This window comes from Bacteroides sp. MSSM.1001136sp1_RTP21357st2_D2_RTP21359_211015, from assembly GCF_040913205.1.
GTDB lineage: Bacteria > Bacteroidota > Bacteroidia > Bacteroidales > Bacteroidaceae > Bacteroides > Bacteroides ovatus.
On record NZ_JBDFVF010000005.1, the window covers coordinates 1 to 57,671 of the forward strand.

A 57,671-nucleotide genomic window follows, 5' to 3' on the forward strand; every position below is an offset into this window, starting at 1 on the left:
AAGCAGCATAGCCAAAAGAAAATATAGCAGAACTGTAAAATATAAAAGAGGTTGTGCCAACGTTTTGACACAACCTCGTTTCACACACAGTAAATCATAGTTAGGTTATCGGATCGAAGAAGTGGAGTGTACATCCTTCGCAGCTTCCGGCACACCTACCGGATGTTCCAGATCAAGAACGATCACTCTTCCTTCTCCATGTTCTCTTGAATTTATAGTCACTTTAAAACCTTTCATTGTTGATTCGGCATCTTTTTCCGTTGGGAAGAACTTTTCCAGATTATAAGAAACTCGTCCCCATCCCCAATAGTCAGTCACATCCTCATACGTATTATAACGCAGTTCCAAATGTACGTAACCATCTTCAGCTACATTCAATGTTCCCGGTTCTGATGGTTCTCCCGTTTCTATCTTATTTTGCACAAGGCTGATACGATGTTTCTCCGAGCGAGGCAGCTCCTGACGGAAAATAACATTCAGGAATTTTCCTCCCAACCACATGTCACCCTGATAAATCAGGATAGGATCATTGCCGAATTCCACCGCTTCTTCCTCTGTGGTCATATCTTCCACTTCCTTTGTCAACAATTCCTGTACACCTTCCATCTTTACCTGAACTCCTTTTCCTCCTTCCATGTCATACAAAGGATTGAAAAAGGCCACCACACGTTCACCGTCCACCGGTTTAAACCAAGGTATGGAAGTAGCAACCGGATCAATCAATCCCCAACGATCACCTTCCAAATAGTAACCTCCTCCACCGGTTGCCCGAACGGTCGCCCAGTCCCAGCTGAAATCTCCGATAGAATAACCATCATCATCACATGATTGCAACATTGGCACTAATGCCAATAACAACATTCCTAAAAGCCACTTAATTTTTTTCATATCTTTTTCCTTTCTTTTTTTAGTCTTCTGCTTAATAAATAAAAAAGCCGTGCAATTACTGCATCGGCTTTACGTTTATTCAGAAAAAGAAAGTTATTTTTTCAACAAGCGCAGCATTTCACGAGCTGCATGACGGGGAGCACCGGCAGGTCCCAACCGTTCCGCCACATATTCATATCCCAAAAGCATTTCATTTCTATATGCTTCATTTTCAATGATATTTTTCAATTCATTTTGCATATTCTTCACGGTCATCGTATCCGCCACCAACTCTTTTACCACTTCACGGTCGGCAATCAGATTAACTAACGAAATAAATTTCACGGTCAAGATATGACGCCGCAAGAAGGAAACCACTTTCCCTATCGGAGTGTAATAACAAACGACTTGGGGAACACGGAACAATGCCGTTTCAAGAGTAGCCGTGCCTGAAGTGACCAAAGCCACATCTGCGTGTTGCAACAAACGATAGGTTTGATCGAAAATGATTTTCACTTTCGCTTCTCCTACATATTTTTTATAATAGTCGGGAGCAATGGCAGGAGCACCCGCCAGAACAAGCTGATAATCGGAAAAAGCAGAAGCAGCCTTCAACATATCCGGCAAATTATCTTTGATTTCCTGTTTCCGGCTACCTGCAAGAAGAGCTATTACCGGTTTATCTTCCAGTTGATTCTCCGCAATAAACTGATCCTTATTTTTCGGATGAGCTTTCTGATAAGCCACCACCTCATCCACGGTAGGATTACCAACATAGTGGATGGGGTATTGATGCTTTCCTTCGAAGAACTCTACTTCAAAAGGAAGAATGGAGAAAAGTTCGTCTACATCTCGTTTTATATTCTTGATACGATACTCCTTCCACGCCCATATCTTCGGAGAAATATAATAATAAACCGGAATCTGTGTCTTTGCATGAACAAACTTGGCTATATCCAGATTGAATCCCGGATAGTCCACCAGAATAACAACATCCGGTTGCCAGGAAACAATATCTCCTTTACAACGCTTCATATTTGCAAAGATAGTGCGCAGATGGAGCAACACGGGAATAAAACCCATGTATGCCAGTTCTTTATAATGCTTCACCATCGTTCCTCCGACGGCAGCCATCAAATCACCTCCGAAAAACCGGAAATCAGCCTGCGGATCTTCTGCCTTTAAGGCAGCCATCAGATGAGAAGCGTGCAAGTCGCCGGAAGCTTCGCCGACAATCAGATAATACTTCATGATAGTTGATAGTTAACTAAACCATTTGTTAAGTTCATCCATAAAGTGATAAGCTGTCACATCAACCGTGGTCGGAGTGATAGCAACATAGCCATTTGCCAAAGCCCAATGATCGTTCCTCTCATTTTCAAGTTCGTGATCGGTAAATTCACCGGTCAACCAGAAATAATTCGGATCGTTCAGACGGGGACAGGCAGCCCATTCGTTCGTCCAACGACCTTTTGCCTGTTCACAGATTTTGATTCCTTTGATATCGGTCGTATCCGGGAAGTTTACGTTCAGACAGGTTAAAGGAGGAAGTCCTTTTTCCAGTACCATGGCGGCAATACTGCGAATATAAGGTCCGGTAGCTTCAAAATCGGCATCGGGTGCATGATTGCACAAAGAGAAGCCTATAGAAGGGATTCCATTCAAACAGCCTTCGAATACCACTCCCATTGTGCCGGAATAATGCACGTTAGTGGCAGAGTTGTCTCCATGATTGATACCGCCGACTACCAAGTCCGGTGTCCGGTCGAGCACTGTGTTCCGTGCCAATTTGATACAATCGGTCGGTGTTCCCGAACATTTATAAACAGTTAAACCTACTTCTTTCTTTACTAACTGGTAATGAACAGGCTGCGTCACCGTCAGCGCACAACCACTGCCCGAGCGCGGAGCATCAGGTGCCATTACCACAATATCTCCCAAAGGGCGAAGAAACTTCACCAGTTCATTAATCCCTTTAGCCATCACGCCATCGTCATTTGAAACAAGTATCAACGGCTTTTCATTTTCCATATCTTCAATCCTTTCCTTTTTTATATTCGCACAAAAGTAACAAAAAGAAGCCGTACCGCCAAACACCTCCCTACATCAGATCGAAAAGTCTCTTTCCGCCCCACTCCTACCCGTTTACAAATCTTAATCTTCTGCAAGCGAGCAAAAAAAGAAATAGATATCCAATATAAATATGTATATTTGCAAGCTCGTTAAAGAGAAAAGAAGATGATGAACCTGTTGAAGTTTTGTAACCGTTTCGTCCGACAGTTATTAACAAAACAGGCGACTTATCAACAGAAATTGCAAAGTTTCTCTTTTTTCGTAGGCGCTCTAAGGATTTATCACTTATTTCGCTGCCAATAAATTTAGAGAATATGGGAAAAATTATTGCTTTGGCCAATCAAAAAGGCGGTGTAGGAAAGACAACGACTACGATTAATCTCGCAGCTTCACTTGCTACACTGGAAAAAAAGGTACTCGTAGTAGATGCCGACCCGCAAGCTAATGCCTCTTCCGGCTTGGGAGTAGACATCAAGCAGTCGGAATGCACTATCTATGAATGTATTATTGACAGAGCCAACGTACAGGACGCTATCCTTGATACGGAGATTGATTCTTTGAAAGTAATCTCTTCGCACATCAATCTCGTAGGAGCAGAGATTGAAATGCTGAACCTCCCAAACCGAGAAAAGATACTAAAAGAAGTACTCACGCCTTTGAAGAAAGAATATGACTATATTCTGATAGACTGTTCTCCTTCATTAGGACTAATCACGATCAACGCCCTAACGGCAGCCGACTCCGTGATTATCCCCGTTCAAGCTGAATATTTTGCTCTTGAAGGTATTAGCAAATTGTTGAATACCATCAAAATCATCAAGTCGAAACTGAATCCGGCTTTAGAAATCGAAGGTTTCTTACTGACAATGTATGACTCTCGTCTGCGTCAGGCTAATCAGATTTACGATGAAGTGAAACGTCATTTCCAGGAACTGGTATTCAACACCGTTATTCAACGAAATGTGAAATTGAGCGAGGCTCCCAGCTACGGTGTCCCGACCATCCTTTACGATGCGGAATCTACCGGCGCCAAAAATCACCTGGCCCTTGCTAAAGAGATTATCAACCGAAATAAATAAAAGAAAGAAGAAGATATGGCAACACAAAAAAGAAATGCATTAGGACGTGGTCTCGACGCCTTGCTCTCAATGGATGATGTGAAAACCGAAGGGTCTTCTTCCATTAATGAAATAGAGCTGGCAAAGATTACTGTCAATCCCAACCAGCCCCGCCGTGAGTTTGACGAAACAGCATTGCAGGAACTGGCTGATTCCATTGCGGAAATCGGTATCATCCAACCTATCACTTTACGCAAACTCTCGGACGATGAGTATCAGATCATCGCGGGAGAGCGTCGTTATCGTGCATCACAAAGAGCAGGACTGAAAACAATCCCTGCTTATATACGCACTGCCGACGACGAAAACATGATGGAAATGGCGCTGATTGAAAATATCCAGCGTGAAGACCTGAATGCCGTAGAAATCGCACTTGCCTACCAGCATCTGCTCGATCAGTACGAACTGACACAGGAACGTCTTAGCGAACGTATCGGAAAGAAACGAACGACGATCGCCAACTACCTGCGCTTACTGAAATTGCCGGCTCCAATACAGATGGCCCTGCAAAACAAGCAGCTGGACATGGGACATGCCCGTGCGCTGATTTCATTAGGCGACCCTAAACTACAAGTTAAAATATTCGAAGAAATACAAGAACACGGATATTCAGTCCGCAAAGTAGAAGAAATTGTTAAATCATTAAGCGAAGGAGAAGCTGTGAAAAGCGGCACACGGAAAATAACACCCAAACGTGGCAAACTTCCTGAAGAATTCAACTTATTGAAGCAACAACTCTCCGGCTTTTTCAACACCAAGGTACAACTCACCTGCTCTGAAAAGGGAAAAGGCAAGATCAGTATTCCTTTCGGGAACGAGGAGGAACTGGAACGTATCATGGAAATCTTCGATACGCTAAAGAAGTAAATGACAAGAAAAAGTAAGAAATATCAGTTACTAGTCAGCGCCCTGCTTCTCTGTTTTTTACAGGTGGCAGGGATTGATGTGTATGCACAATCCACTGTTACTCCGGCACGGAAAGATACAACAATCATACAGCGCGAAGCGCCGAAAGCCCGTGCACGAAGGCATCGTGATCCGATTATACAGGACTCGGTGAAGAAGGATTCTATCCAAATCATACCATCCAAAGAACTTCCGGCCATCGACAGTTTGTCAGCTGCTAAAATACAGATAGCGGATAGCTTGGATGCAGCCAACAAGAAAGAGCTGAAAAAGATAGAGCAACCTGCCTCCATTGTTGTAAAGACCGACACTGTGCCGCCACCTGCTCAAGATATTAACAAGAAAATATTTATCCCGAATCCGACCAAAGCAACGTGGCTGGCAGTCGTATTCCCCGGTGGAGGACAGATTTACAACCGTAAATACTGGAAATTACCTATTATATATGGAGGATTTGCGGGTTGTGCTTACGCCTTAAGTTGGAACGGTAAGATGTACAAAGACTATTCGCAAGCCTATCTGGACATTATGGACAGCAATCCGAATACGAAAAGTTACGAAGATTTGTTGCCCCCGAACTCCACTTATAATGAGGAGCAGCTAAAAAACACACTAAAAAGAAGAAAAGATATGTTCCGTCGTTATCGGGACCTTAGTATATTTGCTTTTATCGGAGTTTATCTGATCTCTATCATCGACGCTTATGTAGATGCAGAGTTGTCTAACTTCGATATAACCCCCGACTTGAGTATGAAAGTTGAACCGGCTGTTATCGACAATAACAACCAGTTCCGCTCCAGCAGTTTAAAAAGCAAGTCGGTTGGTCTGCAATGCGTATTACGATTTTAAAAACACAATTTAGATTGATCTTATTATTGAAGCATGAAGAAATTAGTTAACTATTGTTCGATTATTTTTCTTTTACTAGTGGCCACGTCGCAGGTAAAAGCGCAAAGTGTAGATGTAGTGATTCGTGAAAATGGAACTGAACGCAAAGAAAGCATCGACCTGCCTAAAAGTATGACTTATCCACTTGACAGTCTATTGAATGACTGGAAAGCTAAAAATTATATTGATTTAGGCAAGGATTGCAGTACGGCTGAAATCAATCCTTTATTCAGTGACTCTGTCTATATCGACCGCTTGTCACGCATCCCGGCCATCATGGAAATGCCTTATAATGATATTATCCGCAAATTCATCGATATGTATGCAGGACGCTTGCGCAATCAGGTTTCTTTCATGCTAAGTGCCTGCAACTTCTATATGCCGATCTTTGAAGAAGCACTGGATGCATACGGACTTCCACTGGAACTAAGATATCTGCCGATTATCGAATCTGCGTTGAACCCATCAGCCGTATCACGTGCAGGTGCTTCCGGTCTGTGGCAATTTATGATCGGTACAGGTAAGATCTATGGTTTGGAATCAAACAGCCTGGTAGATGAACGCCGTGACCCGATTAAAGCGACTTGGGCTGCCGCACGTTACCTCAAAGAAATGTATGATATCTATGGAGACTGGAACCTGGTAATTGCTGCTTATAACTGTGGCCCCGGTACAATCAATAAGGCAATCCGCCGTGCCAATGGCGAAACTGATTATTGGAAAATCTACAATTATCTGCCTAAAGAAACACGTGGCTATGTGCCTGCCTTTATCGCTGCCAACTATGTGATGACTTACTACTGCGATCACAATATCTGCCCGATGGAAACTAATATTCCGGCAAGTACCGACACAGTGCAAGTAAACAAAAATCTGCACTTCGAACAAATCGCTGACCTTTGTAATGTACCTCTGGATCAGATCAAGAGTCTGAATCCGCAATATAAGAAGCAAATGATTCCGGGTGACAGCAAACCTTATACGTTAAGACTGCCTATTGACGCGATCAGTACTTTTATCGATAAGCAAGATACGATTTATACGCATCGTGCCGATGAGTTGTTCCGCAACCGGAAAACCGTTGCTGTAAAGGATATTACACCTGCAACCCGCAAAACGACATCAGCAGTTGCCGGTAAGGGAAATCTGACCTATTATACAATAAAAAGTGGAGACACTTTATCCACTATTGCCAGAAAGTATGGTGTCACAATTAAGGATATACAAAGGTGGAATGGAATGTCTAGCACTAAAATTGCAGCAGGAAAACGATTGAAAATATACAAATAAATAACTTCCTGCTTGCATCGTTCGGAAATTTGCTTATTTTTGCAGAACTAAGCAAGTGAAAGGATAACAATTATGGATAATCTGGCCCCCAAAGAAATAGCTGACGAAGAGATGATTAATCAGGCGTTCCACGAACTACTGAATGATTATCTCAATACTAAGCATCGCAAAAAAGTTGAAATCATTACGAAGGCTTTCAACTTTGCCAATCAGGCGCATAAAGGTATCAAACGCCGTTCGGGCGAACCTTATATTATGCACCCGATTGCCGTTGCCAGCATTGTATGCAATGAAATAGGTCTCGGTTCCACTTCTATATGTGCAGCCTTGCTGCATGATGTGGTAGAGGACACTGATTACACAGTGGAAGACATCGAGAATATCTTTGGTCCGAAGATCGCCCAGATTGTGGACGGACTGACTAAAATATCCGGTGGAATCTTCGGTGACCGCGCTTCGGCACAGGCAGAGAACTTCAAGAAGTTGCTGCTCACCATGTCGAACGACATCCGGGTCATTCTTATCAAGATAGCAGACCGCTTGCACAACATGCGTACCCTTGGTTCCATGTTACCCAACAAGCAATATAAGATTGCAGGCGAAACGCTTTACATCTATGCTCCACTTGCCAACCGCTTGGGGCTTTATAAGATAAAAACGGAGCTTGAGAATCTAAGCTTCAAATATGAACATCCAGAAGAATATGCGGAAATAGAAGAGAAGTTGAATGCTACTGCCGCTGAACGTGACAAGGTTTTCAACGACTTCACGGCCCCGATTCGTACCCAACTGGATAAGATGGGATTGAAATACCGGATACTTGCCCGTGTAAAATCAATCTATTCCATCTGGAACAAGATGCAGACCAAACATGTTCCTTTCGAAGAAATATACGATTTACTGGCTGTTCGAATCATCTTCGAACCACGTAATGAAGAAGAAGAGCTCAATGACTGTTTCGATATCTACGTTTCTATCTCCAAGATATACAAACCCCACCCGGACCGTTTGCGCGATTGGGTCAGCCATCCTAAAGCTAATGGTTATCAGGCATTGCACGTCACTCTGATGGGTAACAACGGACAATGGATTGAAGTCCAGATTCGTAGTGAACGGATGAATGACGTTGCCGAACAAGGTTTCGCAGCCCACTGGAAATACAAAGAAGGAGGAGGCAGCGAGGATGAAGGTGAATTGGAAAAATGGTTAAGAACGATTAAGGAGATATTAGATGATCCGCAACCGGATGCCATTGACTTTCTGGATACCATTAAGCTAAATTTATTTGCTTCTGAAATATTCGTGTTCACTCCTAAAGGCGAACTGAAGACTATGCCGCAGAACTCTACGGCTCTCGACTTTGCATTTTCCCTGCACACGGATATTGGTAGCCATTGTATTGGCGCCAAAGTCAATCATAAATTAGTGCCGTTGAGCCACAAATTGCAAAGTGGTGACCAAGTTGAAATCCTTACTTCAAAATCGCAACGCGTACAACCGCAATGGGAAGTTTTTGCAACCACTGCCCGTGCCCGCGCCAAGATAGCAGCCATTCTCCGCAAAGAGCGTAAAGCAAACCAGAAGATAGGAGAAGAAATCCTTAGTGAGTTTCTGAAAAAGGAGGAAGTCCGTCCGGAAGAAGCTGTTATCGAAAAGCTACGCAAACTGCATAATGCCAAGAATGAGGAAGAACTGCTGGCTGCCATTGGCAGTAAAGCAATCGTTTTGGGAGAAGCGGACAAGAATGAACTGAAAGAAAAGCAAACCAGTAACTGGAAGAAATATCTGACTTTCTCTTTCGGCAATAGCAAAGAGAAGCAGGAAGAGAAAGAACCGCAGGAAAAAGAAAAAATCAACCCGAAAGAGGTGCTCAAACTGACGGAAGAAAGTTTGCAGAAGAAATATATCATGGCCGAATGTTGCCATCCTATTCCCGGTGACGATGTATTGGGATATGTGGATGAAAACGACCGGATCATTATTCACAAGCGCCAATGCCCTGTTGCTGCCAAATTGAAGAGTAGCTATGGCAACCGCATATTAGCGACCGAATGGGATACACACAAAGAATTATCTTTCCTGGTATATATATATATAAAAGGTATAGACAATATGGGACTTTTGAATGAAGTCACCCAGGTTATCTCCAGGCAGCTCAATGTAAATATCCGTAAGCTAACCATCGAAACCGAAGATGGTATCTTTGAAGGAAAAATTCAGTTATGGGTACATGATGTGGATGATGTAAAAACCATCTGCAACAATCTGAAGAAAATACAGAATATCAAACAGGTGAGCCGTGTAGAAGAATAGCTTTCAAACGGTAAATAAGAAAACGATGAACGGTGAATAAGTTGCAGTATCATGCAAATTGTTCACCGTTCATTTTGTTATGAGGTTTCTTGCCTATCGAATCCATGATCGATTAGCATTTATTTATTCCCGTCCATCCAATTCGCGTTTAATAGCCAAAAGCTCTTCTTTTATCGCTTTCAGCTTATTTACAATCTCATAATTACGAACCGTAGCTTCTTTATTATCCTTCAAACGTTGCCGGGCACCGGGAAGTGTCATGCCCTTTTCTTTTACCAAATGATAGATAAGACCGATCGTTTCTACGTCTTCTTTGCGGTACTGACGTATTCCTCTTCCCGCTGTCTTAGGAGAGATTTGCGGAAATTCCTTTTCCCAAAAACGGAGCAATGACGGATTGACTCCGAACATGTCGGCAACCTCCCCTATTGAATAATATAGCTTCAATTCTTTGTCTGTATTAAGCATAACACTCCTGTTTTAAGATTTTAATCGAATACTTTACCATGATTGGCTGCCAACTGAATCATCTTTTCATAATCTTCGGCACTCAAATCCATGAAATAATAATTGACCGGATTCACTACCTGCCCTTTCACGTGCACTTCATAATGCAGATGCGGACCGGTACTTTTTCCTGTACTACCCACTTTTCCGATAATCTCACCACGCACCACTTTCTTTCCGACTTTCGTATTAAATCCCTGCAAGTGAGCATACCGAGTAAGATACCCGAAACCATGATCTATCTCAATAGTATTACCGTATCCGGTTTCCCATCCCACTTTCACCACTGTTCCGTTTCCGGTAGCATAAACATCCGTTCCCGGATGAGCAGAGAAGTCCATGCCTGCATGGAACTTTGTCGTACCATAAATAGGATCGATACGTGTACCATAACCGGATGCTGTCTGACGAAGATCTTTATTCGAAATAGGCTGTATGGCCGGAATACATTTCAGCATCTCATCATGGTTCTTACACATATCAATCACATCATCGAAAGATTTCGACTGGATATAAAGCCTTTTGGAAAGCACATCCAACTTTTGAGTCGTGTTCACCACCAACTTGGCATTCGCCAAATCCATCAGTTCTTCGTAACGGTTCGTCCCACCATAACCTGCCTGGCGAATAGCCGGAGAAACAGGATCTGCCTGTAAAATCACCCGATACAGATTATCGTCACGTTGCTGAATATCCTGAAGCACCCCCATAGCGTCGTCCAAACGCCGGGAAAGCACATTGTACTGCGCCAAAAGACGGCTGTTTTCAATTCTTAATTCCTTCTCCGACGGAGAACCAAAAATCAAAAGCAATACAATAAAGCAACCTGCTCCCAACCCCATTCCATAGAAAAGCCGACGCAGAATACTAAGCGCACGCTGCCGTACGGTAGGGTAAATTCGATCATAAGTCTGGGTCTGTGGATTATAGATGTAGTATACTTTGCGCATCTTTTTGGAAATATTTCGCTTGTTAATACGGCAAAAGTAATAAAAACAAGCTATCTTTGCACAGTTTTTACGAATTTATGAGTTGTGATTTATGATTTATTGGGGATTCTTCCCCTCTCTCATATCCCACAGCCCATAATTCATAATTCATAAATCATAATTCTTCATTATATGTTGACTGCAAAAGAGATCAGAGATTCATTCAAGAATTTCTTTGAGTCGAAAGGACACCACATCGTTCCCTCGGCTCCGATGGTGATTAAAGATGACCCTACCCTGATGTTTACGAACGCGGGTATGAACCAGTTTAAAGATATTATTTTGGGTAACCATCCGGCGAAATACCAAAGAGTCGCGGACTCGCAAAAATGTTTGCGTGTAAGCGGAAAGCATAATGATCTGGAAGAAGTAGGACACGATACGTACCACCACACCATGTTTGAAATGCTTGGTAACTGGTCGTTCGGCGATTACTTCAAGAAAGAAGCGATCAGCTGGGCGTGGGAATATCTGGTAGAAGTCTTGAAACTGAATCCGGAACATCTCTATGCAACCGTATTTGAAGGAAGTCCCGAAGAAGGATTGAGCCGTGACGACGAAGCGGCTTCTTATTGGGAACAGTTCTTGCCAAAGGATCACATCATCAACGGTAACAAACACGACAACTTCTGGGAAATGGGTGATACAGGACCTTGCGGACCTTGTTCCGAAATCCATATCGACCTCCGTCCTGCTGAAGAACGCGCCAAGATCTCCGGTCGCGACCTCGTGAACCACGATCATCCGCAGGTAATTGAAATCTGGAATCTCGTATTCATGCAATACAACCGCAAAGCAGATGGCAGCCTTGAGCCGCTTCCTGCAAAGGTTATTGACACCGGTATGGGATTCGAACGCCTTTGTATGGCTTTACAAGGAAAAACATCCAACTACGATACAGACGTATTCCAGCCAATGCTGAAAGCTATTGCAGCTATGTCGGGTACAGAATACGGAAAAGATAAGCAGCAGGATATCGCCATGCGTGTAATTGCCGACCATATCCGTACTATTGCATTCTCTATCACAGACGGTCAGTTGCCTTCTAACGCGAAAGCTGGTTATGTGATCCGCCGTATCCTTCGCCGTGCTGTTCGTTACGGATATACTTTCCTCGGACAGAAACAGGCATTTATGTATAAGTTGCTTCCTGTATTGATTGATAACATGGGAGAAGCTTATCCTGAGCTGGTTGCACAAAAGACACTGATTGAAAAAGTAATCAAGGAAGAAGAAGAATCATTCCTCCGCACTTTGGAAACTGGTATCCGTCTATTGGATAAGACAATGGAAGATACCAAAGCCAATGGAAAAACTGAAATCAGCGGTAAAGATGCCTTTACTTTATATGATACATTCGGTTTCCCGCTCGACTTGACAGAGCTGATTCTCCGTGAAAACGGAATGACTGTCAACATTGAAGAGTTCAATGAAGAAATGCAGCAACAGAAACAGCGTGCACGTAATGCCGCCGCCATCGAAACAGGTGACTGGATTGTACTGAAAGAAGGGACTACTGAATTCGTTGGTTACGATTACACTGAATACGAGGCTTCTATCCTTCGTTACCGTCAGATCAAACAAAAGAACCAGACATTGTATCAGATTGTACTCGACTATACTCCATTCTATGCAGAAAGTGGTGGTCAGGTCGGTGATACCGGTGTATTGGTAAGCGAGTTCGAAACGATTGAAGTGGTCGATACAAAGAAAGAGAATAATCTTCCGATACATATTACCAAAAAGTTACCCGATCATCCGGAAGCTCCGATGATGGCTTGTGTAGATACCGACAAACGTGCTGCCTGCGCAGCTAATCACTCGGCGACCCACTTGCTGGATGCTGCTTTACGTGAAGTATTGGGTGAACACATCGAACAGAAAGGTTCATTGGTTACACCGGATTCATTACGTTTCGACTTCTCTCACTTCCAGAAAGTGACCGATGAAGAAATCCGTAAAGTTGAACATATCGTCAATGCAAGAATCCGCGCTAATATCCCATTGAAAGAATATCGCAATATTCCTATCGAGGAAGCTAAGGAGTTGGGGGCTATCGCTCTTTTTGGTGAAAAGTATGGCGACAGAGTTCGTGTGATCCAGTTCGGCACTTCTATCGAGTTCTGCGGTGGTACACACGTAGCTGCAACCGGAAATATCGGTATGGTAAAAATCATCTCCGAAAGTTCTGTTGCTGCCGGCGTTCGCCGTATTGAAGCTTATACCGGAGCACGCGTGGAAGAAATGCTGGATACAATACAAGATACACTTAGCGACTTGAAGGCTCTCTTCAACAATGCTCCTGACTTGGGTATTGCAATCCGCAAATATCTGGATGAAAATGCAGGATTGAAGAAGCAGGTGGAAGACTTCATGAAAGAAAAAGAAGCAGCGCTGAAGGAAAGACTGTTGAAGAATATACAAGAAATTCACGGCATCAAAGTGGTTAAGTTCTGTGCTCCGCTACCGGCAGAAGTAGTGAAGAATATCGCTTTCCAACTTCGTGGTGAGATTACAGAAAACTTGTTCTTCGTTGCCGGAAATATAGATAACGGAAAACCGATGCTGACAGTCATGCTTAGCGACAATCTGGTTGCGAGTGGTCTGAAAGCTGGCAATTTAGTGAAAGAAGCTGCCAAACTAATTCAAGGCGGTGGCGGTGGTCAGCCTCACTTTGCAACCGCAGGAGGTAAAAACACTGACGGACTACCAGCAGCTGTTGAAAAAGTACTGGAGCTAGCAGGAATCTAAAAGTAAATGAAAAGGAGTCTAATAAAAAGATAATAGGCTCGTTTTACATAAAGATTTAAAATTAGGCGCAGATTACACGAATTACACGGATTTTTTATTCTTAAAACCGTGTAATCTACGAAATCCGCGCCTAAATATTACACTAATCGAGGCACCGATAAGCACTGTCCGGCACCGAGGAATATCGACCGGATGTAGAAGTCTATTTGTCTCTCTTAAAAAATATTAAGCCTATAAATTAGGCTTGTCACAGTTTTTTTCTACCTTTGTGACCAGATTAATTATTTTTCTTATCCTTCAAATAAATAAAATAAGTAATCACTAATACCTAAAGAATGATGAGAACACCTGCTTATCTATGCCTGCTGTTAACCTGCATGCTCATTTCTTGTACCCCTACGCAAGAAAAACACGAAATAGATTACACATCTTATGTAAATCCATTTATCGGAACAGACTTCACTGGAAACACTTATCCTGGTGCCCAAGCTCCTTTCGGCATGGTGCAACTTAGCCCGGACAACGGACTCCCCGGATGGGACCGTATCTCCGGTTATTTCTATCCGGACAGTACGATTGCCGGTTTCAGCCACACACATCTTTCCGGCACTGGAGCGGGAGATTTGTATGACATCTCTTTCATGCCTGTCACTCTTCCCTACAAAGAAGCGGAAGCACCACTTGGCATCCATTCTAAATTCTCCCACAAGGATGAAAGTGCTCATGCCGGTTATTATCAAGTACGCCTGACTGATTATAACATCAACGTCGAACTGACTGCCACCGAGCGTTGTGGTATCCAACGTTATACATTTCCGGAAGCCCAATCTGCTATCTTCTTAAATCTGAAGAAAGCCATGAACTGGGATTTTACCAACGATTCTCATATCGAAGTCGTAGACTCCGTCACCATTCAAGGTTACCGTTTCTCCGACGGCTGGGCACGCGATCAACACATCTATTTCCGCACCCGATTCTCCAAGCCTTTTGAGAAAATGGAACTGGACACAACTGCCATCATCAAAGATAACAAACGTATCGGCACCGCTGTTATCGCCCGCTTCGATTTCAATACCCAAAAGGATGAACAGATATTAGTAAACACTGCCATTTCCGGTGTCAGTATGGAAGGAGCAGCCAAAAACCTGCAAGCTGAAGTCCCCGAAAATAACTTCGACAAATACTTGGCGGAAACAAAAGCAAACTGGAATCGCCAGCTCGGAAAGATTGAAATAAAAGGTGATAATGAGAACGATAAAGTAAACTTCTATACCGCTCTCTATCACTCAATGATTGCTCCAACTATTTACAGTGATGTAGACGGAGCTTACTACGGCCCCGATAAGAAAATACACCAAGCCGACGGCTGGGTTAATTATAGCACCTTCTCCCTATGGGATACATACCGTGCTGCCCACCCGCTCTTTACTTATACCGAACCCGAACGTGTAAACGACATGGTGAAATCCTTCATCGCCTTCTACGAACAGAATGGCCGCCTACCGGTGTGGAACTTCTACGGAAGTGAAACAGACATGATGATCGGTTATCATGCTGTTCCTGTTATTGTAGACGCCTATCTGAAAGGAATCGGCGACTTCGACGCAAAGAAAGCCTTGGATGCTTGCATAGCAACGGCTAATCTGGATAATTACCGCGGCATCGGACTCTACAAAGAATTAGGATACATACCTTACAACGTAACAGACCACTACAACGCAGAAAACTGGTCGTTATCCAAAACACTGGAATACGCTTTCGATGACTATTGCATTGCCGAAATGGCGAAGAAGATGGGCAAACAAGACATTGCGGACGAATTTTACAAACGTTCTCAAAACTACAAGAATGTTTATAACCCCGCTACTTCTTTCATGCAGCCACGTGACGACAAAGGCATCTTTATCAAGGACTTCAAGGCCGATGACTATACACCACACATTTGCGAAAGCAACGGATGGCAATACTTTTGGTCTGTTCAGCATGACATTAACGGACTGATCGACCTTGTAGGAGGTAAAAACCGATTTGCCGAAAAACTGGACAGTATGTTCACCTATCATCCGGCAGCAGATGACGAACTTCCGATCTTCAGCACAGGCATGATAGGACAATATGCGCATGGCAATGAGCCAAGCCATCACGTTATTTATCTGTTCAATGCTATAGGACACGAAAATCGCACACAAGAATATGTGGCCAAAGTGATGAACGAGCTCTACAAGAACGACCCAGCCGGTCTTTGTGGCAACGAAGATTGCGGTCAGATGTCAGCATGGTATGTATTCAGTGCGATGGGATTCTACCCCGTCAATCCCGTCAGTGGAAAATATGAGATAGGTACTCCCCTATTCCCGGAAATGCAATTACATCTGGCAAATGGAAAGACTTTCACCGTATTGGCCCCCAAAGTAAACAAAGAAAATATCTATATCCAATCCATCAAAATAGATGGAAAACCGTATGACAAAACATATCTTACTCACGAGCAAATCATGAGTGGAGCGACTGTCGAATTCGAAATGAGTAACACCCCTAAAGCAATTGGAGTCATATTCGAAGATAAAAACCCATAAACGAAACATGAACTTAGTCCATCGAGAGAATGAATGAAAACTTTGATGTAACCTATAAAGCACTATTTCGCCGGTACTATCCCAGCCTGATTTTCTATGCAACCCGTTTGGTGGGAGAAGAAGAAGCAGAGGATGTAGTGCAGGACGTATTTGTAGAATTATGGAAGCGGAAAGACCACATAGAGATAGGCGACCAAATCCAGGCCTTTCTCTATCGTGCCGTTTACACCCGTGCCCTTAATGTCTTGAAACACCGCAGTGTGGAAGACGGTTATTGTGTTGCCATGGAAGAAATCAACCAAAGACGCGCAGAATTCTATCAACCGGACAACAACGAAGTGATTCGGAGGATCGAAGACAAGGAACTCCGCAAGGAAATTCATGATGCAATTAATGAGCTCCCTGACAAATGCAAAGAGGTTTTCAAACTTAGCTATCTGCATGATATGAAAAACAAGGAAATAGCCGATATTCTCGGAGTTTCACTCCGCACGGTGGAAGCCCATATGTATAAGGCTTTAAAATACTTGCGTGGCCGACTCGATCCTCTTTGGGCGATTCTTTTCTTATTTTTATGGCGATTATAATAAGTGTTTTTGCGTTTTGAATTGTATTACTAATATGAAGGAAAAGAAAATGAGTAATCTGAGTGAAGAAATAATAAACAGATATCTGACAGGACAGTGTTCTGAAGAAGAGCTTATCGAGGTCAATGCCTGGATGAAGGAATCGGAAGAAAACGCCCGCCAGCTCTTTCGTATGGAAGAAATTTATCATTTGGGTAAATTCGACCAGTACACTGATGAACAACGGATACTTCGTGCGGAAAAACAACTCTATAAAAAGCTGGACGAAGAGAAAGGTAAACAGAGCAAAATACTAAGCATGCATCGCTGGATGAAATATGCCGCAGTGATTGCTGCAATGTTGGTCATGGGTGGTGGAGTCGGATATTGGTTCTATCAAAGCGGAAACAATCAACAAATGATGGTTGCAGTAGCCAGCGAAGGCATTGTTAAGGAGGTAGTCTTGCCGGATGGTAGCAAGGTTTGGCTGAACAATGCAGCAACCTTGAAATATCCACGTGAGTTCTCCGAAAAGGAACGCAATGTCTACCTGGAAGGAGAAGCTTATTTTGAGGTCACCAAAAACCGCCATAAGCCATTCACCGTTCAAAGTGATGCAATACGCGTACGCGTATTGGGAACTACGTTCAATTTAAAATCCGATAAGCGTTGCCGGATAGCGGAGGCGACACTTATTGAAGGTGAGATTGAAGTAAAAGGCAATAAGGAAGAGGGGCAGATTATCCTCACTCCGGGACAACGTGCGGAACTGAACAAAAATAATGGACGATTGACCGTGAAACAAGTGGATGCCAAATTGGATGCTGTTTGGCACGATAATCTGATTCCATTCCAAAAAGCAGATATCTTCACCATCACCAAAGCGCTGGAGCGTTTCTATGATGTGAAAATCATTCTATCTCCTGACATTCAGACGGGTAAAACTTACTCCGGTGTACTGAAAAGGAAATCGAATATCGAGTCAGTGTTAAAATCATTGCAAAACTCTATACCTATTGATTATAAAATTGTCGGAAACAATATCTTCATTTCTCCCAAATAAGAAGTAAAAGATGAACCGGCTAAAACTTAAAAGCTATTAATACCATGAAATTAAAAACATTCCTAATAGTAGGATGTTTAGGAGGTTTATTCACACTTAGCTCCTGTACAGCCCCCACTAATGTAAAAGACTATAGTGCTTACGTCAACCCTTTCATCGGTACCGGTGGACATGGTCATACCTTCCCCGGAGCGGTAGTTCCCCACGGGATGATTCAGCCCAGCCCGGACACCCGGATCGATGGTTGGGATGCTTGTTCCGGTTATTATTATGCCGACTCTACCATCAATGGTTTCTCTCACACACACGTCAGTGGTACAGGTTGTTGCGACTATGGAGATGTCTTGCTCATGCCAACCGTAGGTAAACAACAATATCGAACAACCGATCCCCAAAGCCAGCGACTGGCATACGCTTCCTCTTTCTCGCACAAGAATGAGATTGCAGAACCAGGATATTATTCTGTCTTTCTCGATACTTATCAGGTGAAAGCTGAATTTTCATCCACCAAACGAGGAGCAATCCATCGCTATACTTTTCCCGAAAACACCGAATCCGGATTTATCATCGACCTGGATTACAGCCTGCAACGACAGACTAACTCCGAGATGGAAATAGAAGTAATAAGCGATACGGAAATCTGTGGACATAAGAAAACAACTTATTGGGCTTTCGACCAATATATCAACTTCTACGCTAAATTTTCCAAACCATTCTCTTATACGCTCGTTACGGACTCTATCACCATGGATAATGGTAAACGACTTCCTGTCTGCAAAGCATTATTGCATTTCAACACCAATAAAGACGAGCAGGTTCTTGTTAAAGTAGGTGTGTCCGCTGTCGATATTGCCGGTGCACGGAAGAACGTTGAATCAGAAATTCCCGGATGGGATTTCGAAAAAGTACGTAAAGACGCACGTACGGCATGGAATGAATATCTTTCCAAAATTGATATTACAACTTCCGATAAAGAAGATAAAGCCATCTTCTACACGGCCCTCTATCACACGGGAATCAGTCCAAATCTGTTCACTGATGCAGACGGACGTTATTTAGGAATGGATCTTGAAGTACATCAAGGAGACACCCTTAATCCGATATACACTGTCTTTTCTTTATGGGATACTTTCCGTGCGCTACATCCGCTAATGACTATCATTGATCCCGATCTGAATAATCACTTTATCAATTCGTTAATTAAGAAACATCAGGAAGGTGGGATATACCCCATGTGGGACTTGGCTTCCAATTACACCGGCACTATGATTGGCTATCATGCTGTTCCGGTCATCGTGGATGCCTACATGAAAGGGTATCGCAATTTTGATACCAAAGAGGCTTATAAAGCCTGCCTGCGTGCCGCCGAATATGACACTACCGGCATCAAATGTCCGGATTTGGTATTGCCTCATCTCATGCCTAAAGCAAAATATTATAAGAATGCCATCGGATATATCCCTTGTGACCGCGAAAACGAATCAGTGGCCAAAGCGTTAGAATATGCGTATGATGACTGGTGTATCTCTATCTTTGCAGAAGCGATGAGTGATTTTGAATCCAAAGCAAAGTATGAACGCTTCGCCAAGGCGTACGAATTTTATTTCGACAAGTCAATCCGCTTCATGCGTGGATTAGATTCAAAAGGTGAATGGCGTACTCCATTCAATCCGCGCGCATCTACTCACCGTAGCGATGATTATTGTGAAGGAACAGCTTGGCAATGGACTTGGTTTGTGCCGCATGATGTAGAAGGATTAGTCAATCTGATGGGTGGAGAAGATGCTTTTGTACAGAAACTTGATTCCTTATTCTCGGCCGATTCATCACTTGAAGGTGAGACAACCTCATCAGATATCAGCGGACTTATCGGGCAATATGCACATGGAAACGAACCCAGTCATCATGTAATCCATTTGTATAACTACGTTAACCGCCCTTGGAGAACTCAAGAGTTGGTAGATAGTGTTTACCGGAGCCAGTATGCCAACAGTATAGATGGTCTTTCGGGTAATGAGGACTGCGGTCAGATGTCTGCCTGGTATATACTCAACTCTATGGGATTCTATCAAGTATGTCCCGGCAAGCCGGTATATTCCATCGGACGTCCTGCCTTCGACAAAGCAGTTATCAATCTGCCTGAAGGAAAGACTTTCAGTATTGTAGTAAAGAATAATGGGAAAAAGAATAAATACATTGAAAGTGTATCGCTGAACGGTAAGGCTCTAAACATTCCATTCTTTAACCATCAGGATATTGCGAATGGAGGAACAATGGAAATCAAGATGACCGATCATCCTACGAAATGGGGAGTCCTCTCTCCGGCTCTCTCCTCCAAAAAAGAGGAATGAGTTGGTACTACTGGCTGTTCAAATTGAATAAAAAAACAAAACCTTGAAAAATAAATTGGCTCAATTGATTTCTGATTCGATTGAGCCATAAATAATAAATAAGACCATGAAAAAGTATCTCCTATTAGTATGTGCATTAAGTTGTATCGTCTTTGCAAAAGCCAAAGACTGGACGCAGTATGTCAATCCGCTTATGGGTTCTCAATCTAGTTTCGAGTTATCAACAGGTAATACTTATCCGGCCATTGCCCGTCCATGGGGGATGAATTTCTGGACTCCACAGACAGGAAAGATGGGAGACGGATGGCAATACACTTATACGGCTAATAAGATTCGTGGATTTAAACAAACACATCAACCCAGTCCGTGGATTAATGATTACGGACAATTCTCTATTATGCCCGTAGTAGGCAAACCGGAATTCAATGAAGAGAAGCGTGCCAGTTGGTTTGCCCACAAAGGAGAAACCGCCACTCCTTATTATTATAAAGTATATCTTGCAGAGCATGATGTAGTGACAGAAATGGCTCCAACCGAGCGTGCCGTTCTTTTCCGTTTCACTTTTCCGGAAAACGATCATTCGTATGTTGTAGTGGATGCCTTTGATAAGGGATCGTATATTAAGGTTATTCCGGAAGAAAACAAGATTATCGGTTACACGACTCGCAACAGCGGTGGAGTTCCCGAAAACTTTAAAAATTACTTTATTATTGAATTCGACAAGCCTTTCACTTATAAAGCTACGGTAGCCAATGGTAATCTGCAAGAAAATGTTACCGAACAGACAACAGATCATGCCGGAGCCATTATTGGTTTCCAAACACATAAAGGCGAACAAGTACATGCAAGGATTGCTTCTTCTTTCATCAGTTTTGAACAGGCAGCTTTGAATATGAAAGAGTTGGGCAAAGATAATATTGAACAGCTAGCCAAAAAAGGAAAAGAAGCGTGGAATCAAGTGTTAGGCAAGATAGAAGTAGAAGGAGGCAATCTCGATCAATATCGCACATTCTATTCTTGTTTATATCGTTCATTGCTCTTCCCACGCAAATTCTACGAACTGGATGCTGCCGGACAACCGGTTCATTACAGTCCTTATAATGGGCAAGTATTACCGGGATATATGTATACCGACACAGGCTTTTGGGATACTTTCCGTTGCCTATTCCCGTTATTGAACCTAATGTACCCGTCAGTCAACAAAGAAATGCAGGAAGGTCTGATCAATACATATAAAGAGAGCGGTTTCTTCCCGGAATGGGCAAGTCCGGGGCACAGAGGCTGTATGGTTGGTAACAATTCTGCTTCTGTCTTAGTGGATGCTTACATGAAAGGAGTGAAAGTGGACGATATAAAAACATTGTATGAAGGGCTGATTCACGGAACGGAGAATGTACATCCACAAGTATCATCAACAGGACGTTTGGGATATGAATATTACAATAGACTGGGTTACGTGCCTTATGATGTAAAAATCAATGAGAACGCCGCACGCACGTTGGAATATGCATACAATGACTGGTGTATCTACCAACTTGCAAAGGAACTTAAACGTCCGAAAAAAGAGATTAATCTTTTCGCAAAACGTGCCATGAACTACAAGAATCTTTTCGATAAGGAATCTAAGTTAATGCGTGGACGCAACGAAGATGGTACATTCCAATCTCCTTTCTCTCCGCTGAAATGGGGGGACGCCTTTACGGAAGGAAATAGCTGGCACTATACTTGGTCTGTATTCCACGATCCTCAAGGATTGATTGACTTGATGGGTGGAAAAGAGATGTTTATCACCATGATGGATTCTGTTTTTGCCGTACCTCCTATTTTTGATGATAGCTACTACGGCCAAGTGATTCATGAAATCCGTGAAATGACTGTGATGAATATGGGTAACTATGCACATGGCAATCAACCGATTCAGCACATGATTTATTTATATGACTATGCAGGACAACCTTGGAAAGCCCAATACTGGTTGCGTCAAGTAATGGATCGTATGTACTCTCCTACTCCGGACGGCTATTGTGGCGATGAAGACAACGGACAAACTTCTGCCTGGTATGTATTCTCGGCATTAGGTTTCTATCCTGTTTGTCCGGGAACGGATGAATATATTATAGGTGCTCCGTTATTCAAGAAAGCTACACTTCATTTTGAGAATGGCAATAGTTTGGTTATTGATGCTCCGAATAATAGTAAGAAGAATTTTTATGTCAATTCGATGAATGTCAATGGTGCTGATTACACTAAAAATTATCTCCGACACGAAAATTTGCTCAAGGGAGGTACGATCAATGTTGAAATGAGTAATCAACCTAATCAGAATAGAGGAACTAAAGAAGAAGATATGCCCTATTCTTTCTCTAAGCAACAATAATCCTTGCGAGATAATTTAGCCCTAATCTTGGTTTGAGTCTTTCTGTATTTTTCAGAAAGTAACTATTCATCAATATTCCGGCTGAAAGTAATAGCCTGAAAGCAAAGAAGTCTGCTTTCAGGCTATTGCTTTTATTATCTTTCGCTGCTTTTATTCGACAAAACAAGGCAAGCATATCAAAAATTGGTTTCAACACCGTACGGAAATGAGTAAAATGATACAGGTTTGAATACATAGTGAGAAAAACATCTATCATAGTATCATTCATTTTAATAATCTTCTAATTATCAAAGGAATAAGTATGATAGATAACTTTTAGAAAATGCATCTATCATACTTTTATTGCAAAAAACGGGTATCTATCACACCCATACTATATCTATTTAGTGTAGCATTAGGTGAGAGTATCCATTTAAAGGCATAAGAATGCACACTTTATAGGATGATAACCTGTATTGACAACTTAATAATCTATTGGAAGCGGCTGTCTTTCTATAGTTCACATGTGCAGGCTGTACAGCCCACGTATGTAAACCGTGCAGCCCACACATGCGGACTGTACAGCACACATACGTGGGCTATAAACTTATCGCCATTACATTTACATTATTAAGCCACGATAATCAGATTTATATGGCTCCCTTGTGACAAAAACAAGCTATCTTACACCTATTATGACCCTTATATGGCTATTTTGCACAATGATAGATAACCTGTTTTTACTGGTAAAAGTATGATAGATGCATTTTCTAAAAGCTATCTATCATACTTATTCCTTTGATAATTAAAAGATTATTGAAATAAATGATACTATGATAGATATTTTATTTCACTATGTAGCATTTAATTCAAATATTTAGGAACATGAGCAAACGTTAGACTTAAAGAAGTTAGCGCCTGCCCATTCTTTGAAAAAGCAATTAAAAAGAGGCTGACTCAAAAACAATCTTGAGACAGCCTCTCGAATACAAACTTTAACCTATATTCTTTTTAGACTCAATACTACTTAAAGACGTATATTTCATAAAGCTCACATCCCCAAGAAGCCAAAAGATCAAATTTCACATACCGTGCAGTTATAGGTTCAATGAATTGATAGTAATCGGCATTCTCATCAGCAGTAGCTACTTTTCCTAGATAATTCCATGTGTTTCCATCAGAAGAAACTGATAATTGTACATTTTGAGGAGCATAATAATATATATAATCAAGACCTACTCCAGTGATTGTTTTTTCCTCTCCCATATCGAGTGTAAATGAAATATCTCCATCAGAACATATACCTTCATAGTTACCTTTGGTTTCACCATCAATAAGCGAACCGCCACCATCGTTTTGATAAAAATCACTACTATCTTCCACATCTACAGACCAACCCTGTTTGGCCCATTCTATCCAACCGGAAGGCCGTTTGTAAGATATGTGTTCAAATCCTCTTATATATTTATTTATATTCAAGGTGAAAGAACTTCTTTTCTCATCCTGCACGAAGACCGGATCTTCACATTCAAAAACAGCTGTGATATTTAATGTGTTTGACGAGTCGTCCGATGTACGCAACAAAAAGTCATTAGTAATCTCCCAAGTAATATCTCCTGATGTCTTTTCACCAGCAGGAATTATAATTTCTGCAGGAGTAATACTAATGTCTTTCAGGTATTCGTCATCCACTCCTTCCGTTGTAAGTTTCACCTTTACATCTTTCCGAGCAGGACGATCCAATTGTACACTGAATGTATATAGATTCCGCTCCGTGTCCTTAAATTCTCCGTTGAAATAAGTATGTTCGAATGTAGTTTTATTACCGACTTTTCCTTCCAAGAAACCTGTAGCTACATACGCCTCTTTCTTTATCAAAGCTTTTGCCTCCAAGGTAATAGATGGCATTTTATATCCTTGCACAGTAGCTCTCACTCCTAAATTACAGGTAGCTTCATCGTAATTAGATTGAAAAACATCCATATTTTTTATACCCAAAGTAACACTGGCATCCGTATAGCCTGCCGGAATTATCAATTTGGTATCACTTAACTCAACATCTTCTCCGATTGGCTCAAAAGTAACTATTGCGTCCTCGGGTGAAGCGTTAAAACGAAAGGTGAATATTACGGGTTTATCGAATTCTAATATACCCTCATTATTATAGGTGGCATTCACTGTTATTTCCGAGCCTTCTCCGTCTTCCGCCACAAGAGAAAAATTGTTATCCGGATAGGTAGCCAGACTTGGAGTTTCATCTTCGCCGCATCCAGAAAGGGCTGTCAGCGAACCGACTGCCAATAATAAGAAAAATCTATAAAGTGTTCTCATTTCTACAATTGTTTTTTAATTTATTGCAAATCATCGGGATATTGGTAAGGTGTGGCATCATTGTCTTTGTAGAACACGGTAGGTGCTTGTAACGGAGAACCATACAGAGTTCTCACATCAGACAGACGCCGGAATACATTGCCATAATTTTCCGGCTTCGGTGAAAAGCCCATAAACCATCCAGAACCTTGGTTTATCAGTCTTTGTCCCTGTAAATCGCCACCTGTACCTCTAACAAACTCCATGGATTGACCGGAACATTCTTTGGATGTCAGGTCCCCATACGGAACTTGAGAAGGATCTCTACCATAATCACCAACTACAATATCTATCCAGTTTTTAATAGTTACTCCATCAACAACGGTTGCCTTCGAACTATACATTCTTCTTAATGCATATACTGCTACGATTTTATCAGGCATTGCTTGTTTAGTTTCGTAGCATAAACGTGCCGCAGCCTCCTCACTAGGCTCTGTTAATGCTGGATTATTCGGATCATAAGCACCTTCATATTCGTCATCAAAACATACCCCGTCCAGATTATATGCTTTGCAATACTGAGCTAGTTCTCGTGCAAAGTCTTTGGCACCTTGTTTAGAAAGTTGCGCCACTCCTGTTATATCCCCGTTACTAAGTATTCCTAATACTATTTTAGTTCCACGTTTACGAAGTGGTTGCAAAAATTTCTCATTATTATCTAGCAAATATTGTATGTAAGCATTACATTTTAAATAAGGGCGTTGGGCTTGTGCGTCCCAGTTGATATTGGCAGCAAATGGAGATACTACATCCCACAGCAATTTTCCGTTTTCCAGTTGAAAAGAAAGAGCATTCAGTGGATTTGTACCATCAAAGAAGACAAATGACTTTACTACATCTTCCCCTTTGTAAGTGTTTCCCAGCTTTCTCATATCTTTTATCAAATAGATACAATGACCAGCTTTCTCATCTTTTATGGTAATGTCGCTACTTACGTGGGTAAGAGCTATAGGTAAAGCATAGGTTTTATCTTCTTTCAAAGTGCCGTCCGTCTGAATGGTGATGTCAGTCTGAGCAGATTTTGTTTGTGCATCTACAATAAGCTTCCCGTCATTCTTAAAAGAAACCAAGTGCGCAGGATACAATTCAAAATCGGTTTCATGCTCTTTGTTATAAGTATCCAAATAGTCTGCATCAATAATTACTTGAGCAAAAGTACTGGTACTCGCCATTTTACTAAGACTCATTTTTACAGAAGTAGTATAAGTATCTTTGTATAGCTCCACTACGTTAGAGGACAAATTGGACTTTCCGTCACGCAAGTATCCATTGTTTTCATAAATGCCAGTATATGCTGACTCATCTATTGCTTTATTTATGACAAGATCATCATCACAAGAGGTAAGGCAAGTTATGCCGCCTGCAAATATGGCAACCATCAACCCTGTTATCAGATATTTTTGTTTCATAATAATATTCTTTTTAATTAAAAGGATTAATATATTTGAGGAAGTTCTACAGGAACCCATATCGGATCTTTACTCGCAGTGATATCATTTCCATTACCTGTACGATCTATAACAACCTTTCCAGACCCCTCATTAAATTTCCAGTAGGCTACAAGTCCTTCACTGGCAGGATTTACTTTATAAGGATTATCTGCAATTTGCTCTGCAGTTCTTTCTACGCTCCAAATACGAACCTCTGAAATTTCTCCCGGAAGCCAGCGGGTACCATCAAAAGAACGGCCTATATAGCAATTCTTAGTTAAATTAACCGTACTATTTGCTGACTGGTCTTTATACACCGCCACACCATTCTTGTAATAGATTCGGTTTTTATTGACAGTGTTATACACAACAGCTATGTGTACCCATTCGTCTACCGGAAGTCCAATACCTGGTGCGTGATTTGCTGGAGGAAAACTTCCACCTGGCACAAATGCCTGAAGTTGATCACGTGGACGGTCGCCATCACCGATACGTATAAGGAAATTACCTTCAATTCCAAAAACAGAACTTAGTGCATTATCACGTTTGGCCACCCAGTCATCACTTCGTACCAATGCTTCCACTGTAATAGTAGTCATCTTGCTTACATCACTATTCCATTTTATCGGAAAATAGTTTTCTTTAATATTAGCTACAACATTAATAAGAGCAGCGCCTTTGATGATAAAATAAGTAGTACGGGCACTCTCAAGAAGTCCAATTCCAGATACATTTGTGATTGTAACAGGCAACACATAACGTCTTGAGTCGTCCAATTGATTCAAATTAACGAAATTCACTATGATATCATCTCCAGAAATTCCTCCGGGTTGAATCGTAACATTCTTCACAGGAATATCATAAAACGCTTCGGGAAGTGCTGTAGCATTATCTCCATAACTTAGATTGTAGGTAGCCGCTAAAGATGGTTTGGCATCAAAGCTGACTTGGATTTCGTTGTCGACAGGAGCAGCAAGCCGATAAGTAATTTTACGACTGTCAAACAATACATCTTCTTTAATCAGTAAATCTTCTGTTACGGGTACCGAACTTATATAAAGCTTATTGTCATAATGATGTTCATCATTAATATCCGTATCCTTGCAGCTGCTTACCGTAAATGCAGTAAGTGCTATAAATGCTAATTGATAAATATGCAATTTCATATTGTATTTCTATTTATTAGGATTCATTATATGAATAGTTTCACGTACTGTTCCATAAGTATTATTGTAATAATCCTTTTGGATATTGATGATAAAAATACCAGTGCAGGTATAATCTGGTGATGCCTGTACAATCCATTGAGCTGTACCTTGTGCAGCCAATACTTTATTTCCATTTGCATCCCGTGTATCCCAATAACCAATTATCATATCCTTATCTTCCTGTTGAGGAAACTGTGTACAGGCAATAAAACGATCTTTTGGAACAAGATCCGCATTCGTTCCTGCTACGTCTATGCCTGCTTGAATAGCCATAAAAACATTTAATGTCAGATCCTCCATGTTTTTGGAAGAAGCGGTTTTCAGTATCAGATGATTGTATTTATCCAGCATATCCATGTTTTCTGGAGCCAAATACTGCACATAACCGTAAAAAACCAATGTTTTGTCGGTATGCTTAATCCGCCAATCCAACACTCTGCTGAAGAAGTTTTGCTGACGTGCCTTGTATTGTTGTAACACATCTTCTTGCATACCCACCATTGAAAGTCCTGTATAGTCAATTAGGATACCATCATATCCATAATTGTCACATAGAACCAGCATAGCATCCGTACGTTCATTCAGATACCTTTGTGCATCTTCTTCCGTCAATTCGGAATTATCTTTTGCCTTATTGTTCCATTCTTGTTCTAAACTCTCATAATTAATGCAGGAAAGCGTGCGGATATTCTTCTCGCGTATTTTTACCATTTCGGCTTGTGTTTCAGACGAGAGCTTTTCTGGATTATTCAAACAGATAAAATCCACACTGTCCGGTATAGCGGTGAGACGTTCGGTTTGATTGATTGGATTAGTTTCCGGATTGTCAAAAGAGACAAAGACTAACTTATGTTCTCCATCCTTGTAGCGTTTCAGATCTCTGATATAGTCAGCATACAGTTGCGGGTTTTGCTCTTCAAATGTAGGGTAATGGATGTTAATGCTTTCTGGGTCTGTCCAGCCTTCGCATGAGGAATACATCATCCCCCACACCATCAATATTGCTGTAAACAAACTGTTTTTTACTATTCTTTTCATATATATTATCACTTAAAGATTTTAATCACATTATTTTCATCCAAGTTCTCTAAGTACTTGGTAAATTCTAAATATAGGTTATTCAAGGAGATATCAGATATTTCTTACTTTTTTCGAAAAAAAAGAGAAAATGGACTAAGTGTTTATTATATTAGCATTGTTTTATTAACAAAGGAAGGGAAAGTCGACACTCTTCTTTTTGAGTTTAATAAAATGTATAACCATTAAATTAAATGTATGGAAAGCAAACATTCGCTTCGAAAGTCGAAGTTATTTCGAGCTTTATTGATTCTTTTGTTGATAGCAGTTCCTGTACAATGGGCTGCGGCACAGTTGACCTTATCAACTCCCCGTACAACTTTAGGAACTGTAATTAAACAAATTCAATCACAATCAAAGTACCAATTTTTCTACAATGACAAGCTATCAACTGTCACAGTTGAACCTTTAAAAGTAAAAGATGCTTCTTTAGAGCAAGTTTTAAACACACTTTTGAAAAATAAAGATATCTCTTATAAAATAGAAGAGAATATAATTTATTTATCAGAAAAAGAAAATTCCGATTCACTACAACAACAAAGCGGGAAAGAACGTACTATAACCGGACAAGTTGTAGATGCTAAAGGAGAACCATTGATTGGTGTTAGCATTTTAGTGAAAGGAACAACAGACGGAGCTATTACCGATTTGGATGGTAACTACAAAATTGTGACAAAAAGCAATAACCCAGTTATTGTTTATTCTTATATCGGATATAAGACACAAGAAATCCCTTTGAAAGGACAGACAGCCATTAATATTACGATGATGGATGATACCCAAGTGATTGACGAGGTAGTTGTTACAGCTTTGGGTATTAAGCGTTCAGAGAAAGCTTTGAGTTATAATGTCACACAGGTCGATGCAGAATCAGCTTTAGCTGTAAAAGATGCGAACTTTATTAATTCACTGAACGGAAAGGTTGCGGGTTTAAATATCAACTCTTCTTCTTCTGGTATTGGTGGTGCAAGTAAAGTTGTTATGCGTGGCTCCAGGGGTATCGAACAATCGTCTAATGCTCTTTATGTTATCGACGGTATTCCAATGTATAACCTGAGCGCTTCTGGTGGTTCTGAAGAGATGCAATCGCAAGGCTCTACAGAAGCTATAGCTGATATAAACCCAGATGACATTGAATCAATGTCAGTTTTGTCTGGTGCCGCTGCTGCCGCATTGTATGGTAGCAATGCATCTAATGGTGCTATTGTGATTACAACCAAAAAAGGAAAAGTGGGTCGTGTAGCCTTGACCGTATCTAGTAATACAGAAATGTTATCTCCATTCGTCATGCCACAGTTTCAGAATCGCTATGGAACTTCTGGAACAGATGCTAGTTGGGGTAAAAGATTGAATGAAGCTAATTACCGCGGATACGATCCTGCAAGTGATTATTTTCAGACTGGGCTTATTGGAACAGAATCTGTAACACTTTCTACTGGTACTGAACACAATCAGACATATCTTTCTGCCGCAGCCGTTAATTCGCGTGGCATTATTCCAAATAACAAATACGACCGCTATAACTTTACATTCCGTAACACCACTCTTTTTCTAGAAGATAAGATGAAACTGGATGTTGGTGCTCAATATATTATGCAGAAAGACCGTAATATGGTGAATCAAGGTATTTATGCAAACCCGTTGTCTTCTGCTTACCTGTTTCCGCGTGGAAATGACTGGGAAGATTACAAAATGTACGAACGTTATGATTTAGAGCGTAATATGTATACGCAATATTGGCCTCAAGGAGGGGGATCGTTCCGTTTACAAAATCCTTACTGGATTAATTATCGTAACTTGCGTGAAAATGACAAAGATCGTTATATGTTGAGTGCAGCTTTAAGTTACGATATTCTAAGTTGGTTGAACGTAGCTGGACGTGTACGTCTAGATAATTCATACAACACATATACACAAAAATACTATGCCTCTACCATCGCAACTATTGCTGAAGGTGAAAATGGTTTTTATGGTGTAACAAACACTCGTGACAAGCAAACATATGCAGACTTATTGTTGAATATAAATAAAACATTTGGCGAGGATTGGAGTTTAACAGCTAATATCGGAGCATCTTATTCAGACAATCGTTCTGAAGCTCTTGCCGTTAGTGGACCAATTGCAGCGAATGGACTTCCTAACTTTTTCACAGTTGCTCAATTGGATAAAGAAACTGGGAAACGTGAAGAAACTGGTTATCGTGAACAAACACAATCTATATTTGCATCTGCAGAAGTTGGTTATAGAAGTACTTACTACTTGACTCTTACCGGACGTAATGATTGGCCAAGTCAATTAGCGGGACCGAACTCAAAACAGTCTTCTTTTTTCTACCCGTCAGTAGGAGGCTCTGTTGTTTTGTCTGAACTTTTCAAATTACCTGAAAGTATTTCATACTTAAAACTACGTGCTTCTTGGGCATCCGTAGGTCTACCATTTGGACGCTTCCTTGCTTATCCAACTTTTTCATGGAATACTTCAACAGGAGCATACTCTTCTCAGTCTGCATATCCATTGTATGATTTGAAACCGGAACGTACAGATTCTTGGGAAGTAGGTCTTACTGCACGTTTCCTTAAACATTTCAATTTTGATGTTTCATTCTATAATACCAAGACTTACAATCAAACCATGGATGCAAAGCTTTCTCCAACAGGAGGCTATAGTACATTCTATGCGCAGACTGGTAACGTACGTAACCGTGGTGTAGAACTTTCACTTGGTTACAAGAATACATGGAACAAGTTTTCATGGAGTTCTAACTACACATTCAGTGCCAATAAAAACAAGATTTTAAGCCTGATTGATGGTTACATAAACCCTGTAACCGGTGAAGAAATAACAAAAGACCGTATGGATGTAGGTGGTTTATCAAAGGCACGGTTCATTCTAAAAGTAGGTGGATCTTTAGGTGATCTCTACTCACAGTCTGACTTGCTTCGAGATTCAAATAATAAGATTTATGTAAATGCCGATGGAAATGTAGCAGTGAATGACAAAGCTGATGATATTTATTTAGGATCTGTTTTTCCAAAAGCTAATATGGCATGGCGCAATGACTTTCAATATGGTAACTGGGGACTTGGCTTCCTTCTTACTGCCCGTTTGGGAGGAGTCGTTTACTCTGCGACTCAAGCCGTTCTTGACTCCTATGGTGTATCCGAAGCTACAGCAGCAGCTCGTGATAATGGTGGAGTCGTGATAAACGGCAACGATATGATTGACGCGCAAAAGTGGTATACAGTGGTTGGTGCCGACAGCGGTATTCCTCAATATTACGCTTATAGTGCTACCAATTTACGTCTGCAAGAAGCTTCTGTCAGCTACACTATCCCAAGAAAGAAATTGAAAAATATTATGGATATCACTCTTTCGCTGGTAGGTCGTAACTTGTGGATGATTTATTGCAAGGCTCCTTTCGATCCTGAATCTGTAGCCACTACAGGTAACTATTACCAGGGAATTGATTACTTTATGATGCCTAGCCTTCGTAGCGTAGGATTCAATTTGAAACTTAAATTCTAAAAACGGAAAAGATGAAGAAAAATACAATAATACAGTTTATAGTCACTGGTATGTTTCTTTTCGGTGCAACTGCATGTACAGGAAACTTTGAAGATTACAATAAAAATCCTCATGAACCAGACCAAAATGACATGGGAGTAGATTGGTATTTGGTAAGATCATTAGCTCTTAATTTACAAGATTTGATGATGCCAGAACAAGAGAACTTTTCTCAATATGTAGACTGTTTGATGGCAGGAGCATTTTCGGGATATGTAGCAGACTCCAATTTGGGTACAGGTTGGTCTGGTCGTTACGCAACTTATAATCCTTCAGACGATTGGAAAAAAATTCCATTCAATGATTTTTATTCAAAGTTTTATCCTGATTACTTCAATTTGAAAAATCAAAGCGATGATGAACTTTTCTTATCGTTGGCCGAGTTATATCGTATCGTCGTAATGTTACGTGTAACAGATACATATGGTCCCATCCCTTATTCAAAAGTAGGTGCAGCTAATGCGATCAAATCCCCTTATGATTCTCAGCAAGCTGTCTATGCCAAAATGCTAGAAGATTTGGATAATATTATTACAGTATTAGGAAAGTTTGGTAACCAAAGCTTCAGCTCAAGTGCTGATAGAATTTATAATGGCAATACATCAGCATGGTATAAGTTTGCCAACTCTTTGAAGCTAAGAATGGCGATGCGTACTTGCTATGTAGCAGGATTTAACGTGAATGGAAAAACATCACAGCAATTGGCTGAAGAAGCTGTAGCAGCAGGTGTTATGACTGCTGCAACTGATGGCGCTTATCGTAAAGTTGCCGATCATAATCCATGGCAACGTTTTATGGTACTATGGTCAGATGCACGAATTTCAGCGGATTTAACCTGCTACATGAATGCATACAACGATCCTCGTCGCGAAGCATATTATGATAAAAGTACTTTTGGCACCGTGTCGGGAAATGCATATACTGGAGAAGAAAGTTATGTAGGTTTACGTCGGGGTATTCTGCAAGGACAATATAACTCCTGGTCACAAGGCTCTTCTTGTATGAAAGTCACTACGAGTGATAATATAGTTGTGTTCCGTGCATCAGAAGTCGCTTTCTTGCGTGCTGAAGGAGCTCTTCGTAACTGGAACATGGGAGGAACAGCTAAAGACTTCTATGAGGAAGGAATCCGTTTGTCGTTTGAAGAAAACGGAATTACCAGTGGAGTCGAAAATTATCTTGCAAGTACGGGAAAAGTAGAAGCATATAAAGATCCACTGAAAGGACAAAGTGCCCAAACTTATGATTACTCTGGAGCTATTAATACAAATGTAACTGTGGCATGGTCTGGAGGTGATTTTGAAAAAAGCTTAGAACAGATTATTACTCAAAAATGGATTGCAAACTTTCCGAATGGTATGGAATCATGGACTGAGTACCGTCGTACAGGCTATCCTAAATTAATGCCAATGGCAGCAAATGCAAGTGGAGGAATTGTTAATGATGCGGAAGGTGCACGACGCATGCCATATCCAACTGATGAATATCGTGAAAATAGAGAAAGCGTAGAAGCAGCAGTTGCGACATTGACACAAGAGTCCAAGACTAAAAGAGGAGATACGATGGCAACTCACGTATGGTGGGACTGTAAATAAATCAACCAATGAGTAACAAAAAATAAAAATATATACCAAGTACTTAGTATATTAAATTATACAAATAAAATTACCTTAATTATAGCATATATGAGAAGAAAAATAAAATATCTCATGCCTGTAATGCTGGCATGCTCTATGATGCAGTTCTCGTGTTCTGACTGGACAGACCCAGAAAGCATCAATATACATACTCCTTCTATGGAGGAACAAAATCCGGAACTTTATGCTCAATACCTGGAATCTCTCAACAATTTTAAAGCAACAGACCATCAGGTAGTAATTGTTTCAGTTAATAATGTAAGTACTGTAACAACCTCACGCAGTCAACACCTTACTGATATGCCTGACAGTCTCGACTATATTTGCCTAAACAATACAATGGAAGTAAATCAGGCAAATATATCTGAGATGAAGGAAGTACGTCGATTGGGTACAAAAGTATTGGGATTAGTTGATTTCGATGCTATAGAAAGTACATGGAAAAAGATTCTTGAGGAAGAAGCAGCCAACGCAGTACCTAATCCCGAATCTGATGAAACAGAAAATGGAGAAGAAGGAGAAGAGACTGTCGACGATGCAACACGTTTTATTGAATACTGTAAAAGTGAGGTCGCTAAACAAATCGCCGCAAGTAACGCTTTGGATGTAGATGGAATTGTAGTGAATTATACAGGCTTCGACCTCAATTCGCTTGTTGAAGAGAATGAAATTGCCGCTGAAACAGCGCGTCAAGGAGCATTCTTTGACGCGGTAGCTAACTGGAAAGTTGCGAATACTAATAAGGACTTGCTTTTCAAAGGTTCCCCGCAGAATGTTATTGGTAAAAATCTGCTTTCTGATTGTAAATACATCATTGTCAATGCGCATGGAGCAAAAAACCAATACGAGATGTCTTATCTCATACTCATGGCATCAGCAAAAAACGTACCAACCGACCGCTTCATCATGGGAGTAACAACGCCTTATCTTACCTATTCGGGGAGTTACAATGGTGAACTCGGAGATGGCTCATCTGCCATCATTGGAGCTGCTCAATGGGCAGTGGCAAAGACGCCTGACTACACCAAAGCTGGGATTTCGATTGATGCAGCGGAAAAAGACTATTTTAATGCCAGCAATGTATACCCAACCTTAAAAGAAGCTATAAGTATATTGAGTCCAACCGTTAAATAAAAAACTGCCTTATGAAATTAAACAATTTAATATTTACAGCTCTTGCCGGTTTCTCAATAATTCTCACCGGTTGCCAGAACAACGATGAAAATGAACAGCATTATGACAATAAACTCTTCATTTCGGCATCGAACTTTACTAAGGAAATACTGTTCAAGGCTGGTGATACAAATGTAGAAACTGGTCTTTCAGTAGCCATAGCAAAGCCTGAAAAACATGATATCAAAGTGACTATGTCACCTGCTCCCGAACTTTTATCAACTTATAAACAGGCATATTATGATGAAACTGCAGTACTTCTTTCCGAAGAGCATTATTCAATGCCAGAAACTTCGACTACCATCAAATCAGGTAGTATAGTTAGTCCAGAATTGCCGATTGAATTCATTAATACAGGAGAACTTGATATCAAAACCACTTATGTGCTTCCAGTCACTATTAAATCCGTGGAAGGGATCGGCGTTTTGCAAAGTGCTAAAACATATTATTATGTATTCCGCGGAGCATCACTTATTAATGTGGTATGTAATATCAGTCGTAATCGTGCTTACCCGGATTTCAAGAATGACTCCAAATTCAATAATCTAACGGAGAATACGATGGAGATACTGTTCAAGGCCAATTCATTCCCTAATACTCTGAACACGTTGATGGGTATTGAAAGCAATTACTTGCTTCGTATCGGTGACGCAAATATTCCGAATAACCAACTTCAAGTAGCTACTTCTGTTAACAATTGTACAAGCGCAGACCTTCAACTTGAAAGTGGCAAGTGGTATCATGTAGCTGTCGCATTCAATAAAGGTAATGTCAAAGTATATATCAATGGCGTAGAAAAGCTTTCCGGTTCAACAGGAAAGAGTTCTGTTAGTCTTGGTGCCAAACATACCAATGAGGAATACGGTTCACGTTGTTTCTGGGTAGGTTATTCCTATAAAGATGACCGCTATTTTGATGGCGTCGTTTCCGAAGTACGAATCTGGAATCGTGCATTAACAGCAGAAGAAATTCAGGCAACAAACCACTTCTACACAGTAGAACCTGAATCGGAAGGGCTCATTGCATATTGGAAATTCGACGAAGGTTCGGGTACAATAGCTAAAGATTACAGCGTGAGTGGCTATGATTTGACAATCGAAAAAGAGCCTAAATGGGAATCTGTTTCATTGCCTCAATAATAAATCATTTAACTAAGAATTGAATATGAATATGATAAATAATATCAAATATGCTTTCCTGCCAATGGTGATGTTCACTATGGCAACCTTCACATCTTGTGAGGAAGATATTGAAATAGGAAACAAGATAGATGAATCTTCTTATTTGGCATCGACTCAACTGAGCGGATTATTATTGGACGAAAATACGAATAAAAACAGTTCGGTAATCGAGCTCCGAAATAATGAATACAGCACTAATGTGGTATTCCGTCTCTCTAAACTACCTCAAAAAGGAGTAGATGTTCAAATAGCTGTCGAGGAATCATATGCAGCTATATATAATACTACCCATGAAACGGATTTCGAAGTGTTTCCTGCCGCTAATGTGAAAATCGCAAATAATGGTACTTTTGTACTTGCCCCTGATGATAAAGTTACCCCAAGCGTGAAAGTTACACTGACTGCGTTTGATGGAATGGAAGAGGATAAAACTTACATAGTACCTTTGACAGTAACATCTTCTACTGAAGGAGTAACATTTACTGAAACTTCCAAGCATATGGTGCTTCTCGTTCAGGATTATCGCAACAAACCCAATACTAACAAAGGAGAAGATGCAGTACAAACAGTACTCTATTTCGAAGTTAATGATACTAACCCACTCAATGCACTTGAGTTTCTGACTGAAAGTGGTAAATATTTTTTCGACCATATCGTACTTTTTGCTGCTAATATCAATTGGGATCCAGAGAAACAACGAGTGTATTTAGCGAACAATGAAAATGTTCAATTCTTGCTCGACAATAATGATAAGTATCTGCAACCATTGCGTAAAGCTGGTATGAAAATTATTATCAGCATCCTTGGTAATCATGACGAAGCCGGTGTCGCTCAACTTTCGGATATGGGAGCCCGGGAATTCGCCCGGGAACTGGCAGCCTACTGCCGTGCCTATAATCTGGACGGCGTCGCTTTCGATGATGAATATTCGAACTCACCAGACCTTTCAAACCCATGGCTTGCAAGACCATCAGCCTATGCGGGTTCACGATTAATGTATGAATGTAAAGCTGTCATGCCGGAAAAAATTGTCTCACTTTATAACCTTGGCAACATGTATTCAAGTAGTCTCCAAGTTATTGATGGTATCGAACCTGGTCAGTATTGCGATTATGCTGTAGCCGACTATGGTGGTGCTGCTGGGCCAGGTACCGGTATGACATTGAAACAGTGTGCTGGTATGTCAATAGAACTAAGACGAGGCAGTGGCAACTCAAGTGAATCTACAGCGCGTTCTAGAAAAGAAGCTGGTTATGGATACTACATGTTCTTCGCACTTGACCCATCATTATATGGTTCACAAGTATATAGATGCCAATCCGTTTGTAAAGGTTTGTACGATGAAACATTAATTTATCCAAGTTACTATTATAAAAAGAATAGTACACAACGTGAAGCTATTAACTGATTAATGTATATTTTACCTTAAAAAGAATAGATATGAAATTATATAAGAATTTAATGATAATATTATCGGCATCCCTCCTACTATGGGGTTGTTCTGATGATGATGAATCAATCAATAGTGGTAATTCAACAATCTCACTATCGACCAATATACTCCAAATGGATAAAAATGGAGGGGATGCTACAGTAACTGTAACAAGCTCCGATAACTGGCGGCTGTCAGGAATATGTGATTGGGCACATCCGTCAGTAACTTCAGGTAAAGATGGTGATGTAGTTACTTTTACCATCGATCCTAACAAATTAGATGAAAAGCGTACTGCAACCTTCAAATTTTTCACAGGTTCTTCGGTTGTGCCACTGCAAGTAGAGTCTCAACCTGCATATATAATGGATTTACTTTCTGACGAAGCTCTTTCTATTGCTAAAGAGAAAAGTACTGTGAGAATTCAACTTAATACCAATGTGACCGACCCAACGATAACATATAGTGACGGTGGTGAAGAGTGGCTGACATTTGATAGACGTAATGAATTTGGTGGTAAAGTAACTTTATCATTCACTGCTGCCGAGAACAAGACATATAAAGATCGTAGTACAGAAATTACAATCTCAAGCCCACTCGTTACTGAGAGTGTCAATGTAGATATTAATCAAAAACAAACAGATGCAATTATCACCGAAAGTAACACTTTAACATATGATCTAACAGCACGAACTATCTCTTTTAAAGTGAAATACAACGTCAATTACGCTATTTCCATAACAAAAGGGAAAGATTGGATTACTGATCAATCAATTTCCGAACCACAAAAAGGCGATGATGGTTTGACTACGGTTACTGTTACTTATAAACTATCCGCATCACCAGCTTCGCGTGGAGGTACAATTCATATTGCCCAAACCAGTGGTACATTAGTAAAAGATATTGCTATTGTTCAAAAAGATCCGGACGCCAGCCCTGTGGAAATTCCAGATGCCGTTCTTCGAGCACTTTGTATATCTAACGGTTGGGCTCTCCCTATTGATGATACCAAATGTATTATTCTTGAAGAAGGATTAAACGCAACTTCATTCTCTAACACCTCATACTCTAACCAGATTAAAGATTTAACCGGAATAGAGTATTTCCCTAACCTGACTTCATTACGTTTAGGTTATTGTTCAAACATGAAAAAGCTTGATATTTCAGGTTTACATAAGGTATCATCACTCACATTTAATAGCCCTACTATTTGTGAAGAGTATAATTTGGGAGATAATCCAATTACTAGTTTCAATGCAGGAGGTAGCTATGTTTATTCGGAGGCAGAAAGTCTTAAAGTCATCAGTAGTAAACTTGAGTCTTTGGATTTAAGTCTTGTTTCCTGGTATGCAAGTTATGATTATGTTACGTCAATTGATGCTTCGGAATGTCCAGCATTAACAAACTTAAACGCCAATCGTAGCAGCAAAATTAAGACTCTTTATTTAAAGACTGGTCAAGTGATACCAAAGTTAACTAAGAATGATGCAACTACTATTGTTTACAAATAATTAATATATAGAGAAATAATTTATAGAGAATCCCTTTATTTACTCTTTCCAAATCTGTGAATAGAGTCAAATAAAGGGATTATTGCTATCTATTTTTATCTAATGCTAGCTCTTATCTTAAAATACTCTTTTCATCTATAAACAAACCACAACCAGTACTCAAAGACTTTTTTGAATCCAACAATATTGAAATCAACTGATTATATAATCAATGTAACCTTAAAACTCTAAATCATATAAAGATTAAGAGTCATTCAAAAAACAAAACTATTCCACCTGCTCTTTCGGGTAATTCACCAAATACAGTGTCTTTGTCGCCCGAGTAAAAGCTGTATACAACCACCGGAAATAATCCGGAGTCAAATACTCATCTGTCATATACCCCTGATCTAAAAACACATTCTGCCACTGTCCGCCTTGCGCTTTATGACAGGTTATTGCGTATGCATATTTCACCTGCAAAGCATTGTAATGCGGATCGGCTTTCATCTTTTTCATCCGGTCTCTTTTGTTTGGAATATCTATATAATCCTCAAGTACCGTATAGAACAATCGGTCATTGTCTTCTTTCGGCAATGCGGGTGAGTCCGAATGTAAAGTGTCTAATAATAGATTCGCATCCAATTCAAAATCATTCTGGTCAGGAAAGCGGAGAGTAACTTCAGCAAAACGATAACCGTATATTTCACGAGTTCGACGAACACGCCGGACAACTGCAATTTCTCCATTAGCGATAAAATCCATCTCCTTATATTTCTCTGTCCAATAGTAATTATTTTTGGCTATCATCAACATATCTCCAGTGTTCAATTCATCTTCACGCCAAAGAATTTGTGCACGTATTCCATTATTATATAAGTTCGCACGTTTATTAGATCGACAGACAACAATCGTTTCATCCATACCATCATGATCGTAACAATTAGTCAGTTCTTCTATCAGTTCAGTTCCGGGTACCAGTTTAATATCAGGAAAACCTGTTATTTTTATCTTAGGTAAGGAATAACAATCATCCTCCGCTATCAGTTGCCTCAACTGCGTGGCATTCCACAATATTCCGGATTCTTGCACCTGGCGAACCACTTGGGTAAGATCAATCTCACGTACTTCAAGTCCATAACCTTTCAATGCATCAGCAAAAAGCGCAGGACTCAACTCCTCACCTACCGGGGGAAGCTGTGCTGTATCTCCCATCAATAAGAGTCGGCAACCTTGTCCCGAATACACAAATTGCACCAAATCATCCAATAAACGTCCTGTTCCAAACATACTGCCCGACAGTCCTTCGTTTGAAATCATGGAAGCCTCGTCGACAATAAACAATGTATTGGTAGCTAAATTGTCATTGATCGAAAAGTTACTAAGCTCATTAGAAAAAGCTTGTTGTCTATATATTTTTTTATGAATAGTAAAAGCCGGATGTCCTGCATACGCTGAAAAAACTTTTGCCGCACGTCCTGTAGGAGCCAACAATACAGATTTCTGCTGCAGCTGATCCATCGTTTTCACCAATGCCCCTACCAACGATGTTTTACCAGTACCAGCATACCCTCTTAAGATAAAGACTTCATCTGCCAGTGTGGACAGCAGAAACTCTGAAAGAGATTTTACAGCAATTTCCTGCTCTAAAGTTGGCTGATAAGGAAAATTTTCCTTAATTTGCCTTTCTAAATAGTTATTTATCATTTTTGTACGAGAAAAAAGTTCGAGGAACTATCGTATTTAAATTTATTTATTCTATTTTTGCGATGCGAATATAACAACTAAAAACATAATTTATCATGAAAACAGTATTTAATATTGTATTGGTGCTTTGTGCTGCTGCACTGATTTACATCTGTTACACCAGCATTATGGGTCCTATCAATTTTGAAAACGCAAAAAAAGAAAGAGAAAAAGCAGTCATTGCCCGTTTGATCGACATCCGTAAGGCACAGCAGGAATACCGTTCGCTGCACCGCGGAATGTATGCACCCAAATTAGACACACTGATTGATTTCGTTAAAAATCAAAAATTGCCGTTCGTTATGAAGATGGGAATGTTAACTGACAAGCAATTGGAAGATGGACTGACTGAAAAGAAAGCCATGGCTATCATCGAAAAAGCAAAGAAAACCGGTAGATACGATGAAGTTAAGAAATGGGGACTTGAAAACTTCAAACGTGACACTATGTGGGTAGCTGTATTGGATACTATCTATCCAAAAGGATTCAATGCCGACTCTATGAAATATATTCCTCACGGAAATGGTGCTCAATTCGAAATGAACGTGAAAAATGACACTGCCAAGTCTGGTGCTCCGGTATATTTGTTCGAAGTGAAAGCTCCATACGAAACTTATTTGAGCGGACTTGACAAACAAGAAATCATCAACCTAAAAGACCTGGATTCTAAACTAGGCAAATATAGCGGCTTGATGGTAGGTTCTATCGATACTCCAAACAATGGTGCTGGTAACTGGGAATAATGATTGATTTTACTAAATCAAAACAATATACTTTATCCATCCGTCTTAGTACGGATGGATTTTCTTTTTCTATCTATAACCCGATTCATGACGATTCGCTTTCAATAATAGAGAAAGGGATAGATGCGTCTTCATCCCTTACAGCAAATCTAAAGACACTCTTTCACGAATCGGATTTCCTCAATCATCCTTACAAACGAGTAAACATTATGATGGCAGGCAAGCGTTTTACGATTGTGCCATTAGAATTGTTTGAAGAGGAACAGGCGGAACTTCTGTTTTATCATAATCATCAGAAAAAAGAAAATGAAACGGTGCTCTATAATATTCTAAGAAAGAATAATGTAGCTGTCATCTTCGGCATAGACAAAAGCGCACAGACCTTTTTGAATGAACAATATCCCGAAGCTCGTTTCTATTCTCAATCTACTCCATTCATCGATTATTTTTCTGTAAAAAGCAGATTGGGAAACAGTAAGAAGATGTATGCTTCTATACGCAAAGACGGCATTGACATCTATTGCTTTGAACGAGGACATCTGCTTCTGGCTAATTCCTTTGAATGTACGCACACAGAAGACCGTATTTACTATTTATTGTACGCCTGGAAACAACTGGAGTTTAATCAGGAACGGGATGAGTTACACCTAACCGGAATACTTCCGGAAAAAGACGTTTTAATGAGTGAATTGAAAAAGTTTATCCTACAGGTATTCATCATGAATCCTGCAACTAATATTGACATGCAAGCCTTATTAACATGCGAGTAATCAGCGGTATTTACAAACGAAGAAGATTTGACGTGCCTCGGACATTTAAAGCACGCCCTACGACAGATTTCGCCAAAGAAAATCTGTTTAATGTACTCAATAACTATATCGATTTTGAAGAAGGAATAACAGCTCTTGATTTGTTTGCCGGGACAGGAAGCATCAGTATCGAACTGGTATCCCGTGGATGTGACCATGTTATCAGCATTGAGAAAGATCCTGCACATCACTCATTCATCTGCAAAATTATGAAAGAGGTGCAGACAGACAAATGTCTGCCGATACGCGGAGATGTATTCAAGTTTATCAAAAATGGCCGCGAACAGTTCGACTTCATCTTTGCCGATCCTCCCTACGCTTTAAAAGAGTTGGAAACAATACCCGAATTAATCTTTCAGAATAATCTTCTCAAAGAAGGAGGATTATTGGTACTGGAGCATGGAAAAGATAATAATTTCGAAGAAAATCCACATTTCCTTGAGAGAAGGGTGTATGGAAGTGTGAACTTCTCACTATTCAGATAAGATCCAAATACAATTTCATCCTTATTAAAGCAGCGGAGCCAATAAACGCACGATAGACTCCGCAGCTTTTTGTCTCCACGAACGTCTGCCCCAATTCTTCAAAAAGATCTGTGTACTTTCGCGCTGGTCCTGAAGAAATATTTCTTTCATTTCAAGGGCAGTTTCTACGTCATACATAAAAGCATTCACCTCAAAGTTATGCTCAAAGCTACGGAAGTCAACATTGGTAGAGCCTACAGTGGAAAGCATATCATCTGAAACCATCAGCTTAGAATGTAGAAAACCTTTCTTATAAAAATAGACTTTAACACCTGCCTGCATCACATCTGCCAAATAAGAACGCGATCCAAGATGAGTTATCCAGTTATCTGCACGTTCCGGTAACATCAAGCGTATATCCACCCCAGACAATGCTGCTGTTTGCATAGCTGCTAATATTGGTTCTGTAGGCAAAAAATAAGGTGTTTGCATATAGAAATATTTTTTTGCACTGGTAATAGCAACAGTCAATCCCTGCATGATTTCTTTCCAAGGCCCGATAGGCTCACTCGTGACAATTTGCACTAAAGAACTTCCGCAAGAGTCAATCTTCGGAAAATAACGGGAAGCGGTTATCAACGTACGGTCTACAAAATACCAATCAAGCAGAAAAGCTGTTTGTAAACCATGCACTGCCTTGCCTTCCAACATGATATGCGTATCGCGCCAAATCCCCCAAGAAAAGCCACGCATATAACGTTCTGCCAGGTTCATTCCCCCAACGAAGCCCACGCGTCCGTCAATAATGACAATCTTTCTATGATTACGGTAATTCACCCTACTGGTAAATAAGGGAAAACGTACTTTCAAAAAGCTTCTGACTTCAATACCGGCATTGCGCATTTCTTCAAAAAAACGGTTAGGCACATGCCAGCAACCTACATCATCATAGATAACCCGTACTTCAACCCCGTGAGAAGCTTTTTCTATCAGCACATCCCTGACCATACGCCCGATAGCGTCATCTTCAAAGATGTAATATTCCATGTGGATATGCTGCTTCGCTTTTTGCAGTTCACGCAACAATGATTGAAGTTTAGTATATCCTTCGGTATAGACTGCCACACGGTTCCCCTCAAATGGAAACGCTTGATTCGTTTGCTGGAAAAGCTGAATAAGACGGGAGTATTCATAAGGAACGTCCGAACAATCCTGTGCGAGATATTCGGCCATTGGTTTCTTCAATAAGCGGTCGTAGCTTTTTTGCCCAATGATACGTTCGCGACGTTGACTCCGCCCAAAGAAAAAATAAAAGACAAGTCCGACAATAGGAAGGAAAAGTAATATGAGTATCCATGCCATGGTTTTAACCGGATTCCGGTTGTCAAGAATGATGATGACAATCGTACCGATAATGGCTCCAAAATAAAGAATATCAAAAGCCACTGTTGCTATCTGGCTAAGCATATAGTTCCAATCAATCATAGGAATCTCCTTTCATACGAATACTAAACAACAAATATAGAGTAAATTCTCGGATTAACAAAGAAATCCCGGCAACAACATTGAATCGTTGTGCCGGGACTTCCTGTTTTTATTTAAACCTATTACTCTGCTTTAGTGTGGTCTGCCACCTCCAAAGCCACCACGCGGGCCACGAGGTCCACCACCATCAAAACCGCCATGACGCATATTGCCACGAGCTTCTTTATTTCCAAAAACATTCAGACGATAAGAGAAACGAAGCATGCAGTAGCTATTAATTCCGTTATATTCAGAAACAGAACGCATATCGGCTGTTAACGAACGGCTGATATTAGATTGCTGCCGCAGAATATCATATACTTCAAAACTGATGGTTGCGGCATTGCCTTTCAGGAAGTTTTGGGCAATCTGTGCATTCCAAATAAGTTCATTCTTATTCATACTGGCATCACGATAACCACGACGAGCGTTATTAGTGATATTGGTAGACAACGTCATACTCCAAGGTAAAGAGATATTAGTACTTGCACCATAACCAAATGTATAGGGTTCTTGATTGTTTTCCGGACGCAGTTGATTTCGCTCAAAGTTATAGTTGATTGAACCATTCAAGGTAAATTCAAACCAGTCGTTACGGAAAGTTCCATTCAGATTCTCTCCGAAAGTCAGTGTCGTACTAGTGTTCTTGTCATTTATTTTAATATCGTCATTAAAAAGATAAGAAACTGCATTGGTATAATTAGCACGGGAAAAAGAATTTATGGTAAACCGCTTGTCTCTCAATGCTGTATTGAATCCAAACATTCCCATCGCATTCCAGTTTCCGTTGATATTCTCCGGTTTAACAGTCACTCCACCAGTACTCTGATTATAAGTAGTGGCATTAGTAATGCTATTTTGAGTCATATTCAAGTTTACATGAGCCATCATGCCACGCTGTTTATCTGCATTATAAGTATTATAAAACAAACGCATAGAATGAGAGAAAGAAGGTTTCAATCCCGGATTACCCTTACGGATATTCAACGGATTGGAGTCATCAGTTACATCAAGCAAATTTTCCATACTCGGCTGGCTTGCACGTCCCCGATAGGTAAAGCGCAACTGGCTGACTTTAGAAAATCTGTAACGAAAATCAACGTTAGGAGCAAAATTGAACACATTTCTTTTTACTACAGTATCTACTTCGGCTTTCTTATAATCCAATCTGGTGTTCTGCGGTTGCAAAGATACTCCAAAGTTCAATCTATATTTCTCGCGGATAATATTTAGTCCTGCATTAATATCATGGTTATAATATTTATATTGAGCATACTTACTCAAATCTCTATCTTTATTCTCTTCATATCCTACAGGCAGACCATCACCAAAATTCCAAAACCAATCCTGTCCTTTATCGGCATCAGGAATCAAGCTGTATGTACTTCTGTCACTTTCACTATATTTATATTGAAATTTATAGCGGAACTGTAAGAAGGTAGCTCTCGCAATCGGTTCGCTATAGGTCAGTTCGGCAGTATAATCATAATTTTTGGTTGGAGAAGTAGTATATTGTTTACGCTCATCATCTTCTTTTTTTGCATTATCATCAAAATAACGCGTCAATGATTCACTAAACTGTTCGCTGTCATTATCTCCATAACTAAATGTACCACGGAAAGTGATGTTTCGTCCCTGATTATTCAATCTACGATTCACTTGCAAAGAAGCATTTGCAGAGAGATTCTGCCCTTCAGATTTTGATTCACTATTACTGGCGTTGACACGAATAGCTTCTAAAGGATCATCCGTACTTCCCCAGAAAATCTTATTCAAAAACTCATTAGGATTAGACACCAAATTAAATGGATCTCCATTAAAAGTTCCCGATTCGGAAATAGAATAACTATTAGACTTTCCATAAGAAACGTTCGGGCGGAAAATGATATTTGTCAATGTGTCCGGTTTCCACTCCAACCGAAAGTCTGCATTAAAGTTCGTATTCTTATTGCGGCCTTTACTGTTCGAATTTGAATAAGAATTTCCATTTTGCAGGAAACGTTCCGAGTAGTTTGTAGATGTTGCATCCCGATCACTGAAATTATAACGGGCACTACCTCCCAGTTCCAATTTTTCAGTCTGGGTAGCAAAGTTAGCCCCTAACATCCTGGTAGCAGTCAAACCATTGCTGTTCCGGAAACGAGGTCCGCCACCTCCACCGGAGAATCCCTGATCGTTCACATTATTAGCAGAACCGATTAAAGAGAATTGGCTATTATCGACAAAACGATTCAACATCAAGTTGCTTCCGTAACGATCTTCTGTACCACCGGCAACACTTGCATTACCAAACCAACCTTGATTCATACCTTTCTTCACTTTCAGGTCAAGAACAGTTTCTTCTTCTCCGTCATCTATTCCGGTAACACGTGCCAAATCAGACTTTTTATCGTACGTCTTCAGTTTGTCGATCATGTTGACCGGTAAGTTCTTCAATCCGGTTTTCACATCACCGCCAAAGAACTCTTTACCATCCACCATAATCTTCTTTACTTCTTTACCATTGATTTTGACGTTACCGTCATCGTCTATTTCTGCTCCCGGAAGTTTCTTCACCAACTCTTCGAGCATCGCCCCTTCGGGAGTACGGTAAGCTGTTGAGTTATATTCCAGCGTATCTTCTTTCACGACCACCTGCGGAGCTTCGGCAGTAATCACCGCTTCCTTCAGCATGACAGCATCAGGGTCCAATGTAATGGTTCCCAATTTTTTATCAGTGGCGTTAGCAGATAATTGTACCGGTACGAGCTTGGTTCGGAATCCAATATAGGAAACTTTCAACACATATTTTCCGGCTTTTACTTTGGGGAGAGTAAACCATCCCTGGTTACTACTGGCTATACCGGCGGCATAAGCACTATCAGGTAATGATAGCAATTGAACTGTAGCCTGCGCTGCGGGCTCTTTAGTATCGGATTCCACCACACGTCCCGAAACGGTAATAACCTTATTCTGTGCAAAAATTGAGAAGGTGCATAGCAACATCAGCACCAACCCTGCTGAAAATCTTTTCATTTACCTTATTTACGATTATATTAGTAGCAATAACAATGTCTTTTTGACAAATCGAATCGCAAAAGGTTTAATTGAAAAGAAAATTATCTTTTAAAGAATCGATCAACAAGCGCTTTTTTCAGACCAAACTCCAGACAAAGCACATTAAAAACCAGAAAAGTAAGGAAAGAGGAAGTATCGACGTTTATCACATCTCCTTGCATAACACGCCACAACATACCACCAAAGACGAACAAGAATGTCAAAAAGATGGCATTACGAACAGCCGAATTCCGGATTTGCTCCGTTTCACGGCTTTCATTCTTACTCAATGCAAAGATTATCAACAAGCATCCTGCCATCATCAACAACTTTGTACATTCTTTATAAAACAGCAAATTAGTATCAGTTACTACTCCCTGCATCACCAAAATAAAAGGGATAAACAGAGCTACCAACAAGACAACATATCCTAAAGGACGACAATATACAGGTAATAATGCTTTCATGATTAAACGTTTTAATGAGACAAAAGTAAGTAAAAAAAGATATTTTATATACATTTGCAGAGTAAAAAAGCAAAAGAATCATGAGTAAACAAGAAGTTATTCTCTGCGAAAGCTTGGAAACGAGCCTCGGTCGTGCCATTGAGCTATGTCCGCATGACAAATTATTCGTCCTTACAGACGAGCATACCCAGCGTCTTTGTCTCCCCTCTCTAAAGGAATCGGGTCTGTTGAAAGATGCTGTAGAAATCTGTATCGGAGCAGAAGATGTGCATAAAACTCTGGAAACACTCGCTTCCGTCTGGATGGCATTAAGCACTCAAGGGGCTACCCGCCACTCTTTACTTATCAATCTTGGAGGAGGGATGGTGACAGATCTCGGAGGTTTTGCCGCAGCTACATTCAAACGGGGCATTTCCTATATCAATATACCAACCACCCTGCTCGCCATGGTGGACGCATCAGTGGGGGGTAAAACAGGAATCAACTTCAACGGACTGAAAAATGAAATCGGTGCTTTCGCTCCGGCAAACAGTGTATTGATTGAAACTGAATTCCTACGCACATTGGACACACACAATTTCTTCTCCGGATATGCTGAAATGTTGAAGCATGGTTTGATTAGCAATACGGCACATTGGGCAGAATTGCTCAATTTCGATTCCTCTAGTATTGATTATGCAGCTCTCAAACAATTGGTAGGCCAATCGGTACAAGTGAAAGAAGATATTGTAGAACAGGATCCCTTCGAACATGGAATCCGCAAAGCATTAAATCTGGGACACACCGTAGGACATGCGTTCGAAAGTATGGCACTGGCAGAAAACCGTCCTGTATTACATGGATATGCAGTAGCTTGGGGAATTGTGTGCGAACTGTATCTTTCTCATCTCAAAGTAGGTTTCCCGAAAGAGAAAATGCGGCAAACGATCCAGTTTATCAAGGATAATTATGGCATATTTACTTTCGACTGCAAAAAATATGACCAACTGTATGCATTTATGACGCATGATAAAAAGAATACTTCAGGCACTATCAATTTCACATTACTAAAAGATATTGGAGACATTTGCATCAATCAGACTGCCGATAAGGACACTATCTTCGAAATGCTCGACTTCTATCGCGAATGTATGGGAATTTAACCCATCCTACATCAGATATACCGCATAATAAAAGGGAATGAAATAGACTTCATTCCCTTTCTCTTCCCAATCCCTATAGATATTATTGCCTATTGTGAGGCAATTGTCCGCACTATTGTTCTAAGTTACTCATTCGATATTGTGAAAGCGACATTCCTGTATGCTTTCTAAAAAAACGTCCAAGCGACGATTGATTCGCAAAGTTCGTTTTAATCGCTATTTCCTGAATGTTCAGGCTGGTATTTTTCAGCAAAGCCTTGATTTCTAATATGATGTATTCAACAATCCAGTCTTTGGCAGACTTCCCGCTTGTCTCCTTAATTACCATAGTCAGGTATTTGGAAGTAATACACAGTTTATCCGCATAAAAAGCCACATCCTTATTCTCCTTAAAATGCTTCATGATAAGCCCAAAGAATTTATTAGCCAACTCTTCTTTACGGGTATCCCTGCGGGCAGTCATCAAGGTAGATTCCTTTTGATAAGCATTGAACAGTTCCAGATACAGATACCTCAACAAATGAATAATCAGCTCCCGCCTATATATATCTTGAGAAGTAACTTTATCTTTTATCATACCCAGATAATTATATATCCGGGGAATATCTCGTTCTGACTGCGGATACCAGTAATGAGTCCGCATGTAGAAAAAGAAATGCGGAGAAAATCTGGGCACACCACTTAACGCATCACTAAACAGTGAAGTAGATATAACCATCGTAACGGTCGAGAAATCTTCACTTGGCTCACTAAATGAGACAAATTGTCCGGGTAATAATATAATCAATTCCTCCGGTTGTATCCAATGTACATCTTCATGCACTGTAATTTTGGCCTTTCCACCTAAACAATATATAATCAAAGCTGATTGATTATTAGAAGGATAAGAAGTCAAAGGAAGATACTTCAGATTTTGATAAAATTTAAAATCGTCACCCAGGACGTATATCTCTAATGTCTCTCTATTTTTAATGTCTAACATTTAACACCTTTCTAAACTAAGTCTTTTTACAAATGTATAACTTCCTAATTTACCACGCACCAAAAATGGAAATATAGTATCATACTAAGGAAGTCAAACACCTTTTATTTGCATTAATTTATAAACAAACTATCTGATTGTTAGTTCATTTATCATTTTCCTATTTCGTTTTATTATAGACTGACCTGTTTTTTATAGTGTTTTTAGGACAGGAAAAGGATTAATGCTTTCAAATGAAAAATAAGCAGATTGTTTTCTAATTCAAGCAAAATTAAAGAAATGTACTTTTATATCACATAAGAGGCAATCAAAAAAACTACTAACTCATTGAAATAAAGATTTGTATGTTCACAAGAAAGACTAATAATCAGAATAATAGCTATAAATCGGCACAATTCATACTAGAAAAATCAACGGATTATTTGCTAATTAAAAATTAATCTGTACTTTTGCATCCGCAATTCGGGGTGTAGCTCAGCCCGGTTAGAGTACGCGTCTGGGGGGGCGTGAAAAGAGTAAAAGATTTTCATTTTACAATCACATATAAAACAAGGAATTAGATAGTTATCTAGTTCCTTTATTTTTTAGCTCGATTACTCATTCATTACCTCTTTCGGGAAACTTAATCCAAACTAAAGCAAATTGCAGTGCAAAACACCTTTTGCGTTCTTCGTGTTTTTATCACAATAAATACCTTACCACAGACTCCCAATTTGGAAACCGTTCAGAACCGAACAATATAAGCTCACCTTTAAAATCGGCAGCACCATTCTTTTTCCTGTCATCTATTAAATAATCCCCTGCATTCAAGTTTTTGTGGTGCGACAAGATCAAACGTTTATAGCATACTTCACCCAAATAACGCTTCCCCCATTCTAACTTGTCAGACCATGCACTTGGGTTATCCCATGGAGCTGTTGATAAAATGTAAATGTCGTATTTGTCTTTTAAACGATTCATGGCATCTATTGCCCCTTCATTGGGTTGCATTTTTGCAAATATATTAGGGACTTCATCATAACACCCCGCATATCGGCTTTTTAAGTCCTCATCTAAGGCGTCTATGCCCGATTGGAAGTTTACCAATACATTATCCATATCTACATATAAAACTTTCTTATTTGAGCACCGTTCGAGGTACTCCAACGCTTCTTTATATGTTTCCAACTTCCAATGTGCCTTACCATTCAAACGGGTTACATCCATATTATCTTTTAGGTCTTGTATTTTAACCTTTGTAGCCAAACGATTAGTAGAGACACGTTCAATAAACGCTTTATAATCTTCACCCTCTTCTTTAGTCAGACATTTTAAAGCCTCCAGTAACCTGTCATCAACCCCTTCCGCTTTTAAATCCTCAAATGTTATGGAAGTATCTTCTACAACATCATGCAACAATGCTACTATCTTTTCATCCTCTGTTTGACAGTGTAAAGCAACTCTGACTGGATGCAATATATACGGACTGCCACCTTTGTCTAACTGTCCAATATGAGCCTTATAGGCAATCTCCAATGCTTTATTTTGATTCATAAGACAATTTAATCTACAGGTTGTCCATCACGTAACCATTCGTTCTTCAAACGGGTAATTTCCAAGTCTGCGTCATCAGCATCGTTTGGTACATCGTAGCCAAACTTCTTGCGTTCCTCTGGGGAAGCGGCTTGGTACATGCGCTTAAACTTCTTATCACCCTCGTAAATTACAAATTCGTAGGACTTTTCAATGTTGTTTTCTTCTTTCTTTGCCATATTGTAATTTCTATAGATTAATCTACGGGGTTACCGTCACGCAACCATTCATTCGCCAAACGGTTAATCTCCAATTCCTCTGCATCTGCATCGTTTAGTAAGTCAAAACCCATTGTTTTCCGCTTTTCCGGTGATGCGGCTTGGTACATCCGTTTAAACTCCTTGTCGCTTTCGCCAGGAATAAACGTGTAAGCCTTTTCAATGTTGTTGTCTTTCTTTGCCATAGTGTAATTTCTTTAGATTAATCTACTGGTTTACCATCACGCAACCATTCGTTCGCCATTTCCGTAATTATTATATCTTCCATATCAGCGTGATGTGGCACATCATATCCCATCTTTTCCTGTTCCTCGGGGGAAGCCGCTTGATATCTACGCTTGAACGCCTTGTCCCTTTCTGTAATTTCCAACGTGTAGGACTTTTCAATGTTGTTGTCATTCGTTGCCATAATAATATAATTGCATTGATTATACATAAACTTACTAAACTAAATACCCCCATTATCCTTCATATCTACACAGATGAAGCATCAACACAAACTAATTACGACAAATATAATTAAAAATATCCCATTTATATCGTTCTTTAAGATAATATTTGATATATTCGTCGGAAATAAAAGCTAAATATCAATATTTACTCTTAACACCGACAAATATGAAAACTACAGATTACAAACTGTACAGTTATAAAATGAAGCATGACAACCGTTTTGCTCCAAACCCTTTATTTGGAGTACTGACACTTGCAACATGTAAGCCTGCAATGCGTCGCAACACCAAAATAGGAAACTGGATTGCGGGATGGACTTCAAAACAACTAAAGGACAGTCCGACCGAAGTTGGAAAAGAAAAACTTGTCTATTTAGCAAAAGTGACACAAAAACTTTCTTTTGCTGAATACTGGGAAAAGTATGAACAAAAACGCCCTGCAAAAACAGAAGATACTAAAGTTATACAACGTTATGGAGACAACATATATAAACCAAACCCGACTAACCCTAAAGAATTTATACAGATAGAAAATAATTTCCATGGAAAAGACAAAATGGACAAGGATTTGAGAGGGGAATATGTTCTTATCTGTGAAGAATTTTATTATTTCAGTCGTTTGTCCCCGTTGGATATCCCTGTTGAGTTACGTCCCAACATTCCTAAAGTGCAAACAAGCTATGGAGTAATAACAAAGGATGCCGCAGAATTTATAAACTACGTCAAACAACATGTTGAACTATGCAAATACACTGACGCCAAATGAGAGTTATATTAAGTAGAAAGGGATTTGATTCCCAATATGGTGGAATGCCTAGTCCAATATTGCCGGACGGGACATTACTGTCATTGCCGATACCCTCAAAAACAGATATGGAAACAAAGTATAGAGATTTATACTATGGCAATAGTTCATATTACGATATCATCCATACTTTAAGCCCCAACAACAAAATAAAAGAAGAATATAACTGCCATTTAGACCCCGATATCAGAGGAGCAATAAAGGATAGACCAACAGGGTGGAAGCCTACATTCGGACAGGAAAAGACCGCATTACGACACCTGCAAAAACAGGGGGTGGGAATCGGAGACTTGTTTTTATTCTTTGGTTGGTTCAAACAAACGGAGTATATTGCCGGACAATTACGTTATAAAAAAGACGCTCTGGATTGGCATGTTATATACGGCTATCTTCAAATAGGAGAAATCATTGACACTCCTACCAATATCCCCGCATGGTTAAACGGACACCCACATGCAAAAATGGAAAGGTGGAACAGTCCAAATGTCATTTATACGGCTTCTTCCAAACTTTCATTTTTACCTCAACTACCCGGAGCCGGATGTTTGCAATTTTCAAACGGGCTTGTACTTACTAAGGAAAAATGCAGCAGGAGAGTATGGAATTTACCCGATTTTTTCCGGCAAATTCCAATAAGTTATAACGCAAATTCCTGGAAAGAGGACTGTTTTATTTCCGCAGCCAAAGGGCAAGAATTTGTTTTTGAAGCAAACGACAACGCTTTGGAATGGATAAAAGACATAGTCCAGTAATAAAAACATTTATACCCAACAACAATTATGGACAAGAATGCAGAAGAAGTAACTCGGGCAATAGCCATAAAGCTCCTAGGAGGAATAGAAGGATTTAAATTGACTAAGTTGGAAAACTACAAAGACTATATAGTCTATTTTGCTTTTCCAGATGGTGTGACAGGTGAAATAAATGTCGGACGTCCTATTTATGTACTGATTGATGAATTGGGTAAAGCCCGATACGCCACGTACGAAGAAAATCATGAAATATTGATGCGTTCGAATCCTGACGAAGAAGACGACGAGGACTGACAGAGCAATGCGTCACTAGACATTTAGAAGGAGGCTTCGATGAGGCTTCCTATGTCCTTTTTATCACTTTTGCTATTGAGACCTCACAATTAGCTTCAGCACAGACTCAAACACAAAAGTTCGTATTAAAGCGTTTTAGCCATTTTATTCCCTTACCGAGTAAATTATCCCTTTGAAGAATGAAAATGGCAATACGCTTCCAATAGAGATGTTATATATAAGATTTGACCTGAATAATAAATATAAAAAGCAGATTACAAACTAGGATGTCAACTTACATAGGTGGTAATTCTACTAGTCCTCTTTCCCATCCAGAAGTGTATTTCGTCCATTACACAAGCCGGGTAATTCTATATACTCCACGTCCTCGTCCTCGCCGTCTTCCAATTCAGGGTCATTACGATGCCAAATTTCATGCCTTTCTTCAGATGTAGCGAATCGGGCTTTACCCAATTCATCAATCAGTACATAAATAGGAAGTCCGTAATTTGTATTCCCGTTCGCCTTTTTATAAGCTGCAAAATAGACTACATAGTTTTTGTAGTTTTCCTCTTTAATCAATTCAAAATCTTCTATTCCATCTAGGAACTTCGTGGCTATCGCCCGAGTTACCTCTTCTGTCATTTTACTCATATTGCATTGCGTAATTAGTGATAATATCTAATCTATTTAAAAGTGGATTGTAAATTGGGGCGTCCAGTCTACATTAGCAGGTCTAATATTAGCTTACTAATATCTTCGCTCATTTCCCCATCCCTCCTTGTGCAAAACTACCATCTTTTGACAATGCAAATATAACAAATCCATGGACAAAAGCAAGGATTTCTAGCCATTACAGAGCTACATTACTACAAGATATCTTCACATAGAGTAGATTCTTCCAAATCCATAAAACGAATTAAGAACGAACCCTATATAGTCCATCGATACCCCAACAACAACCTCATCACATACTTCAATCACAGAGGCTCGTTTTAAGGCAGTTTTAGCCATTTTATTCCCATACTGAGTAAATTATACCTTTTAAAGACAAAAGTGGCAACACGCTTCCAATAGAGGAGTTATATATAAGATTTGACCTGAACAATAAACAAAAGGGGGAAAGACAAACGTGCATAACGTTTGGATTTTAGTCTTTTGGTTAGTGTCAGGTCAAATCTTATCAGTTTATCAGTTTATTAGTCAATTAATTCACAAACAGCATCAAATATCTTCTCTTTCAGTTCTTCCGTCGATTCATCAAGTACATATCTCTCTTTCAGCAACTTCATAATCTCCCTCTTCATACGTCTAGCCCTCTTATCTCCTTTTTCACTACAATTATCTATCAATTTCATCAAATCCGTCCCATCCCGATACTGTTTTAAAATAGCCCACTTCCCAAGTCCTGCCATAGTCATATCAAAATTGAACTCCAAATTACCAATCTTCACTATATCGTTATAAATAAAAAACGATTTAGCTACCAACTCGCAATAAACGTCAATCGAGCCATTACATACTTCCCACACCTTTATATCACGCCCGAAATAATTTTTAAGACGATCTCTCCTATACCTAATTTCATATCGTAGGATATTCTTATTTAAAAGTTCTTCCGTTAAATGACAATCGTTATGCTTTTTGGCTTCCGCTATCTTATCATAGAAACATAGTTTACACCACCCTTGCTCATAATATAAACTTCCTCTTCGTATATTCCTATCAAACTTTGCTAAATTACCTAGGGAAGAAAAATAAGAACAAGGAGGATTAACTACTTCCACATCAGTAGCTATATCAATACGACCTATAACAGCTTGCTTTAATGGTAAACCAAATACTGCACTCAACTTATCAATAGCTAACCCCAGTTCTATATGTGATAGAGGCTTTAAATTAGTACCATAGTAGTATTTAGGGAAGCTACCCTCAATACGGACAAAGGTTGGTTCGATATAAACACAAAGATTTTTGTATTTACCAACGACACGAAACTCATTACTTTTTTTGAGGTCGATATTAATTTTAGCACCTATTTCAGACATTAGATTTATATACCCATCAACTATTGACGGAGTATATATTAGAGCAAGTGTATCGATCATTTTTTTAACTTATTTGGGTTATTATAGAAATTGGTAGAACGAGCCGCCAACCGTTCGTTCATTTCATTCACATACTCTTCATTAGTTTCCTGTCGGTGAGCCATCCGCCACTCATAAACCTCATCACGCTTAAAAGACAACTTACGTCCATTACCCTTGCTCCGGTAAAAGGGAATTTCATGGGCACTAGTAAGTTTATAAAGTTTATGTATGGACACTCCTAAAAATTCACTGCAAAGCATAACATCCAATACTTCCGGATAATCATTCAGCTTTTTAAGCACTCTTACGACGCTCTGTTTATCGATTATTGGTTTAACGGAAGCTACTTCAAGCCTGCCTATAATAACATCCTTAAACGACCTTATTTGAGCCAACATCATATTTTCCCAATCCGTCTTTAAGTATCGGACATCATTATTGTCCAACGCCTTCTCCATCGCATCATGATGATAGTCATTTATAAAACCCTTACTGGATATAGCAGCATATAAAGTTTCGGCTGTTAGCAGTCTCTTTCCCTCTTTCCGCCACAATTCCTCTTCAAAATACAATTCGTCCACTTCGTCCATACTACATTTGCCCTCTTCCCATTCTTTTATTTTATCCTCATAACGGGAAATTAAGGAAAGGCTTTTCCAGTTGACAATAGCCTCATCAACAGTTTCCAGCACCTGTTCCAGTTCTTTTTTATCACCATGTGTCAGACTTTCAAGATAAAACCCAAAATCCGTTTCACACCATTCATCCGCTCCCCCTCGGAGCAACTTGTTTATCAAGTCGCCCAGAGGCATAATACAATCATTTTTTATTGTTTTTTAATTATAATAAATTTACTGTTCTGTCTAATATGGTAGTATCAAAACTTGCGAGGTATGTAGCCGTTGTGTCAATATTGGCATGACCCATTACTTGGCTGATAACCTCACGTGGAACATTCTTTCCCTGTAACTGCATTGCCATTGTATGACGGGCAACATAAGTGGTCAGTTTTATTCCAATATTTAATTTTTCACCAAGTTTCTTCATGTTGTTATTAATCCTTTTGTATCTCGTACGTCTATGTTCGTACCATAATTCCTCTTCACCATAATCTTTGGTTATCAAAGGAAGAAGATAGTCCCCCATTAGAGGAGTGTTCGATTTAAACCAATCCAACAGTTCTTTTATAGGTTCATTTATCTTTATTATTATGGGCTTCATTTCTTTGGCATTCTGCGTTTTGTGCCTTTTGTATACAATATGTTCACCCGTCGCCAATACTTTAATATTAGCGGAAGTCAATTTCGCCATGTCCACCATACTCATTCCAAAACAATAGTAGGAAAACAGAAAGAGTCTGCGGGCACGCTCCAAAACAAAATCCTCCTGGGGTGATTCTTTGATAAGTTCCAGTTCTTGC

The 57,671-nt window shown here is 40.0% G+C and carries 47 protein-coding genes (1 of these 47 running past the window's edge); 24 read left to right on the plus strand and 23 right to left on the minus strand.

Annotated elements, in window-relative coordinates; all coding sequences use genetic code 11:
- Window positions 1-105 precede the first annotated feature (105 nt).
- From AB5217_RS04975 to surE, 3 genes are all read right to left on the minus strand, one after another.
- Complete coding sequence (locus AB5217_RS04975; protein ID WP_032845960.1) at window positions 106-888, minus strand: NigD-like protein; 783 nt, start codon at window positions 886-888, stop codon at window positions 106-108.
- Window positions 889-981: 93 nt separating this feature from the next.
- Complete coding sequence (lpxB, locus tag AB5217_RS04980; RefSeq protein WP_032845962.1) at window positions 982-2,118, minus strand: lipid-A-disaccharide synthase; 1,137 nt, start codon at window positions 2,116-2,118, stop codon at window positions 982-984.
- 12 nt (window positions 2,119-2,130) lie between these two features.
- Window positions 2,131-2,898, minus strand: coding sequence for a 5'/3'-nucleotidase SurE (surE, locus tag AB5217_RS04985; protein ID WP_004305393.1), 768 nt, complete (start codon window positions 2,896-2,898; stop codon window positions 2,131-2,133).
- Window positions 2,899-3,254: 356 nt separating this feature from the next.
- Between surE and AB5217_RS04990 the strand changes: the two genes are divergently transcribed.
- The 5 genes from AB5217_RS04990 (at window position 3,255) to AB5217_RS05010 (ending at window position 9,455) form a co-directional block, all read left to right on the plus strand.
- Complete coding sequence (locus tag AB5217_RS04990) at window positions 3,255-4,019, plus strand: ParA family protein (protein WP_004301394.1); 765 nt, start codon at window positions 3,255-3,257, stop codon at window positions 4,017-4,019.
- A gap of 15 nt (window positions 4,020-4,034) precedes the next feature.
- Window positions 4,035-4,925: a ParB/RepB/Spo0J family partition protein gene (locus AB5217_RS04995; RefSeq protein WP_004301392.1), complete on the plus strand. Its 891-nt coding sequence runs from the start codon at window positions 4,035-4,037 to the stop codon at window positions 4,923-4,925.
- Entirely contained in the window at window positions 4,926-5,813 is an 888-nt protein-coding gene (locus AB5217_RS05000) for a DUF5683 domain-containing protein (RefSeq protein ID WP_004315141.1), read from the plus strand. It abuts the gene before it with no gap.
- Between the two features lie 33 nt (window positions 5,814-5,846).
- The gene (locus AB5217_RS05005; protein ID WP_004301388.1) at window positions 5,847-7,142 is read left to right on the plus strand and encodes a lytic transglycosylase domain-containing protein; all 1,296 of its coding nucleotides are present in this window, start codon (window positions 5,847-5,849) and stop codon (window positions 7,140-7,142) included.
- A gap of 72 nt (window positions 7,143-7,214) precedes the next feature.
- Window positions 7,215-9,455, plus strand: coding sequence for a RelA/SpoT family protein (locus AB5217_RS05010; RefSeq protein ID WP_008776780.1), 2,241 nt, complete (start codon window positions 7,215-7,217; stop codon window positions 9,453-9,455).
- 123 nt (window positions 9,456-9,578) lie between these two features.
- On the opposite strand, the gene AB5217_RS05015 is transcribed toward AB5217_RS05010, so the two are convergent.
- Together AB5217_RS05015 and AB5217_RS05020 are read right to left on the minus strand one after the other, a co-directional pair.
- The gene (locus tag AB5217_RS05015) at window positions 9,579-9,923 is read right to left on the minus strand and encodes a MerR family transcriptional regulator (protein WP_004301384.1); all 345 of its coding nucleotides are present in this window, start codon (window positions 9,921-9,923) and stop codon (window positions 9,579-9,581) included.
- A gap of 20 nt (window positions 9,924-9,943) precedes the next feature.
- On the minus strand, window positions 9,944-10,912 hold the full coding sequence (locus tag AB5217_RS05020; RefSeq protein WP_004305395.1) for a M23 family metallopeptidase: 969 nt from the start codon (window positions 10,910-10,912) through the stop codon (window positions 9,944-9,946).
- Window positions 10,913-11,083: 171 nt separating this feature from the next.
- Between AB5217_RS05020 and alaS the strand changes: the two genes are divergently transcribed.
- The 6 genes from alaS (at window position 11,084) to AB5217_RS05050 (ending at window position 22,635) form a co-directional block, all read left to right on the plus strand.
- On the plus strand, window positions 11,084-13,702 hold the full coding sequence (gene alaS, locus AB5217_RS05025) for an alanine--tRNA ligase (RefSeq protein WP_008650588.1): 2,619 nt from the start codon (window positions 11,084-11,086) through the stop codon (window positions 13,700-13,702).
- 338 nt (window positions 13,703-14,040) lie between these two features.
- Complete coding sequence (locus AB5217_RS05030; RefSeq protein ID WP_032845968.1) at window positions 14,041-16,278, plus strand: GH92 family glycosyl hydrolase; 2,238 nt, start codon at window positions 14,041-14,043, stop codon at window positions 16,276-16,278.
- Between the two features lie 29 nt (window positions 16,279-16,307).
- The gene (locus tag AB5217_RS05035; protein WP_004301378.1) at window positions 16,308-16,865 is read left to right on the plus strand and encodes an RNA polymerase sigma-70 factor; all 558 of its coding nucleotides are present in this window, start codon (window positions 16,308-16,310) and stop codon (window positions 16,863-16,865) included.
- 34 nt (window positions 16,866-16,899) lie between these two features.
- Window positions 16,900-17,907 (plus strand): FecR family protein, encoded by a 1,008-nt coding sequence (locus AB5217_RS05040; RefSeq protein ID WP_032845969.1) that lies wholly within the window; start codon window positions 16,900-16,902, stop codon window positions 17,905-17,907.
- Window positions 17,908-17,951: 44 nt separating this feature from the next.
- Window positions 17,952-20,258 (plus strand): GH92 family glycosyl hydrolase, encoded by a 2,307-nt coding sequence (locus tag AB5217_RS05045; RefSeq protein ID WP_032845970.1) that lies wholly within the window; start codon window positions 17,952-17,954, stop codon window positions 20,256-20,258.
- A gap of 106 nt (window positions 20,259-20,364) precedes the next feature.
- Window positions 20,365-22,635 (plus strand): GH92 family glycosyl hydrolase, encoded by a 2,271-nt coding sequence (locus tag AB5217_RS05050; RefSeq protein ID WP_032845971.1) that lies wholly within the window; start codon window positions 20,365-20,367, stop codon window positions 22,633-22,635.
- Here the strand turns inward: AB5217_RS05050 and AB5217_RS05055 are convergent.
- The 5 genes from AB5217_RS05055 to AB5217_RS05075 form a co-directional block, all read right to left on the minus strand.
- A complete protein-coding gene (locus AB5217_RS05055; protein ID WP_032854801.1) occupies window positions 22,622-22,903 on the minus strand; it encodes a hypothetical protein in 282 nt (93 codons plus the stop codon). The two genes, AB5217_RS05050 and AB5217_RS05055, sit on opposite strands and share 14 nt — an antisense overlap.
- A gap of 734 nt (window positions 22,904-23,637) precedes the next feature.
- Window positions 23,638-24,945 (minus strand): DUF4989 domain-containing protein, encoded by a 1,308-nt coding sequence (locus AB5217_RS05060; RefSeq protein WP_032844381.1) that lies wholly within the window; start codon window positions 24,943-24,945, stop codon window positions 23,638-23,640.
- 20 nt (window positions 24,946-24,965) lie between these two features.
- Window positions 24,966-26,393, minus strand: a complete 1,428-nt coding sequence (locus AB5217_RS05065) for a BT_3987 domain-containing protein (RefSeq protein ID WP_004310998.1) — start codon at window positions 26,391-26,393, stop codon at window positions 24,966-24,968.
- A gap of 26 nt (window positions 26,394-26,419) precedes the next feature.
- On the minus strand, window positions 26,420-27,580 hold the full coding sequence (locus AB5217_RS05070) for a DUF1735 and LamG domain-containing protein (protein WP_032844382.1): 1,161 nt from the start codon (window positions 27,578-27,580) through the stop codon (window positions 26,420-26,422).
- A 9-nt stretch (window positions 27,581-27,589) separates the two neighbouring features.
- Complete coding sequence (locus tag AB5217_RS05075; RefSeq protein WP_032844383.1) at window positions 27,590-28,660, minus strand: glycoside hydrolase family 18; 1,071 nt, start codon at window positions 28,658-28,660, stop codon at window positions 27,590-27,592.
- A gap of 237 nt (window positions 28,661-28,897) precedes the next feature.
- Here AB5217_RS05075 and AB5217_RS05080 point away from each other — a divergent pair, with 237 nt between their 5' ends.
- The 6 genes from AB5217_RS05080 (at window position 28,898) to AB5217_RS05105 (ending at window position 39,197) form a co-directional block, all read left to right on the plus strand.
- Window positions 28,898-32,224 carry a TonB-dependent receptor gene (locus AB5217_RS05080; protein WP_070782473.1) on the plus strand — a complete coding sequence of 1,109 codons (3,327 nt, stop codon included), beginning with the start codon at window positions 28,898-28,900 and terminating at the stop codon, window positions 32,222-32,224.
- An 11-nt stretch (window positions 32,225-32,235) separates the two neighbouring features.
- Complete coding sequence (locus tag AB5217_RS05085; protein ID WP_004323634.1) at window positions 32,236-33,858, plus strand: SusD/RagB family nutrient-binding outer membrane lipoprotein; 1,623 nt, start codon at window positions 32,236-32,238, stop codon at window positions 33,856-33,858.
- A 90-nt stretch (window positions 33,859-33,948) separates the two neighbouring features.
- Complete coding sequence (locus AB5217_RS05090; protein ID WP_032844731.1) at window positions 33,949-35,034, plus strand: glycoside hydrolase family 18; 1,086 nt, start codon at window positions 33,949-33,951, stop codon at window positions 35,032-35,034.
- Window positions 35,035-35,045: 11 nt separating this feature from the next.
- A complete protein-coding gene (locus AB5217_RS05095) occupies window positions 35,046-36,212 on the plus strand; it encodes a DUF1735 and LamG domain-containing protein (protein WP_032844732.1) in 1,167 nt (388 codons plus the stop codon).
- A 25-nt stretch (window positions 36,213-36,237) separates the two neighbouring features.
- Window positions 36,238-37,662: a BT_3987 domain-containing protein gene (locus AB5217_RS05100; protein WP_032844734.1), complete on the plus strand. Its 1,425-nt coding sequence runs from the start codon at window positions 36,238-36,240 to the stop codon at window positions 37,660-37,662.
- A gap of 32 nt (window positions 37,663-37,694) precedes the next feature.
- On the plus strand, window positions 37,695-39,197 hold the full coding sequence (locus AB5217_RS05105) for a BACON domain-containing protein (RefSeq protein ID WP_070782472.1): 1,503 nt from the start codon (window positions 37,695-37,697) through the stop codon (window positions 39,195-39,197).
- A 267-nt stretch (window positions 39,198-39,464) separates the two neighbouring features.
- Here the strand turns inward: AB5217_RS05105 and AB5217_RS05110 are convergent, their stop codons facing one another.
- Window positions 39,465-40,883, minus strand: a complete 1,419-nt coding sequence (locus AB5217_RS05110; RefSeq protein ID WP_032845378.1) for an ATP-dependent RecD-like DNA helicase — start codon at window positions 40,881-40,883, stop codon at window positions 39,465-39,467.
- A 95-nt stretch (window positions 40,884-40,978) separates the two neighbouring features.
- Between AB5217_RS05110 and AB5217_RS05115 the strand changes: the two genes are divergently transcribed.
- From AB5217_RS05115 to rsmD, 3 genes are read left to right on the plus strand one after another with little or no spacing between them, the layout of a single operon-like run.
- Entirely contained in the window at window positions 40,979-41,665 is a 687-nt protein-coding gene (locus AB5217_RS05115; protein WP_004301363.1) for a hypothetical protein, read from the plus strand.
- Window positions 41,665-42,435, plus strand: a complete 771-nt coding sequence (locus AB5217_RS05120) for a DUF3822 family protein (protein WP_004305409.1) — start codon at window positions 41,665-41,667, stop codon at window positions 42,433-42,435. The genes AB5217_RS05115 and AB5217_RS05120 overlap by 1 nt, the downstream gene beginning before the upstream one ends.
- Complete coding sequence (gene rsmD, locus AB5217_RS05125) at window positions 42,426-42,959, plus strand: 16S rRNA (guanine(966)-N(2))-methyltransferase RsmD (RefSeq protein ID WP_004305410.1); 534 nt, start codon at window positions 42,426-42,428, stop codon at window positions 42,957-42,959. The genes AB5217_RS05120 and rsmD overlap by 10 nt, the downstream gene beginning before the upstream one ends.
- Before the next feature lie 24 nt (window positions 42,960-42,983).
- Here the strand turns inward: rsmD and cls are convergent, their stop codons facing one another.
- From cls to AB5217_RS05140, 3 genes are all read right to left on the minus strand, one after another.
- Complete coding sequence (gene cls, locus AB5217_RS05130) at window positions 42,984-44,423, minus strand: cardiolipin synthase (RefSeq protein WP_004324778.1); 1,440 nt, start codon at window positions 44,421-44,423, stop codon at window positions 42,984-42,986.
- A gap of 132 nt (window positions 44,424-44,555) precedes the next feature.
- Window positions 44,556-47,477, minus strand: a complete 2,922-nt coding sequence (locus AB5217_RS05135; RefSeq protein ID WP_032845380.1) for a TonB-dependent receptor — start codon at window positions 47,475-47,477, stop codon at window positions 44,556-44,558.
- A gap of 83 nt (window positions 47,478-47,560) precedes the next feature.
- Complete coding sequence (locus AB5217_RS05140) at window positions 47,561-47,965, minus strand: hypothetical protein (protein ID WP_004305412.1); 405 nt, start codon at window positions 47,963-47,965, stop codon at window positions 47,561-47,563.
- Between the two features lie 80 nt (window positions 47,966-48,045).
- Between AB5217_RS05140 and aroB the strand changes: the two genes are divergently transcribed.
- The gene (gene aroB, locus AB5217_RS05145; protein WP_004301156.1) at window positions 48,046-49,107 is read left to right on the plus strand and encodes a 3-dehydroquinate synthase; all 1,062 of its coding nucleotides are present in this window, start codon (window positions 48,046-48,048) and stop codon (window positions 49,105-49,107) included.
- A gap of 112 nt (window positions 49,108-49,219) precedes the next feature.
- Here aroB and AB5217_RS05150 read toward each other — a convergent pair whose 3' ends face one another.
- From AB5217_RS05150 to AB5217_RS05170, 5 genes are all read right to left on the minus strand, one after another.
- Window positions 49,220-50,089: a helix-turn-helix domain-containing protein gene (locus tag AB5217_RS05150; protein ID WP_004301155.1), complete on the minus strand. Its 870-nt coding sequence runs from the start codon at window positions 50,087-50,089 to the stop codon at window positions 49,220-49,222.
- A gap of 681 nt (window positions 50,090-50,770) precedes the next feature.
- Entirely contained in the window at window positions 50,771-51,622 is an 852-nt protein-coding gene (locus AB5217_RS05155) for a 5' nucleotidase, NT5C type (RefSeq protein WP_008776761.1), read from the minus strand.
- Between the two features lie 8 nt (window positions 51,623-51,630).
- Window positions 51,631-51,840: a hypothetical protein gene (locus tag AB5217_RS05160; protein ID WP_008776760.1), complete on the minus strand. Its 210-nt coding sequence runs from the start codon at window positions 51,838-51,840 to the stop codon at window positions 51,631-51,633.
- 17 nt (window positions 51,841-51,857) lie between these two features.
- Window positions 51,858-52,064 (minus strand): hypothetical protein, encoded by a 207-nt coding sequence (locus AB5217_RS05165; RefSeq protein WP_008776759.1) that lies wholly within the window; start codon window positions 52,062-52,064, stop codon window positions 51,858-51,860.
- A 17-nt stretch (window positions 52,065-52,081) separates the two neighbouring features.
- On the minus strand, window positions 52,082-52,288 hold the full coding sequence (locus tag AB5217_RS05170) for a hypothetical protein (protein WP_032844404.1): 207 nt from the start codon (window positions 52,286-52,288) through the stop codon (window positions 52,082-52,084).
- Window positions 52,289-52,497: 209 nt separating this feature from the next.
- Between AB5217_RS05170 and AB5217_RS05175 the strand changes: the two genes are divergently transcribed.
- The 3 genes from AB5217_RS05175 to AB5217_RS05185 are packed head-to-tail and all read left to right on the plus strand — an operon-like array spanning window position 52,498 to window position 54,182.
- Complete coding sequence (locus AB5217_RS05175) at window positions 52,498-53,097, plus strand: hypothetical protein (RefSeq protein WP_032844398.1); 600 nt, start codon at window positions 52,498-52,500, stop codon at window positions 53,095-53,097.
- The gene (locus AB5217_RS05180; protein ID WP_008776756.1) at window positions 53,094-53,888 is read left to right on the plus strand and encodes a hypothetical protein; all 795 of its coding nucleotides are present in this window, start codon (window positions 53,094-53,096) and stop codon (window positions 53,886-53,888) included. The genes AB5217_RS05175 and AB5217_RS05180 overlap by 4 nt, the downstream gene beginning before the upstream one ends.
- A 27-nt stretch (window positions 53,889-53,915) precedes the next feature.
- Entirely contained in the window at window positions 53,916-54,182 is a 267-nt protein-coding gene (locus tag AB5217_RS05185) for a hypothetical protein (RefSeq protein ID WP_032844397.1), read from the plus strand.
- Between the two features lie 294 nt (window positions 54,183-54,476).
- On the opposite strand, the gene AB5217_RS05190 is transcribed toward AB5217_RS05185, so the two are convergent.
- The 4 genes from AB5217_RS05190 to AB5217_RS05205 all read right to left on the minus strand — a co-directional run.
- Window positions 54,477-54,815, minus strand: a complete 339-nt coding sequence (locus AB5217_RS05190; RefSeq protein WP_070782707.1) for a hypothetical protein — start codon at window positions 54,813-54,815, stop codon at window positions 54,477-54,479.
- 545 nt (window positions 54,816-55,360) lie between these two features.
- Window positions 55,361-56,269, minus strand: a complete 909-nt coding sequence (locus AB5217_RS05195; RefSeq protein ID WP_032844396.1) for a phage/plasmid replication protein — start codon at window positions 56,267-56,269, stop codon at window positions 55,361-55,363.
- Window positions 56,266-57,063, minus strand: a complete 798-nt coding sequence (locus AB5217_RS05200) for a helix-turn-helix domain-containing protein (RefSeq protein WP_032844395.1) — start codon at window positions 57,061-57,063, stop codon at window positions 56,266-56,268. The genes AB5217_RS05195 and AB5217_RS05200 overlap by 4 nt, the downstream gene beginning before the upstream one ends.
- A gap of 28 nt (window positions 57,064-57,091) precedes the next feature.
- A protein-coding gene (locus tag AB5217_RS05205) for a site-specific integrase (RefSeq protein ID WP_008776750.1) crosses the window boundary here: on the minus strand, window positions 57,092-57,671 show its 3' portion. It continues 668 nt past the right edge of the window; only the last 580 of its 1,248 coding nucleotides appear in the window; the start codon falls outside the window, past its right edge; it ends in the stop codon at window positions 57,092-57,094.

Bases quoted from the DNA above. Each gene is read 5' to 3' on its own strand.
- AB5217_RS04975 (WP_032845960.1), bottom strand. From the start codon at position 888: ATGAAAAAAATTAAGTGGCTTTTAGGAATGTTGTTATTGGCATTAGTG.
- lpxB (WP_032845962.1), bottom strand. From the start codon at position 2,118: ATGAAGTATTATCTGATTGTCGGCGAAGCTTCCGGCGACTTGCACGCT.
- surE (WP_004305393.1), bottom strand. From the start codon at position 2,898: ATGGAAAATGAAAAGCCGTTGATACTTGTTTCAAATGACGATGGCGTG.
- AB5217_RS04990 (WP_004301394.1), top strand. From the start codon at position 3,255: ATGGGAAAAATTATTGCTTTGGCCAATCAAAAAGGCGGTGTAGGAAAG.
- AB5217_RS04995 (WP_004301392.1), top strand. From the start codon at position 4,035: ATGGCAACACAAAAAAGAAATGCATTAGGACGTGGTCTCGACGCCTTG.
- AB5217_RS05000 (WP_004315141.1), top strand. From the start codon at position 4,926: ATGACAAGAAAAAGTAAGAAATATCAGTTACTAGTCAGCGCCCTGCTT.
- AB5217_RS05005 (WP_004301388.1), top strand. From the start codon at position 5,847: ATGAAGAAATTAGTTAACTATTGTTCGATTATTTTTCTTTTACTAGTG.
- AB5217_RS05010 (WP_008776780.1), top strand. From the start codon at position 7,215: ATGGATAATCTGGCCCCCAAAGAAATAGCTGACGAAGAGATGATTAAT.
- AB5217_RS05015 (WP_004301384.1), bottom strand. From the start codon at position 9,923: ATGCTTAATACAGACAAAGAATTGAAGCTATATTATTCAATAGGGGAG.
- AB5217_RS05020 (WP_004305395.1), bottom strand. From the start codon at position 10,912: ATGCGCAAAGTATACTACATCTATAATCCACAGACCCAGACTTATGAT.
- alaS (WP_008650588.1), top strand. From the start codon at position 11,084: ATGTTGACTGCAAAAGAGATCAGAGATTCATTCAAGAATTTCTTTGAG.
- AB5217_RS05030 (WP_032845968.1), top strand. From the start codon at position 14,041: ATGAGAACACCTGCTTATCTATGCCTGCTGTTAACCTGCATGCTCATT.
- AB5217_RS05035 (WP_004301378.1), top strand. From the start codon at position 16,308: ATGAATGAAAACTTTGATGTAACCTATAAAGCACTATTTCGCCGGTAC.
- AB5217_RS05040 (WP_032845969.1), top strand. From the start codon at position 16,900: ATGAAGGAAAAGAAAATGAGTAATCTGAGTGAAGAAATAATAAACAGA.
- AB5217_RS05045 (WP_032845970.1), top strand. From the start codon at position 17,952: ATGAAATTAAAAACATTCCTAATAGTAGGATGTTTAGGAGGTTTATTC.
- AB5217_RS05050 (WP_032845971.1), top strand. From the start codon at position 20,365: ATGAAAAAGTATCTCCTATTAGTATGTGCATTAAGTTGTATCGTCTTT.
- AB5217_RS05055 (WP_032854801.1), bottom strand. From the start codon at position 22,903: ATGAATGATACTATGATAGATGTTTTTCTCACTATGTATTCAAACCTG.
- AB5217_RS05060 (WP_032844381.1), bottom strand. From the start codon at position 24,945: ATGAGAACACTTTATAGATTTTTCTTATTATTGGCAGTCGGTTCGCTG.
- AB5217_RS05065 (WP_004310998.1), bottom strand. From the start codon at position 26,393: ATGAAACAAAAATATCTGATAACAGGGTTGATGGTTGCCATATTTGCA.
- AB5217_RS05070 (WP_032844382.1), bottom strand. From the start codon at position 27,580: ATGAAATTGCATATTTATCAATTAGCATTTATAGCACTTACTGCATTT.
- AB5217_RS05075 (WP_032844383.1), bottom strand. From the start codon at position 28,660: ATGAAAAGAATAGTAAAAAACAGTTTGTTTACAGCAATATTGATGGTG.
- AB5217_RS05080 (WP_070782473.1), top strand. From the start codon at position 28,898: ATGGAAAGCAAACATTCGCTTCGAAAGTCGAAGTTATTTCGAGCTTTA.
- AB5217_RS05085 (WP_004323634.1), top strand. From the start codon at position 32,236: ATGAAGAAAAATACAATAATACAGTTTATAGTCACTGGTATGTTTCTT.
- AB5217_RS05090 (WP_032844731.1), top strand. From the start codon at position 33,949: ATGAGAAGAAAAATAAAATATCTCATGCCTGTAATGCTGGCATGCTCT.
- AB5217_RS05095 (WP_032844732.1), top strand. From the start codon at position 35,046: ATGAAATTAAACAATTTAATATTTACAGCTCTTGCCGGTTTCTCAATA.
- AB5217_RS05100 (WP_032844734.1), top strand. From the start codon at position 36,238: ATGAATATGATAAATAATATCAAATATGCTTTCCTGCCAATGGTGATG.
- AB5217_RS05105 (WP_070782472.1), top strand. From the start codon at position 37,695: ATGAAATTATATAAGAATTTAATGATAATATTATCGGCATCCCTCCTA.
- AB5217_RS05110 (WP_032845378.1), bottom strand. From the start codon at position 40,883: ATGATAAATAACTATTTAGAAAGGCAAATTAAGGAAAATTTTCCTTAT.
- AB5217_RS05115 (WP_004301363.1), top strand. From the start codon at position 40,979: ATGAAAACAGTATTTAATATTGTATTGGTGCTTTGTGCTGCTGCACTG.
- AB5217_RS05120 (WP_004305409.1), top strand. From the start codon at position 41,665: ATGATTGATTTTACTAAATCAAAACAATATACTTTATCCATCCGTCTT.
- rsmD (WP_004305410.1), top strand. From the start codon at position 42,426: ATGCGAGTAATCAGCGGTATTTACAAACGAAGAAGATTTGACGTGCCT.
- cls (WP_004324778.1), bottom strand. From the start codon at position 44,423: ATGATTGATTGGAACTATATGCTTAGCCAGATAGCAACAGTGGCTTTT.
- AB5217_RS05135 (WP_032845380.1), bottom strand. From the start codon at position 47,477: ATGAAAAGATTTTCAGCAGGGTTGGTGCTGATGTTGCTATGCACCTTC.
- AB5217_RS05140 (WP_004305412.1), bottom strand. From the start codon at position 47,965: ATGAAAGCATTATTACCTGTATATTGTCGTCCTTTAGGATATGTTGTC.
- aroB (WP_004301156.1), top strand. From the start codon at position 48,046: ATGAGTAAACAAGAAGTTATTCTCTGCGAAAGCTTGGAAACGAGCCTC.
- AB5217_RS05150 (WP_004301155.1), bottom strand. From the start codon at position 50,089: ATGTTAGACATTAAAAATAGAGAGACATTAGAGATATACGTCCTGGGT.
- AB5217_RS05155 (WP_008776761.1), bottom strand. From the start codon at position 51,622: ATGAATCAAAATAAAGCATTGGAGATTGCCTATAAGGCTCATATTGGA.
- AB5217_RS05160 (WP_008776760.1), bottom strand. From the start codon at position 51,840: ATGGCAAAGAAAGAAGAAAACAACATTGAAAAGTCCTACGAATTTGTA.
- AB5217_RS05165 (WP_008776759.1), bottom strand. From the start codon at position 52,064: ATGGCAAAGAAAGACAACAACATTGAAAAGGCTTACACGTTTATTCCT.
- AB5217_RS05170 (WP_032844404.1), bottom strand. From the start codon at position 52,288: ATGGCAACGAATGACAACAACATTGAAAAGTCCTACACGTTGGAAATT.
- AB5217_RS05175 (WP_032844398.1), top strand. From the start codon at position 52,498: ATGAAAACTACAGATTACAAACTGTACAGTTATAAAATGAAGCATGAC.
- AB5217_RS05180 (WP_008776756.1), top strand. From the start codon at position 53,094: ATGAGAGTTATATTAAGTAGAAAGGGATTTGATTCCCAATATGGTGGA.
- AB5217_RS05185 (WP_032844397.1), top strand. From the start codon at position 53,916: ATGGACAAGAATGCAGAAGAAGTAACTCGGGCAATAGCCATAAAGCTC.
- AB5217_RS05190 (WP_070782707.1), bottom strand. From the start codon at position 54,815: ATGAGTAAAATGACAGAAGAGGTAACTCGGGCGATAGCCACGAAGTTC.
- AB5217_RS05195 (WP_032844396.1), bottom strand. From the start codon at position 56,269: ATGATCGATACACTTGCTCTAATATATACTCCGTCAATAGTTGATGGG.
- AB5217_RS05200 (WP_032844395.1), bottom strand. From the start codon at position 57,063: ATGCCTCTGGGCGACTTGATAAACAAGTTGCTCCGAGGGGGAGCGGAT.